Source organism: Staphylococcus intermedius NCTC 11048, assembly GCF_002902385.1.
GTDB lineage: Bacteria > Bacillota > Bacilli > Staphylococcales > Staphylococcaceae > Staphylococcus > Staphylococcus intermedius.
The window spans coordinates 1-56,957 of record NZ_PPQH01000052.1 but is presented as its reverse complement, the minus strand read 5'-3'; the positions used below and the strand labels follow the sequence as shown (position 1 = coordinate 56,957).

At 38.4% G+C, this 56,957-nt stretch carries 69 protein-coding genes (1 of these 69 running past the window's edge); 12 read left to right on the top strand and 57 right to left on the bottom strand.

Translation table 11 applies throughout. The features are described from left to right. The 24 genes from infA to rpsJ all read right to left on the bottom strand — a co-directional run. A protein-coding gene (infA, locus tag CD138_RS11340) for a translation initiation factor IF-1 (protein WP_001118443.1) crosses the window boundary here: on the bottom strand, positions 1-87 show its 5' portion. It extends 132 nt beyond the left edge of the window; 87 of the gene's 219 nt are visible here — the first part of the coding sequence; its start codon is at positions 85-87; its stop codon lies off the left edge, out of view. Positions 88-253: 166 nt separating this feature from the next. Then, positions 254-907: an adenylate kinase gene (locus tag CD138_RS11335; protein ID WP_019167907.1), complete on the bottom strand. Its 654-nt coding sequence runs from the start codon at positions 905-907 to the stop codon at positions 254-256. 17 nt (positions 908-924) lie between these two features. Next, positions 925-2,217 (bottom strand): preprotein translocase subunit SecY, encoded by a 1,293-nt coding sequence (gene secY, locus CD138_RS11330; RefSeq protein WP_019167906.1) that lies wholly within the window; start codon positions 2,215-2,217, stop codon positions 925-927. Next, entirely contained in the window at positions 2,217-2,657 is a 441-nt protein-coding gene (gene rplO, locus CD138_RS11325) for a 50S ribosomal protein L15 (RefSeq protein ID WP_014613231.1), read from the bottom strand. Before rplO ends, secY begins: the two co-directional genes overlap by 1 nt. A gap of 16 nt (positions 2,658-2,673) precedes the next feature. Beyond that, the gene (gene rpmD / locus CD138_RS11320; protein WP_019167905.1) at positions 2,674-2,853 is read right to left on the bottom strand and encodes a 50S ribosomal protein L30; all 180 of its coding nucleotides are present in this window, start codon (positions 2,851-2,853) and stop codon (positions 2,674-2,676) included. Positions 2,854-2,869: 16 nt separating this feature from the next. Further along, positions 2,870-3,370, bottom strand: a complete 501-nt coding sequence (gene rpsE, locus CD138_RS11315; RefSeq protein WP_019167904.1) for a 30S ribosomal protein S5 — start codon at positions 3,368-3,370, stop codon at positions 2,870-2,872. 22 nt (positions 3,371-3,392) lie between these two features. Beyond that, the gene (rplR, locus tag CD138_RS11310) at positions 3,393-3,752 is read right to left on the bottom strand and encodes a 50S ribosomal protein L18 (protein WP_019167903.1); all 360 of its coding nucleotides are present in this window, start codon (positions 3,750-3,752) and stop codon (positions 3,393-3,395) included. 31 nt (positions 3,753-3,783) lie between these two features. Continuing rightward, the gene (gene rplF / locus CD138_RS11305; protein WP_019167902.1) at positions 3,784-4,320 is read right to left on the bottom strand and encodes a 50S ribosomal protein L6; all 537 of its coding nucleotides are present in this window, start codon (positions 4,318-4,320) and stop codon (positions 3,784-3,786) included. A 28-nt stretch (positions 4,321-4,348) separates the two neighbouring features. Continuing rightward, a complete protein-coding gene (gene rpsH / locus CD138_RS11300) occupies positions 4,349-4,747 on the bottom strand; it encodes a 30S ribosomal protein S8 (protein WP_019167901.1) in 399 nt (132 codons plus the stop codon). Between the two features lie 30 nt (positions 4,748-4,777). Then, positions 4,778-4,963, bottom strand: a complete 186-nt coding sequence (locus tag CD138_RS11295) for a type Z 30S ribosomal protein S14 (RefSeq protein ID WP_019166622.1) — start codon at positions 4,961-4,963, stop codon at positions 4,778-4,780. Between the two features lie 21 nt (positions 4,964-4,984). Further along, positions 4,985-5,524 (bottom strand): 50S ribosomal protein L5, encoded by a 540-nt coding sequence (rplE, locus tag CD138_RS11290; protein ID WP_019167900.1) that lies wholly within the window; start codon positions 5,522-5,524, stop codon positions 4,985-4,987. Between the two features lie 25 nt (positions 5,525-5,549). Next, positions 5,550-5,864, bottom strand: coding sequence for a 50S ribosomal protein L24 (gene rplX, locus CD138_RS11285; protein WP_014613223.1), 315 nt, complete (start codon positions 5,862-5,864; stop codon positions 5,550-5,552). 43 nt (positions 5,865-5,907) lie between these two features. Further along, on the bottom strand, positions 5,908-6,276 hold the full coding sequence (rplN, locus tag CD138_RS11280) for a 50S ribosomal protein L14 (RefSeq protein ID WP_014613222.1): 369 nt from the start codon (positions 6,274-6,276) through the stop codon (positions 5,908-5,910). Between the two features lie 28 nt (positions 6,277-6,304). Further along, positions 6,305-6,568 (bottom strand): 30S ribosomal protein S17, encoded by a 264-nt coding sequence (rpsQ, locus tag CD138_RS11275; protein ID WP_014613221.1) that lies wholly within the window; start codon positions 6,566-6,568, stop codon positions 6,305-6,307. A gap of 25 nt (positions 6,569-6,593) precedes the next feature. Then, complete coding sequence (rpmC, locus tag CD138_RS11270) at positions 6,594-6,803, bottom strand: 50S ribosomal protein L29 (protein WP_014613220.1); 210 nt, start codon at positions 6,801-6,803, stop codon at positions 6,594-6,596. Further along, positions 6,793-7,227, bottom strand: coding sequence for a 50S ribosomal protein L16 (gene rplP, locus CD138_RS11265; protein ID WP_014613219.1), 435 nt, complete (start codon positions 7,225-7,227; stop codon positions 6,793-6,795). The genes rpmC and rplP overlap by 11 nt, the downstream gene beginning before the upstream one ends. A 2-nt stretch (positions 7,228-7,229) precedes the next feature. Then, entirely contained in the window at positions 7,230-7,883 is a 654-nt protein-coding gene (rpsC, locus tag CD138_RS11260; protein ID WP_014613218.1) for a 30S ribosomal protein S3, read from the bottom strand. A gap of 23 nt (positions 7,884-7,906) precedes the next feature. Then, positions 7,907-8,260, bottom strand: coding sequence for a 50S ribosomal protein L22 (gene rplV / locus CD138_RS11255; RefSeq protein ID WP_014613217.1), 354 nt, complete (start codon positions 8,258-8,260; stop codon positions 7,907-7,909). A 33-nt stretch (positions 8,261-8,293) separates the two neighbouring features. Next, complete coding sequence (gene rpsS, locus CD138_RS11250) at positions 8,294-8,572, bottom strand: 30S ribosomal protein S19 (RefSeq protein WP_014613216.1); 279 nt, start codon at positions 8,570-8,572, stop codon at positions 8,294-8,296. 64 nt (positions 8,573-8,636) lie between these two features. After that, complete coding sequence (rplB, locus tag CD138_RS11245) at positions 8,637-9,470, bottom strand: 50S ribosomal protein L2 (protein WP_019167899.1); 834 nt, start codon at positions 9,468-9,470, stop codon at positions 8,637-8,639. Between the two features lie 31 nt (positions 9,471-9,501). Continuing rightward, the gene (gene rplW / locus CD138_RS11240; RefSeq protein ID WP_019167898.1) at positions 9,502-9,777 is read right to left on the bottom strand and encodes a 50S ribosomal protein L23; all 276 of its coding nucleotides are present in this window, start codon (positions 9,775-9,777) and stop codon (positions 9,502-9,504) included. Continuing rightward, positions 9,777-10,400 (bottom strand): 50S ribosomal protein L4, encoded by a 624-nt coding sequence (gene rplD, locus CD138_RS11235; RefSeq protein ID WP_019167897.1) that lies wholly within the window; start codon positions 10,398-10,400, stop codon positions 9,777-9,779. The genes rplW and rplD overlap by 1 nt, the downstream gene beginning before the upstream one ends. A gap of 26 nt (positions 10,401-10,426) precedes the next feature. Beyond that, the gene (gene rplC / locus CD138_RS11230) at positions 10,427-11,086 is read right to left on the bottom strand and encodes a 50S ribosomal protein L3 (protein ID WP_019167896.1); all 660 of its coding nucleotides are present in this window, start codon (positions 11,084-11,086) and stop codon (positions 10,427-10,429) included. Between the two features lie 27 nt (positions 11,087-11,113). Further along, positions 11,114-11,422, bottom strand: a complete 309-nt coding sequence (gene rpsJ, locus CD138_RS11225; RefSeq protein WP_014613211.1) for a 30S ribosomal protein S10 — start codon at positions 11,420-11,422, stop codon at positions 11,114-11,116. A gap of 469 nt (positions 11,423-11,891) precedes the next feature. Between rpsJ and CD138_RS11220 the strand changes: the two genes are divergently transcribed. After that, entirely contained in the window at positions 11,892-12,275 is a 384-nt protein-coding gene (locus CD138_RS11220; protein ID WP_019167895.1) for a hypothetical protein, read from the top strand. Between the two features lie 148 nt (positions 12,276-12,423). Here CD138_RS11220 and CD138_RS11215 read toward each other — a convergent pair whose 3' ends face one another. Beyond that, entirely contained in the window at positions 12,424-13,758 is a 1,335-nt protein-coding gene (locus tag CD138_RS11215; protein ID WP_019167894.1) for an NCS2 family permease, read from the bottom strand. Between the two features lie 121 nt (positions 13,759-13,879). Further along, the gene (locus tag CD138_RS11210; RefSeq protein WP_019167893.1) at positions 13,880-16,015 is read right to left on the bottom strand and encodes a DNA topoisomerase III; all 2,136 of its coding nucleotides are present in this window, start codon (positions 16,013-16,015) and stop codon (positions 13,880-13,882) included. 134 nt (positions 16,016-16,149) lie between these two features. On the opposite strand from CD138_RS11210, the gene CD138_RS11205 reads away from it, so the two are divergent. Continuing rightward, positions 16,150-17,013 carry a GNAT family N-acetyltransferase gene (locus tag CD138_RS11205; protein ID WP_241520315.1) on the top strand — a complete coding sequence of 288 codons (864 nt, stop codon included), beginning with the start codon at positions 16,150-16,152 and terminating at the stop codon, positions 17,011-17,013. A 555-nt stretch (positions 17,014-17,568) separates the two neighbouring features. Here CD138_RS11205 and CD138_RS11200 read toward each other — a convergent pair. Continuing rightward, the gene (locus tag CD138_RS11200; RefSeq protein WP_019169690.1) at positions 17,569-18,477 is read right to left on the bottom strand and encodes an AEC family transporter; all 909 of its coding nucleotides are present in this window, start codon (positions 18,475-18,477) and stop codon (positions 17,569-17,571) included. Between the two features lie 106 nt (positions 18,478-18,583). Between CD138_RS11200 and CD138_RS14275 the strand changes: the two genes are divergently transcribed. Both CD138_RS14275 and mspA read left to right on the top strand, forming a co-directional pair. Continuing rightward, entirely contained in the window at positions 18,584-18,754 is a 171-nt protein-coding gene (locus CD138_RS14275) for an SE1832 family protein (protein ID WP_019169689.1), read from the top strand. 67 nt (positions 18,755-18,821) lie between these two features. Next, positions 18,822-19,139, top strand: a complete 318-nt coding sequence (gene mspA, locus CD138_RS11195; RefSeq protein ID WP_019169688.1) for a membrane stabilizing protein MspA — start codon at positions 18,822-18,824, stop codon at positions 19,137-19,139. A 160-nt stretch (positions 19,140-19,299) separates the two neighbouring features. Here mspA and CD138_RS11190 read toward each other — a convergent pair whose 3' ends face one another. From CD138_RS11190 to CD138_RS11180, 3 genes are all read right to left on the bottom strand, one after another. Further along, complete coding sequence (locus CD138_RS11190; protein ID WP_019169687.1) at positions 19,300-20,457, bottom strand: aminotransferase class I/II-fold pyridoxal phosphate-dependent enzyme; 1,158 nt, start codon at positions 20,455-20,457, stop codon at positions 19,300-19,302. Between the two features lie 202 nt (positions 20,458-20,659). Then, a complete protein-coding gene (locus tag CD138_RS11185) occupies positions 20,660-23,818 on the bottom strand; it encodes an efflux RND transporter permease subunit (RefSeq protein ID WP_019169686.1) in 3,159 nt (1,052 codons plus the stop codon). Between the two features lie 224 nt (positions 23,819-24,042). After that, positions 24,043-25,323 carry a lipid II:glycine glycyltransferase FemX gene (locus CD138_RS11180; RefSeq protein ID WP_019169685.1) on the bottom strand — a complete coding sequence of 427 codons (1,281 nt, stop codon included), beginning with the start codon at positions 25,321-25,323 and terminating at the stop codon, positions 24,043-24,045. Between the two features lie 116 nt (positions 25,324-25,439). On the opposite strand from CD138_RS11180, the gene CD138_RS11175 reads away from it, so the two are divergent. Beyond that, entirely contained in the window at positions 25,440-25,694 is a 255-nt protein-coding gene (locus tag CD138_RS11175) for a hypothetical protein (protein ID WP_019169684.1), read from the top strand. Here CD138_RS11175 and CD138_RS11170 read toward each other — a convergent pair. After that, a complete protein-coding gene (locus CD138_RS11170) occupies positions 25,685-26,452 on the bottom strand; it encodes a VOC family protein (protein WP_019169683.1) in 768 nt (255 codons plus the stop codon). The two genes, CD138_RS11175 and CD138_RS11170, sit on opposite strands and share 10 nt — an antisense overlap. 172 nt (positions 26,453-26,624) lie before the next feature. Between CD138_RS11170 and CD138_RS11165 the strand changes: the two genes are divergently transcribed. Continuing rightward, positions 26,625-27,071, top strand: coding sequence for a MarR family winged helix-turn-helix transcriptional regulator (locus tag CD138_RS11165; RefSeq protein ID WP_019169682.1), 447 nt, complete (start codon positions 26,625-26,627; stop codon positions 27,069-27,071). Positions 27,072-27,493: 422 nt separating this feature from the next. After that, a complete protein-coding gene (locus CD138_RS11160) occupies positions 27,494-29,365 on the top strand; it encodes a DUF8508 domain-containing protein (protein ID WP_019169680.1) in 1,872 nt (623 codons plus the stop codon). A 237-nt stretch (positions 29,366-29,602) separates the two neighbouring features. On the opposite strand, the gene moaA is transcribed toward CD138_RS11160, so the two are convergent. The 6 genes from moaA to CD138_RS11130 are packed head-to-tail and all read right to left on the bottom strand — an operon-like array spanning position 29,603 to position 33,684. Next, positions 29,603-30,625 carry a GTP 3',8-cyclase MoaA gene (gene moaA, locus CD138_RS11155; RefSeq protein WP_019169679.1) on the bottom strand — a complete coding sequence of 341 codons (1,023 nt, stop codon included), beginning with the start codon at positions 30,623-30,625 and terminating at the stop codon, positions 29,603-29,605. A 17-nt stretch (positions 30,626-30,642) separates the two neighbouring features. Further along, a complete protein-coding gene (mobA, locus tag CD138_RS11150) occupies positions 30,643-31,248 on the bottom strand; it encodes a molybdenum cofactor guanylyltransferase MobA (protein WP_019169678.1) in 606 nt (201 codons plus the stop codon). A gap of 9 nt (positions 31,249-31,257) precedes the next feature. Further along, a complete protein-coding gene (locus CD138_RS11145; RefSeq protein ID WP_019169677.1) occupies positions 31,258-31,491 on the bottom strand; it encodes a MoaD/ThiS family protein in 234 nt (77 codons plus the stop codon). Further along, on the bottom strand, positions 31,488-31,946 hold the full coding sequence (locus CD138_RS11140; RefSeq protein ID WP_019169676.1) for a molybdenum cofactor biosynthesis protein MoaE: 459 nt from the start codon (positions 31,944-31,946) through the stop codon (positions 31,488-31,490). The genes CD138_RS11145 and CD138_RS11140 overlap by 4 nt, the downstream gene beginning before the upstream one ends. Before the next feature lie 5 nt (positions 31,947-31,951). Continuing rightward, on the bottom strand, positions 31,952-32,428 hold the full coding sequence (gene mobB, locus CD138_RS11135) for a molybdopterin-guanine dinucleotide biosynthesis protein B (RefSeq protein WP_019169675.1): 477 nt from the start codon (positions 32,426-32,428) through the stop codon (positions 31,952-31,954). Next, positions 32,425-33,684, bottom strand: coding sequence for a molybdopterin molybdotransferase MoeA (locus tag CD138_RS11130; protein WP_019169674.1), 1,260 nt, complete (start codon positions 33,682-33,684; stop codon positions 32,425-32,427). Before CD138_RS11130 ends, mobB begins: the two co-directional genes overlap by 4 nt. A gap of 70 nt (positions 33,685-33,754) precedes the next feature. Between CD138_RS11130 and moaC the strand changes: the two genes are divergently transcribed. Next, positions 33,755-34,240 (top strand): cyclic pyranopterin monophosphate synthase MoaC, encoded by a 486-nt coding sequence (gene moaC / locus CD138_RS11125; RefSeq protein ID WP_019169673.1) that lies wholly within the window; start codon positions 33,755-33,757, stop codon positions 34,238-34,240. A gap of 256 nt (positions 34,241-34,496) precedes the next feature. Here the strand turns inward: moaC and CD138_RS11120 are convergent, their stop codons facing one another. The 9 genes from CD138_RS11120 to CD138_RS11080 form a co-directional block, all read right to left on the bottom strand. Further along, on the bottom strand, positions 34,497-34,997 hold the full coding sequence (locus CD138_RS11120) for a MogA/MoaB family molybdenum cofactor biosynthesis protein (protein ID WP_019169672.1): 501 nt from the start codon (positions 34,995-34,997) through the stop codon (positions 34,497-34,499). A gap of 15 nt (positions 34,998-35,012) precedes the next feature. Next, positions 35,013-36,017, bottom strand: coding sequence for a ThiF family adenylyltransferase (locus tag CD138_RS11115; protein WP_026066932.1), 1,005 nt, complete (start codon positions 36,015-36,017; stop codon positions 35,013-35,015). Between the two features lie 290 nt (positions 36,018-36,307). Beyond that, positions 36,308-36,913: an ATP-binding cassette domain-containing protein gene (locus tag CD138_RS11110; RefSeq protein WP_019169670.1), complete on the bottom strand. Its 606-nt coding sequence runs from the start codon at positions 36,911-36,913 to the stop codon at positions 36,308-36,310. Next, positions 36,914-37,585 carry a molybdate ABC transporter permease subunit gene (gene modB / locus CD138_RS11105; RefSeq protein ID WP_019169669.1) on the bottom strand — a complete coding sequence of 224 codons (672 nt, stop codon included), beginning with the start codon at positions 37,583-37,585 and terminating at the stop codon, positions 36,914-36,916. It abuts the gene before it with no gap. 9 nt (positions 37,586-37,594) lie between these two features. Further along, the gene (modA, locus tag CD138_RS11100; protein WP_019169668.1) at positions 37,595-38,368 is read right to left on the bottom strand and encodes a molybdate ABC transporter substrate-binding protein; all 774 of its coding nucleotides are present in this window, start codon (positions 38,366-38,368) and stop codon (positions 37,595-37,597) included. 85 nt (positions 38,369-38,453) lie between these two features. Next, positions 38,454-39,956 (bottom strand): UDP-glucose--hexose-1-phosphate uridylyltransferase, encoded by a 1,503-nt coding sequence (gene galT / locus CD138_RS11095; RefSeq protein ID WP_019169667.1) that lies wholly within the window; start codon positions 39,954-39,956, stop codon positions 38,454-38,456. A 12-nt stretch (positions 39,957-39,968) separates the two neighbouring features. Beyond that, positions 39,969-40,961, bottom strand: a complete 993-nt coding sequence (gene galE, locus CD138_RS11090) for a UDP-glucose 4-epimerase GalE (protein ID WP_019169666.1) — start codon at positions 40,959-40,961, stop codon at positions 39,969-39,971. A gap of 15 nt (positions 40,962-40,976) precedes the next feature. Next, complete coding sequence (locus tag CD138_RS11085) at positions 40,977-42,143, bottom strand: galactokinase (RefSeq protein WP_019169665.1); 1,167 nt, start codon at positions 42,141-42,143, stop codon at positions 40,977-40,979. A 54-nt stretch (positions 42,144-42,197) separates the two neighbouring features. Then, entirely contained in the window at positions 42,198-43,220 is a 1,023-nt protein-coding gene (locus tag CD138_RS11080) for a LacI family DNA-binding transcriptional regulator (protein WP_019169664.1), read from the bottom strand. A gap of 158 nt (positions 43,221-43,378) precedes the next feature. On the opposite strand from CD138_RS11080, the gene fdhD reads away from it, so the two are divergent. Further along, complete coding sequence (gene fdhD / locus CD138_RS11075) at positions 43,379-44,176, top strand: formate dehydrogenase accessory sulfurtransferase FdhD (RefSeq protein WP_019169663.1); 798 nt, start codon at positions 43,379-43,381, stop codon at positions 44,174-44,176. 47 nt (positions 44,177-44,223) lie between these two features. On the opposite strand, the gene CD138_RS11070 is transcribed toward fdhD, so the two are convergent. Next, complete coding sequence (locus CD138_RS11070; RefSeq protein ID WP_019169662.1) at positions 44,224-44,985, bottom strand: DUF5613 domain-containing protein; 762 nt, start codon at positions 44,983-44,985, stop codon at positions 44,224-44,226. Positions 44,986-45,071: 86 nt separating this feature from the next. Here CD138_RS11070 and CD138_RS14065 point away from each other — a divergent pair, with 86 nt between their 5' ends. Continuing rightward, the gene (locus CD138_RS14065; protein ID WP_142302759.1) at positions 45,072-45,320 is read left to right on the top strand and encodes a hypothetical protein; all 249 of its coding nucleotides are present in this window, start codon (positions 45,072-45,074) and stop codon (positions 45,318-45,320) included. Here the strand turns inward: CD138_RS14065 and CD138_RS11065 are convergent. The 4 genes from CD138_RS11065 to CD138_RS11050 form a co-directional block, all read right to left on the bottom strand. Next, positions 45,289-46,062 carry a GNAT family N-acetyltransferase gene (locus CD138_RS11065; protein WP_019169661.1) on the bottom strand — a complete coding sequence of 258 codons (774 nt, stop codon included), beginning with the start codon at positions 46,060-46,062 and terminating at the stop codon, positions 45,289-45,291. The two genes, CD138_RS14065 and CD138_RS11065, sit on opposite strands and share 32 nt — an antisense overlap. 22 nt (positions 46,063-46,084) lie before the next feature. After that, complete coding sequence (locus CD138_RS11060; RefSeq protein WP_019169660.1) at positions 46,085-46,645, bottom strand: biotin transporter BioY; 561 nt, start codon at positions 46,643-46,645, stop codon at positions 46,085-46,087. Positions 46,646-46,724: 79 nt separating this feature from the next. After that, on the bottom strand, positions 46,725-47,588 hold the full coding sequence (locus CD138_RS11055) for an ROK family protein (RefSeq protein WP_019169659.1): 864 nt from the start codon (positions 47,586-47,588) through the stop codon (positions 46,725-46,727). Further along, positions 47,569-48,243: a FadR/GntR family transcriptional regulator gene (locus tag CD138_RS11050; protein WP_019169658.1), complete on the bottom strand. Its 675-nt coding sequence runs from the start codon at positions 48,241-48,243 to the stop codon at positions 47,569-47,571. Before CD138_RS11050 ends, CD138_RS11055 begins: the two co-directional genes overlap by 20 nt. Positions 48,244-48,397: 154 nt before the next feature. Here CD138_RS11050 and CD138_RS11045 point away from each other — a divergent pair, with 154 nt between their 5' ends. Continuing rightward, on the top strand, positions 48,398-49,279 hold the full coding sequence (locus tag CD138_RS11045; protein WP_019169657.1) for an N-acetylneuraminate lyase: 882 nt from the start codon (positions 48,398-48,400) through the stop codon (positions 49,277-49,279). A 140-nt stretch (positions 49,280-49,419) separates the two neighbouring features. Beyond that, positions 49,420-50,946 (top strand): sodium:solute symporter family protein, encoded by a 1,527-nt coding sequence (locus CD138_RS11040; protein WP_019169656.1) that lies wholly within the window; start codon positions 49,420-49,422, stop codon positions 50,944-50,946. A 332-nt stretch (positions 50,947-51,278) separates the two neighbouring features. Here CD138_RS11040 and CD138_RS11035 read toward each other — a convergent pair whose 3' ends face one another. From CD138_RS11035 to CD138_RS11010, 6 genes are all read right to left on the bottom strand, one after another. Next, the gene (locus tag CD138_RS11035) at positions 51,279-52,202 is read right to left on the bottom strand and encodes an ABC transporter substrate-binding protein (protein ID WP_019169654.1); all 924 of its coding nucleotides are present in this window, start codon (positions 52,200-52,202) and stop codon (positions 51,279-51,281) included. Positions 52,203-52,467: 265 nt separating this feature from the next. After that, on the bottom strand, positions 52,468-52,845 hold the full coding sequence (locus CD138_RS11030) for a YbaN family protein (RefSeq protein ID WP_019169653.1): 378 nt from the start codon (positions 52,843-52,845) through the stop codon (positions 52,468-52,470). A 118-nt stretch (positions 52,846-52,963) separates the two neighbouring features. Beyond that, positions 52,964-54,124, bottom strand: coding sequence for an acyl-CoA dehydrogenase family protein (locus CD138_RS11025; RefSeq protein ID WP_019169652.1), 1,161 nt, complete (start codon positions 54,122-54,124; stop codon positions 52,964-52,966). Positions 54,125-54,555: 431 nt separating this feature from the next. Then, positions 54,556-54,903 (bottom strand): transcriptional regulator, SarA/Rot family, encoded by a 348-nt coding sequence (locus CD138_RS11020; protein WP_019169651.1) that lies wholly within the window; start codon positions 54,901-54,903, stop codon positions 54,556-54,558. 456 nt (positions 54,904-55,359) lie between these two features. Then, positions 55,360-55,713, bottom strand: coding sequence for a DoxX family protein (locus CD138_RS11015; RefSeq protein ID WP_019169650.1), 354 nt, complete (start codon positions 55,711-55,713; stop codon positions 55,360-55,362). Between the two features lie 12 nt (positions 55,714-55,725). Then, positions 55,726-56,778: an LLM class flavin-dependent oxidoreductase gene (locus tag CD138_RS11010; RefSeq protein ID WP_019169649.1), complete on the bottom strand. Its 1,053-nt coding sequence runs from the start codon at positions 56,776-56,778 to the stop codon at positions 55,726-55,728. Positions 56,779-56,957: the final 179 nt, after the last annotated feature.

Here is a 56,957-nt window from a genome sequence, read left to right as displayed (position 1 = left end):
ACCATTTTCTAATTCTACTTTAAACATTGCATTTGGTAAAGTATCTAATACTGTACCTTCAAGTTCGATAACGTCTTGTTTTGCCATTTGGAATAACGCCTCCCTTTTGTTGTAAGGATATAGAATATTTATTCATGAACGGTCTACTTTAGTTATACTCACTTTAACACAATCGCTATAAAGCCTTGTCACCATAAAAAATCAATTTATGCCTTCAAAGTTAACGACTGATTCAAATGATTTCACCAAGCCGTTATGATTTAAGTGACTCTAAAATTTCAATCACATCTGATGTTACTTCATCAATGTGTTTTGACCCGTCAATGTTTTTCAAAAGACCTTTTTGACTGTAAAACTCTAAAATAGGTTTAGATTGCTTTACATTCACTTCTAAACGGTTCGCAACAGTTTCAGGGTTGTCGTCTTCACGTTGATAAAGCTTACCACCATCAATATCACAAATACCTTCAACTTTTGGAGGATTGAAAACAAGATGATATGTTGTGCCACAAGTCTCGCAAATACGACGACCTGTTAGACGATTCATTAACTCTTCTTCTGGCACCTCGATATTCACAACTGCATCAATCGTTCTTCCAAGATCTTCTAGAATTGAATTTAATGCTTCTGCTTGTTCAATCGTACGAGGAAATCCGTCTAATAAGAAACCTTTTTTTGCATCGTCTTCAGAGATACGTTCTTTCACAATCCCAACTGTAACCTCGTCTGGTACAAGTTCACCACGATCCATATAGGATTTCGCTTCTTTACCAAGTTCAGTTTCATCTTTAATCGCTTTTCTGAACATATCCCCCGTTGAAATGTGAGGAATAGGGTACTTTTTAATGATTTCACTCGCTTGAGTTCCTTTACCAGCACCAGGTAATCCCATTAAGATAATGTTCATAAGTGCCCTCCTACAAATTATCGTCTACCAAAGCCTTTATATTCTTTTTCATTCACTTGAGCTTCCAAACTTTTCATTGTTTCGATTGCAACACCGATAACGATGAGTAAGCTTGTACCACCTAATTGAATGGCTTGCGGTAAGTTCATAAATTTAGTCGCAATAATTGGTAAAATCGCAATCACTGCTAAGAAAATTGAACCTACAAACGTTAAGCGATATAAAACTTTAGTGATATATTTTTTCGTTTGTTCACCAGGACGAATCCCCGGAACATAACTGCCTTGCTTCTTAAGATTTTCTGCCATCTTTTCAGGGTTAACTTGAACAAATGCATAGAAATAAGTAAATGCAATAATCAAGACAACATAGACTACCATACCAACACCATTAGATGGATCGGCGTAATTTCCTACCTTTTGTGCCCAGTCGGCATTCGGGAAGAACAATGATAATGTTCTCGGTAATAAAAAGAATGCCATTGAAAAGATGACTGGAATAACACCAGCAGAGTTAACTTTTAATGGTAAGTATGTTGCTTGTGAACCAAGACGCATATGAGATTGTTTCTTTGCATATTGAATAGGTATTTTACGAATCGCTTGTAAAACATAAACCGCGCCGATAGTTAATAAAATCATACCGACAATCAGTCCAAGTACTTTCAACCAAGCGAATGTTACATCATCTTGTCCAATAAACTCTTGCTGATAAAATTGCATGAGTCCGGACGGTAATGTAGATAAAATACCTGCAAAGATGATAATAGAAATACCATTACCAACACCGTATTGCGTGATCTGTTCACCCAACCACATTAAAAATGCAGTACCCGCTGTAAGTACTATTGCAATTAACAAATATGACCAAACATTTTGCTCTTTAATAAGTGCCCCATTCAAATAATTATTGAATTGGAACGACATACCAATCGCTTGAATAAATGCTAGAACAATTGTGAAATAACGCGTGAAGTTATTTAACTTCTTACGACCTGTTTCACCTTGCTTAGCCCATTCAGTAAACTTAGGTACAATATCCATTTGCAATAGCTGCATAACAATAGAAGCAGTGATGTAGGGCATGATTCCCATAGCAAAAATGGAAAAGTTCTTCAAGGCTCCGCCACCAAACGTGTTTAACAAGTCAGTGACGCCTTGAGAACCTTGTCGATTATCAAATGCTGCTGGATTAACACCAGGTGCTGGGATATACGTACCTATTTTGAAAATGACTAACATTGCAAGCGTAAAAAGTATCTTGTTTCGAACTTCTTTAGTTTTAAAAAAGTTCACAAGCGTGTGAAACATTAGATCACCTCTTGTGCTCCGCCTTTCGCTTCAATAGCGGCTTTAGCTGAAGCTGAGAATTTGTGTGCTTTAACAGTTAATTTCTTTTCTAATGAACCATTACCTAAAACTTTAATGCCAGCTTTTTCATTTTTAACTACGCCTGTTTCGATTAATAACTCAGGTGTTACCTCAGTACCATCTTCAAATTGATTAAGTTGGTCCAAGTTAACGATAGCGTATTCTTTACGGTTGATGTTTGTGAAACCACGTTTTGGAATACGGCGGAATAATGGTAATTGACCACCTTCGAAACCTGGTCTTACGCCACCACCTGAACGTGCTTTTTGACCTTTTTGACCACGACCACTTGTTTTACCGTTACCAGTACCTGCACCACGGCCGACACGGTTACGTAATTTACGTGATCCTTCTGATGGTTTTAATTCATGTAATTTCATTTTGGCACCTCCTTAATTATTTTTCTTCTACTGATACTAAGTGACTTACTTTGTTAATTTGTCCACGAATTGCTGCGTTGTCTTCAACTGTAACAGAAGAATTGATCTTGCCTAGACCAAGTGCTTTAACTGTTTTACGTTGTGTTTCTGGACGCCCAATAACGCTTTTAGTGAGGGTGATTTGTAATTTAGCCATTTATCTGTTTCCCTCCTTAATTGTATAATTCTTCTACTGTTTTGCCGCGTAAACGCGCAACATCTTCAGCATTTTTTAAGTTTTTCAAACCATTCATAGTCGCACGAACCATGTTAATTGGTGTGTTTGAACCTAATGATTTACTTAAGATATCAGTGATACCTGCAAGCTCTAATACGGCACGAACTGGTCCACCTGCGATAACACCAGTACCAGGAGCTGCTGGTTTCATTAAAACACTACCTGAACCGAAACGTCCAGTGATTGTGTGTGGTGTAGTACCGTCAACACGAGTAACAGTAATTAAATCTTTTTTCGCAGCTTCTACTGCTTTTTTGATTGCTTCAGGTACCTCTTGTGCTTTACCAGTACCGAAACCAACGCGACCATTTTTGTCACCTACTACTACAAGTGCAGTGAAACGGAAACGACGTCCACCTTTTACAACTTTAGCAACACGGTTAATCGTAACAACGCGTTCTTCAAATTCTTTAACTTCTTCTTCTCTACGAGCCATTTATATTGTCCCTCCTTTTAGATTAAAATTGAAGTCCATTTTCGCGAGCTGCATCTGCTAATGCTTTCACACGTCCGTGGAATAAGTATCCTCCACGATCGAATACAACTGCTTCGATGCCTTTTTCATTTGCTTTTTTAGCAATCACTTCACCGACTTTAGAAGCCATTTCAACTTTTGTTGCAGATGTATCTACATCGCTATCTTTAGTTGAAGCTTGAACTAAAGTAACGCCTTTAGTATCATCGATGATTTGTGCATAAATGTGTTTGTTTGAACGATATACGTTTAGACGTGGCTTCTCGCTAGTACCTGACAATTTCGTACGAACACGTGCATGTCTTTTTAAACGTACTTTATTTTTATCAATTTTGCTGATCATGTCAATACTCCTTTCTTATTAGAGTGATTTATTATTTACCAGTTTTACCTTCTTTACGACGTACATATTCACCTTGGTAACGAATACCTTTACCTTTATAAGGCTCTGGAGGACGAACGTCACGAATTTTTGATGCTGTTGCACCTACTAATTCTTTGTCGATTCCTTCAACTTTAACTGTCGTATTTTTTTCTACTGAGAAAGTGATTCCTTCAGCAGCTTCAAATTCAACTGGATGAGAGTAACCTACGTTTAATACAAGTTTGCTACCTTGTACTTGTGCACGGTAACCAACACCGATAAGTTCAAGTGTTTTTTCGTATCCTTTAGATACACCTTGTACCATGTTATTGATTAACGCACGAGTTGTACCATGAATTGTTCTATGTTCTTTAGAATCTGATGGTCTAACAACTTCAAGTGTGTTTTCATCTTGTTTGTAAGTCATTTCTTCATTTAAAGTTTGTGATAATTCACCTTTAGACCCTTTAACTGAAACTGTATTACCTTCGATCGTTACAGTTACATCGCTAGGGATTTCGATAATTTTTTTACCAACACGGCTCATGTTCTGGCACCTCCTTATTTATTTAATATTACCAAATGTAAGCTAATACTTCTCCGCCTACGTTACGTTTTCTAGCTTCTTTATCAGTGATTACACCTTCAGAAGTTGAAACTAATGCAATACCTAAACCATTTAATACTTTAGGCATTTCGCTTGCTTTAGCATAAACACGTAAACCAGGTTTTGAAATACGTTTAAGACCAGTAATAACACGTTCGTTATTTGAACCATATTTTAAGAATAAACGGATAACACCTTGTTTATCATCTTCGATATATTCTACATTTTTGATGAAACCTTCATTTTTAAGGATTTCAGCAATTTCTTTTTTAATGTTTGATGCAGGTAATTCTAATTTTTCGTGACGCACCATGTTTGCGTTTCTTACACGAGTAAGCATATCTGCAATTGGATCTGACAATGTCATAGTTGTTGCCTCCTTTCAAGAGTTAAATTTTTACCAGCTAGCTTTACGTACGCCAGGAATTTGACCTTTGTAAGCTAATTCACGGAAACAAATACGGCAAAGTTTAAATTTACGATATACAGAATGTGGACGTCCACAACGTTCGCAACGTGTATATTCACGGACTTGGAATTTTTGTTTACGTTGTTGTTTAACAACCATTGATTTTTTAGCCACTTAATTCGCCTCCTTTAGAGATTATTTTTGAAACGGCATACCGAATTGAGTTAATAATTCGCGCGCTTCTTCATCTGTGTTAGCAGTAGTAACGATAACGATATCCATACCACGTACTTTTGATACTTTATCATAGTCAATCTCAGGGAAGATTAATTGTTCTTTAACACCTAATGTGTAGTTACCGCGACCGTCGAATGCATTTTTAGATACACCGCGGAAGTCACGTACACGTGGTAATGAAACTGAGATTAATTTATCTAAGAATTCATACATTCTTTCGCCACGTAATGTTACTTTAGCACCAATTGGCATACCTTCACGTAAACGGAAAGTCGCAATTGATTTTTTCGCTTTTGTAATTAATGGTTTTTGACCAGTGATTGCAGTTAACTCTTCAACAGCGCTATCTAACACTTTAGAGTTTTGTACAGCGTCACCAACACCCATATTCACAACGATTTTATCGATTTTTGGTACTTCCATTACTGAGTTGTAGTTAAACTTTTTAACTAAGTTTTGTGTAACTTCTGAATTGAATTTTTCTTTTAAACGGTTCAAAGTGGATCCTCCTTTCAACTAAGTATTAATTAGACTTGATTTCTTCGCCTGATTTTTTAGCGATTCTTACTTTTTTACCATCAACAAATTTGTAGCCTACACGAGTAGGTTCGTTTGTTTTAGGGTCTAATATTTGTACGTTAGAAACATGAATTGCTGCTTCAGTTTCTAAGATTCCACCTTCAGGATTCATTTGAGTTGGTTTTTGGTGTTTTTTAACGATGTTCACACCTTCCACAACGACGCGGTCTTTTTTAGGTTGAGTTGCTACAACTTTACCTGTTTTACCTTTGTCTTTACCTGCGATAACGATTACGTTGTCACCTTTTTTGATATGCATGTGGGCACCTCCTTGGAATTTATTATTTATGATTTTCGATCGATTATAGTACTTCTGGTGCTAAGGAAACGATTTTCATAAAGTTTCCTTCACGTAATTCACGTGCTACTGGTCCGAAGATACGTGTACCACGTGGTCCTTTGTCATCACGAATGATAACACATGCATTTTCATCAAATTTGATGTAAGAACCATCTTTACGACGTACACCTGATTTCGTACGTACTACGACAGCCTTAACAACATCGCCTTTCTTAACAACGCCTCCAGGTGTAGCATTTTTAACAGTTGCTACGATGACGTCACCGATGTTAGCAGTTTTGCGGCCAGATCCACCTAATACTTTGATTGTAAGTACTTCACGAGCACCAGAGTTGTCTGCTACTTTTAAACGTGTCTCTTGTTGGATCATGATTAAACCTCCCTTATCTTTATAGTCATTAAATGATTACTGATTCTTCGACGATTTCTACTAAACGGAAACGTTTTGTCGCTGATAAAGGACGAGTTTCTTGAATTTTAACGATATCTCCGAATTTAGCTGAATTGTTTTCGTCATGTGCTTTATACTTTTTAGAGTATTTTACACGTTTGCCATATAGTTTGTGCGTTTTGTATGTTTCAACTAAAACAGTCACTGTTTTGTCCATTTTGTCTGAAACTACTTTACCAACGTAAACTTTACGATCATTTCTTTCGCTCACTTTAGTAACCTCCTCTTTCAATCAATTATTGATTTGCTTTACCTTGTTCTAATTCTCTTTCACGTGCAACAGTTTTTAGACGTGCAATTGTTTTTCTTACTGTCTTGATTCTTGCAGTCTCTTCTAATTGACCTGTAGCTAATTGAAAGCGTAGGTTAAAAAGCTCTTCTTTTGAAGATTTGATTTGCTCTTCGATTTCTGAAGTGGTTAAGTCTCTAATTTCCTTAGCTTTCATTTGTTTCACCACCCAATTCTTCACGTTTTACAAACTTCGTTTTAACTGGAAGTTTGTGGCTCGCTAGACGTAATGCTTCACGCGCAACTTCTTCAGATACGCCAGCAACTTCAAATAAAATACGGCCTGGTTTTACAACTGCGATCCAGCCTTCAACCGCACCTTTACCAGCACCCATACGTACTTCTAAAGGTTTTTGTGTGTATGGTGTGTGAGGGAAGATTTTAATCCAAACTTTCCCGCCACGTTTCATGTAACGTGTCATAGCAATACGAGCTGATTCGATTTGACGAGAAGTAATCCAAGAAGTTGTAGTAGCTTGAATACCATACTCACCGAATGTTACAAAGTTACCGCCTTTTGAACGACCTTTTGTATCAGGACGATGTTGACGACGATATTTTACACGCTTTGGTAGTAACATAATTATTTTCCTCCTTCACTATTTTTCTTAGTAGGAAGAACTTCACCACGATAAATCCATACTTTAACACCTAACTTACCATAAGTTGTGTCAGCTTCTGCATGTGCATAATCGATGTCTGCACGTAAAGTATGAAGTGGTACAGTTCCTTCTGAATATTGTTCAGCACGCGCGATGTCTGCACCGCCTAAACGACCTGAAACTTGTGTTTTGATACCTTTAGCACCTAATTTCATTGCTCTACCGATCGCTTGTTTTTGAACACGACGGAATGAAGCACGGTTTTCTAATTGACGTGCAATGTTTTCAGCAACTAAACGTGCATCAAGATCAACTTTCTTAATTTCAACTACGTTAATGTGAACTTTTTTGTCAGTAAGTTGATTTAATTTGTTACGAAGTTTTTCGATTTCTGAACCGCCTTTACCAATTACCATACCTGGTTTACCAGTGTGAATAGCAATGTTGATGCGGTTAGCAGCACGCTCAATCTCAACGTGAGATACTGATGCGTCTTTCAATGCTTTATCAATAAATTTACGAATTTTTAAGTCTTCATGTAAAAGTGATGCGAAGTCTTTTTCAGCATACCATTTCGCGTCCCAGTCACGGATGACACCAACACGAAGTCCGATTGGATTAATTTTTTGACCCACGGTATTCCCTCCTTAAAATTTGATTAAGCTTCTTGAGCTTCCTCTTGTCCATCACTTACTACGATAGTGATATGACTTGTTCTTTTGTTAATTGCGCTTGCACGTCCTTGTGCACGTGGACGGAAACGTTTTAATGTTGGTCCTTCGTTAGCATATGCTTCTTTAACAACTAATTGATCAGTGTTCATACCATAGTTGTGCTCTGCATTAGCTAAAGCGGACATTAATAATTTTTCTACTACTGGAGAAGAAGCTTTATTTGTTAATTTCAAAATAGCTACTGCTTCTCTTACGTCTTTACCTCGAATGAGATCCAATACTAATCGAACTTTACGAGGTGCGATTCTGATAGTTCTAGCAACCGCTTTTGCTTCCATTCGTATTTCCTCCTCTACTTACTAGAAATGGTATTATCTTCTTGTTTTCTTGTCGTCTGCAGCATGTCCTTTGAATGTACGTGTTGGAGCAAATTCACCTAATTTGTGTCCAACCATATCTTCAGTTACATATACAGGTACATGTTTACGTCCGTCGTATACTGCGAATGTGTGTCCAATAAAGTTTGGGAAAATCGTTGAACGACGTGACCATGTTTTAATTACTTGCTTTTTCTCGCTATCGCCTTGAGCCTCAACCTTTTTCATTAAGTGATCATCGACGAAAGGTCCCTTTTTAATACTACGAGCCATATTGGCGCCTCCTTTCTTATTATGTGCGTGCAGCGATTACGCCGCACACCCAAATAAGCTATTTTTATTTTCTCTTGCGTCCACGTACGATAAGTTTATCTGAACGTTTTTTACCACGACGAGTTTTCTTACCAAGCGTTGGTTTACCCCATGGTGACATTGGAGATGGACGTCCGATTGGGGCACGACCTTCACCACCACCGTGTGGGTGATCATTAGGGTTCATTACAGAACCACGTACTGTTGGGCGTTTACCTAACCATCTAGATTTACCCGCTTTACCAACGTTAACAAGTTCGTGTTGTAAGTTACCAACTTGACCAATAGTAGCACGGCAAGTTGAAAGAATCATACGTACTTCACCAGAACGAAGTCTTACAAGTACATATTTACCTTCTTTACCTAATACTTGCGCGCTAGCACCTGCTGAACGTGCAAGTTGTCCGCCACGACCTGGTTTCAATTCAATGTTATGAATTACTGAACCTACAGGAATGTCTTTTAATGGAAGTGCATTCCCGACTTTAATGTCAGCTTCAGAACCACTTTCAATGATTTGACCTACTTCTAAGCCTTTAGGTGCGATGATGTAACGTTTTTCACCATCTGCATATACGATTAAAGCAATGTTTGCTGATCTGTTTGGATCATATTGGATAGAATCCACTTTACCTGGAATTCCATCTTTATTACGTTTGAAATCAATAACACGGTATTGACGTTTGTGTCCGCCACCATGATGACGTACAGTCAATTTACCTTGGTTATTACGACCCGCTTTTTTCGGTAGCGGTTGTAATAATGACTTTTCAGGCTCAGATTTTGTGATCTCAGCAAAATCTAATGTAGTCATATTACGACGACCATTTGTAATTGGCTTGTAATGTTTTAGAGCCATTGTCGCTTACCTCCTTATTGGTATTTGATTTTTAGTTAAATAAGTCGATTTGACCTTCTTTTAATGTCACAATCGCTTTACGACGTTTGTTTGTATAGCCTTGGTAACGGGCCATACGTTTTTTCTTTGGTTTGTAGTTGATAATGTTAACGTTAGCAACTTTTACTTCAAAGATTTCTTCTACTGCTTTTTTCACTTCTGTTTTGTTAGCACGTACGTCTACATCAAAAGTGTATTTATCTTCAGCCATAGCTGCAGATGATTTCTCAGTGATTACGGGGCGCTTTAGAATGTCTCTAGCTTCCATTATCCGAGCACCTCCTCAACTTTTTTAGCTGCTTCTTGAGTGATTAATACGCTGTCAGCATGAGTTAACTCTAATACGTTTAACCCTTCTGGTGTTGTAATCGTTACACCTGGGATGTTACGTGCTGATAACTCAACATTCACATCTTCTCCAACTGTCACAACTAAAACTTTTTTAGGTAATTCTAAGTTTGTTAAAGCTGTTTTGAATTCTTTTGTTTTTGGTGCTTCTAAGTTAAAGCTATCAACAATTTTGAATTCATTTTCTTGTACTTTGTAAGAAAGTGCTGAGCGTAATGCTAAACGACGCATTTTCTTAGGCATTTTGTAGCCATAGCTTCTTGGTGTTGGTCCGAATACGATACCACCACCACGCCATTGTGGTGCACGGATTGTACCTTGACGCGCACGTCCTGTACCTTTTTGTCTCCATGGTTTACGTCCACCGCCACGAACAGCTGAACGGTTTTTGACCGCATGTGTACCTTGGCGTAATGAAGCACGTTGTAAGTTAATTGCTTCGAATAATACACTATTATTTGGTTCGATAGCGAATACTGAATCGCTTAATTCTACTGTACCAGCTTTTGAACCATCAACTTTATATACATCATAATTTGCCATTATGCATTTCCTCCTTTCGCTACTATTTATTTGTTAGCTTTGATTGCTGATTGGATTTGTACAAAACCTTTTTTAGGTCCAGGTACATTACCTTTTACTAAAATAACGTTGTTTTCCGTATCAACTTGAACAACTTCTAAGTTTTGAACAGTTACTGTGTTACCGCCCATACGGCCTGGTAACTTTTGTCCTTTAAATACGCGTGATGCATCTGATGCCATCCCGATTGAACCTGGTGCTCTGTGGAAATGAGAACCGTGTGACATAGGTCCACGTGATTGGTTATGACGTTTGATTGCACCTTGGAAACCTTTACCTTTTGAAGTTCCTGTTACGTCAATAATGTCGCCAACTTCAAATGTATCTACTGAGACTTCTTGACCTACTTCGTATTCATCAACATTAACGTTTCTGAATTCACGAATGAAGCGCTTAGGTGCTGCGTCAGCTTTTTTAGCGTGACCTTCAGCTGCTTTAGTCGCATATTTATTAGTTTTTCTACCTTTTTTGTATGCTTCTTTGTTTTCAAAACCGATTTGGATTGCGTTGTAGCCGTCAACCTCTACAGTTTTCTTTTGTAATACTACGTTTTCTTTAGCTTCTACTACTGTAACTGGGATTAATTCACCGTTCTCACCGAACACTTGAGTCATCCCGATTTTTCTTCCTAAGATTCCTTTGGTCATCGAAAGTCCACCTCCTAAAATTTTCTATTATAATTTAATTTCGATGTCTACACCTGATGGTAAGTTTAAGCCCATAAGCGCGTCAACTGTTTTTGGCGTAGGATTTACAATGTCGATTAAACGTTTATGTGTACGTTGTTCGAATTGCTCACGAGAATCTTTGTACTTATGAACCGCACGAATGATTGTGTATACTGCTTTTTCAGTTGGTAATGGAATTGGACCAGAAACATCCGCTCCAGAACGTTTTGCAGTTTCAACAATTTTTTCTGCTGATTGATCGATTACACGGTGATCATAAGCTTTTAATCTAATTCTGATTTTTTGTTTTGCCATGATTTACCCTCCTTATTCGTCTTCATTAAAGTGATAGACTTCTCCACGAAAACTATCTCACACAACGCCATGGCAAAGCGGCCGGGTGTGTCAGTAACCTTTCGCTTCATCGCATTAAAAGTCCAACATTAGACATGATACATGAAATGTTTTAACTTCGCAACTATTTCTACAAAGTTTTTTATGTCTAATTCACATACCTCATCATTTTACTTGATATGTGTGTTAAGTTCAATAGCTTAGTGAGATTTTTTCAAATTAAATCTTACTTTTTGTTTCTTATCATTTAAACAATTATAATAATGTTAAATCATTCTTCTTTATTTAATTACGTTACAAAGACATCTGTGTCCACGTAACACATAAGATTTCCGTTTTATCATTTATATGAAGGATGAGTTACTTTCATTATATGACAACAATCGATGTATGATCGTCGCTTGTTTCTATTACTAAGGAGTTGTTTACTTTGACAAGAAATGCTAAAACCGCATTGATGATTTTATCTATCATCGCGCTTGTATCTGAGTTCATTGCGGGTTTCCCATTTTTAGGTGGCTGGTATGTTCTCGCATTAGGATGGCAACCGCTAGCCTTTAATGCGTTTATCTATTTAGTCATGGTGCTTATTTTTATATTCGATCGTCAAAATACGATACGCCCCATGTTGTTAATACCAGCTGGTGGCATCATTGCGAGTGCACTTGCGGTGATTCCTTTCGTTGGGATGATCTTGCATTGGATTATGTTTGTGTTATTAATTTTCCTATTGATTGTTTTATTTGTAACACCTGTTTATCTAAAAGCATCTTATACACGTTATGAGAGTTCAGATGACACGCATAGACGTTAACAAACAATCCTTAAAGAGATTAGGCGACTTTGATCGTTTAATCTCTTTTTTTACATTTATACATGATTCTCTTAACATTTTTCAATATACAAAAAGAAGCTCGAACAGCGCATCAAGCACCACTCGAACTTCTCAACCTTATTTGATTTTAACCATGTACAAACGCGAAGTATAGGATAAAGATGAACATTAAACCATACATAATCGGATGAACTTCTTTATGGCGTTTTGTTAATACCATTGTTATTGGATAGAAAATAAAGCCACATGCAATCCCTGTTGCAATGGAGTATGAAAGTGGCATCATAATCACTGTAATGAAAGCTGGCACGGCAACTTCAAAACGTTTCCAACTAATTTCCGCTAAATTTGAAGCCATTAACACACCGACAATGACAAGTGCTGGTGCTGTGACTGCTGGCGTGACAACTGCCATTAATGGGTTGAAGAATAGTGCAAGTAAGAAACAAATACCTGTTACAATACTTGCAAAACCTGTACGTGCACCCACTGCCACACCTGAAGTAGATTCAATGTAAGATGTCGTCGTTGTTGTACCAAAGACTGCCCCTACCATTGTTGCTAATGAGTCTGAGAACAATGCACGACCTGCGCGCGGTAACTTGTTGTCTTTCATCATACCTGCTTGAGATGCAACAGCAACAATTGTCCCTGCTGTATCAAAGAAGTCAATGAATAAAAATGTTAAAATGACGATTAAAAACTGAATCGTAAATAGTTGTGACGGGTCTTGGAACGATTCGAATGCTGCGCCAAATGTAGGTGCGATACTCGGGACTTTACCAACAATCGCATTTGGTGGTGCGATTTGTTGTGTCAGTAAACCTACGATAGCTGTGACAACCATCCCGATAAAGATTGCACCTGGTATTTTCTTAGCGTATAACACAACTGTAATGATAATACCGAAAACAGCTAACAATACTGTAGGATCTGTAATTTTCCCTAAAGTCACAAGTGTCGCATCTTCATTTTTGATAATGCCTGAACCTTGTAAACCGACAAAAGTAATAAATAAACCTATTCCGGCCGAAACAGCCATCTTCATTTCAAATGGAATGGCATTGATAATTGTTTCTCTCAAACCTGTAGCCGTTAAAATTGAAAAGATGAGTCCTGAGAAAAACACGCCTGTTAAACCCGTTTGCCATGGAATTCCCATTGTTAGAACGACTGTAAATGCGAAAAATGCATTTAAGCCCATACCCGGTGCAAGTGCGATAGGATACCTTGCTATTAACCCCATAAATAAACAGCCAACAAATGCAGCAAGTGCTGTCGCTACGAAAACGGCACCTTGATCCATTTTAAGTGCATCTGGTACCCCTTCTACACTAGCAAGACTTAATATTTGTGGATTGACAGCCAAAATATAAGCCATCGACAGAAACGTTGTTAAGCCACCTAAAATTTCACGACGATAACTCGTTTGGTTTTCGTCAAATCGGAAATATTTTTTCACTTTAATTTTCTCCTTTAAATGAAATACTCCAATAGTCTATTACGATTACGGGTGAATTTCAACACTTTTTTCCGAACTTTATATTCAGAAAACTATATTTCGTTCGATATTTAACGCTACATTACAAGTTCAAACCTTTTAATGCATCTTTAAATGGATTGTTTTCTAATTCATCTTCTTTCATATATTTTTTCATTTCCCGCTTCGACACTTTGTCTTTACCTTTGTTCTTAAAGCGTTGATCCATATGTTCCTGTGTTTCGGTATAACCACAGACACAACGATATGTTGCTTTTTTACCTGTGCCGAATTTCGTTAATCGTTTCTTACATTGCGGACATCTCGCATTTGTTTTCGTTTTCACATCTTTCTTTGTTTTACATGACGGATCTTGGCAAACGAGCATTGAACCATTCTTCGTGTTCACTTTTAACATGAATTTGCCACACGTTGGACATTGTGCAGATGTTAAATTATCATGTTTATATTTTTGCTCGCTCGATTTTATCGTATTGATAATCTCATGCGTAAACTTTTTCATTTCTTGCATAAACTGTTGCGCTTTGAATTGCCCTTTTTCAATTTGCATCAATTTATCTTCCCATTCAGCCGTAAGTCGTGGTGAAGTTAATGCAGGAGGTGCAAGATCTAAAATTTGCTTCCCTTTAGAAGTCACTTTAATTTTACCGTCTTGACTTTCAATCGCATTCATATTAAACAACTTATCAATGATGTCTGCACGTGTCGCAACCGTACCGATACCGCCAATTGTTTTCAACGTTTGTGCAGATTTTTTATCTTTTAAGTCGAAAAATTTATCTGGTCGCTCCATCGCTTTGAGCAATGTGCCTTCATTAAAATATGCAGGCGGTGTCGTTTCATGAGCCACTATTTGTAGACGTCCTATTTCAAATGTCTCGCCTTGATTGAATGACACAGCACGTTCTGTTTGTGCTCGGTCTTGTTGTAATTTTTTAAACCCTAATTCTACTGGAACTTGTGATTGATACGTGAAGGTATGTTTGCCAATGCGCACTTCCACATGTTGCGCACGATAGCGATACGGTGGCATCAATACTTCTAAATAACGCTGTGCAATCATCGTATAAATTTTTCGTTCATTTGGCGAGAGTGTCTCAATATTTGCACGCACTTCTGTTGGGATAATCGCATGGTGGTCAGAAACTTTTTGATTGTTTACAAATGACAATTTCTTCGCGAATGGCTGTTGCAAAATCTCTCTCGCATAAGGCATCAAATCGGTTCCCATCGTTGCTTGCACACGCTCTTTTAATGTATCCACCATATCTGTCGTTAAATAGTTCGAATCTGTACGCGGATATGTCACTAATTTATGTCGTTCATACAATTGCTGTAACGTATTTAATGTTTGCTTCGCGCCTAAATGATATTTTTGATACGCAGCTTGTTGTAAATCAGTTAAATTAAATAACGGTTGCGGATAGACCTTTTTCTCTTTTTCATGGACATTGTTGACTTGTGCGTGTTGATGTTGTAATTCTTGGACAATGGCTTCTAACTTTTCCTTATGATAGATACGCCCTTCATGCTGATATGTCATCGTCACACCATTCACTTCAGCTTCTAAAGTATAGTACTGTTGTGGCTTGAAGTTTTTTATTTGTTCCTGACGCATCGCTACAAGTTGAATCGTTGGTGTTTGCACACGTCCAAGTGATAATTGTGCATCATATTTCGTTGTCAATGCACGTGTCGCATTAATCCCTACAATCCAGTCCGCTTCACTTCTCGCTAATGCAGCTTGATATAAATGATCGTATGCACGCCCATCTTTCAATTTTTTGAAACCTTCCTTAATTGCTTTAGGTGTTACTGAACTGATCCATAAACGTTTAATCGGTTTTTTCACATGTGCCTTTTCAATGATTAGTCGTGCAACCAGTTCTCCTTCTCGGCCAGCATCTGTTGCAATAATCAATTCATTGACGTCACTGCGCTTCATTAAATGTTGAACGGTATTAAACTGTTTACGCGTTTTACCAATGACTACGGATTTCATTTGTTTCGGTATAATAGGTAAATCCTCAAGCACCCATTGTTGATACTTTTTATCATATTGTTCAGGCGTTGCATTCGTCACAAGATGCCCAAGTGCCCATGTCACAATATATTGTTGGTTTTCAAAATAACCTTCTTTACGTGATCCTATATTTAAAGCATTGGCAATATCTCGCCCCACTGATGGCTTTTCTGCTAAAATCAGTGCTTTACTCATGATTCATTCCTCCATATTTCGTTCCTAGTATTAAAAAAACAACCCTTTAAGTCTCAATTGAATGCTTCACAAGTTGCTTTCATTTCATATCAAAAAATCTTATAATTAAGTTAAGTATATCATTAAGGAGGCGCATGATGAAGATATCTCAAGTCACTCCCAATCCAGCTATTGCGTCATTTATTCAAACGTATGTCTCAGAACGTCCATCCTATACGAATAAGTTGCCATTAGATGATGAACAAGCGCTCTTTACATTTTTAGAAGAAGCTGCTGATGAAACAGGGCTATTTGTAGTTGAAGAAGACTCTGAAATACAGATGCTATTACTGTGCATTTCATATTCAGAAGACCGTTACAAAGTCATTGGCCCGATTGTGAAAACAGGTTATCAACCAACGCCAGAGACATTCAAACAACTTTTCGATACCGTCACAGCACAACATCGACAGCCATCCACTTACTATTTTGCATTTACGGCACAACACGCACTGATTAAAACGTTTATGAAAACCATTGGCGCGTCATACACATTTACAGATTATCATTTAGAAACGAGTCAAGATTTAGGCGAAACACAAAACTTACATCATATGATTCCGTATAGTAAAGCGTATTACCCCTATTTTCAAAGATTACATGAAGATACGTTTACACATCATGCGATGACTGCAAAAGAAATCGTTACATCACTAGACGATCAACATGAACTCGTTTTGTACATGGCAGAGGGGATTTTAAAAGGTTACTTATACTTAATTTATGATGCCACAGAACGTCATGCAGAGATTAAGTATTTTTCAAGTCATACCGACTATCGCTTAAAAGGCATTGCGTTCGATTTAATTCAACATGCCATTCACCGTGCGTTATCTAGATCTGAAATTGAACATGTCTACTTTAAAATACGTAGCAAAAACCATAAACTCGTCGAACGTTTTCATGAACTTGGCTTCAACATTTCATACGAGTATCAAAAGTTTAAAATTTCAAAATAACATCTGCACATCGTAGGAAAGGATAGGGACTGGGATATTAAGTTTTCCCAGTCCCTATCCTTTTTATGGACATATATCGATTAATGATGATAAAACAGCCAAAAATGGGGATAAATGGGACGTCATCATTTGGATGTTACGGGGGTGTCGCCATTTCATAAAGTTGACCCTCAGTGACTGCATTTGATGTAAGATTGCCCAGAAGGCTGAGACTCCCGAGGGATAGAGTTAAAAACAAAATGCCGTCTATTAACTTTGATAGTGGTTATTGTTTAACGCAGTAGCTGTCTGACTTCTCAATGCTCTTGAGAAGTCTAGTCAGCCTTGCGGGGGCAGTACGACGAAATCTTTGTGACACATGAGATTTCTGTATTGCTCCCAAAATCCAATTTGGCTTCCATCCAGTGTACACTTCAAGCAAGCCAAATTTAGTTGAGACAAGTCCCTGGGAACGCGAAGCCATAAGGGCAATCAGAAGCGCAAATCATAGGGGGGGGTAGTTAAACAAAATACTGCAACCACAGCATTAAATTGATTATGCCCCAGTCCCCATCTTTATACAAACCAATATTGATATAAATATAAGATAACAATGCTGATTACAATCGTCACATTGCTGGCCATCGCAATCACTGGCAACGTACGATACTTAAATTGTACTGCATATGACAGTGCTGCAACTCCTACCGGCAACAACCAAATGAGCTGTAAAGTCGTTTTAATCATTTCATCGTCAACAGGTAGGAAGAAATAGACGAGTGTGCCAAAAATAATCCCAAAACCATAATGCAGGACAAGATACTTCAGTGTTAATGGTAAAAAGCGTCGTTCTAATCTAAAGTCCATTAAAACACCGAGTAAAATCATCGAAAGTGGTAAATTGGCGTGGCTTAAAATATCGAAGAAACGAATGGCTGTATCTGGGAGATGCCATTGGAAAATATTAAGAACTAACATCGTAATATATGTCATTAATGGGACAGATTTCATCATATTCCATAAAATTTGCTTCGGATTAAATCCGCCCCCTACTTGTTTGAAATAGCTCGCAGCGAAATACGTTAAACCAAACATTACAATGGCTCCACCGATATCTGCCATTCCGAAATACAACAGCCCTTTTTCCGGCCATATTTGTTGAACTAACGGATATGCAAAAATACCGATATTGAGTGCTGCCATCATCATTGCAACCGTACCACGTACTTCATTGCTATATTTAATAAACATGAGCACAATCAGTACTTTTGTCACAACACCATATAAAATCATCATGACAGGCAACACAGCGAGTGATGGCGTCAAATTCACATGGTTTAAATTAACGATAACGACAGAAGGCAACGTTACGTTAAGAACTAACGTCGAGATGACGCGACTGTCTTTCCCGTTAATATAACCAAGACGCTTTAGGATGTACCCCAGTGCAATTAATAACAATATCATCAAAAAATTCTCTGTCACGATACATCCCCCTTTCTAACATCTTGTTTCTATATTACTGTAAAACGTTTTAATTAAGCAACGTTAACATGCTATAATAAAAAGGATTGATAAAAGGAGGTGCCCTATGGATTTAGAACAGCAGTTACAAGAGCTTAAAATGGACTATGTGCGATTACAAGGTGATTTAGAAAAGCGCGAATCCACATCGCAGCAAGTCGATCCATTAATTCAACAACTCGAACAAATCGAAAACCAAATTGCTGATGTACGTAGGCAACTTCAAGAAAATCGATAAAAGCGCGAATCAGCTCTAACTTTATCATCATTGACTTCACGAGCAAGATACAGAAAGGATGTACTTCATGTTAGCTTACCTAATCTTATTACCCCTCATGTATTTAGTTGTTGCCTATATTAGTATTTTTAAAATGCGTATTATGATGCCAAAATTATTAAGAGTGATTATGGGGCTATTACTCATTATTGTCGTTGGTACTTCACTCGTCTATTATCCCGCAGAAGCTTGGTGGGTGTTTGTCGTATTAATTTTATTAATCGGCAATATTGAAATCACTGCATTCAAACATTCCAAAAATGATGAAAAAGGTGTGCGTATTTTAAATATGATGTCCCTTTTTATTCTCATCATTTACATTGTGCTTGCTTCAATTTTTATTTAATATTGCATCCATTTTTCTCGTTTACATATTCATATCGTATGTCCATCAAAAACTAACGTTGCGTCTCAATTAAAGTGCGCCGTTAGTTTTTTTGCGATTTACAAAACATTAAAAAGGACCGATGCGACATTGTATCATCTCATCAGCCCTCTCTATTTTTCTACGCTTGACGATAAAGTGGTTTCAACGAGACTATGCGTGCAATCGCCTCATCTAATTGTGCTTCATCAATTGCAAATGATAAGCGCACATACCCTTCTCCTTCTTCACCAAAAGGATGGCCAGGTGCTGCTAAAATAGATTGTTCTTGTAGTAAATATTGAATGAATGCATCACTCGAAAAACCTTCTGGACATTTCAACCATAAGAAAATGCCGCCTTTAATTGGTTCATGCGGAATAGCTGCTTCATTTAATGCTACTTCTATTTTATCGCGTCTCTTTTTAAAAATGTCATTTTGTGATTTCAATTCATGATCACATTCATTTAATGCTACCGTACATGCATCTTGTAACGCCCCATACATGCCAGCTTGTGTATGTGTGTGATATTTCCGAAGATTCGCAATCATTTCTTCATTACCGACCGCAAAACCGACACGATAGCCTGACATATTATATCCTTTTGAAAAAGAAAATATTTCAATAGCACATGATTTCGCTCCGTCTGCTTGGAGAATACTCGGGTTCGGTTGGTCGAATCCGAATGCTTGGTACGCAAAGTCATGTACAATTTTTGTTGGTGTATTTTTAAAACGGTCAATCGTCTCTTGGAAAAACTCAGGCGTTGCAACAGAACCTGTCGGATTGTTCGGATACGTTAAATAGATAAGCTTAGTATTTTTCGTGTCCACTTCATTCCAATCCGGTATGTAATGACGTTCAGGGGACAATTTTAACGGTTTAGGTATACCCCTTGCGAGTCGCACGCCTGCATCATAATCTGTGTAGCCTGGATCGGGTAACAGGACTTCATCCCCAGGTTCAATGACACATGTCGGTAAAGCAACAAGCCCATTTTTTGTGCCATACAATAAACACACTTCTTTATCTGGATCAAGCGTGACATTGAATTGCCGTTGATAAAAATCAACAATCGCTTGTCTAAAAGCATCTTTTCCTTGAAAGGCTAAATATTTTTGATTAACCGGCTTAACAATCGCTTCTTGTAATGCTTTTATAATTTCAGGTGGTGTATCGCCATCTGGTATGCCGACTGCCAAGTTAATCAATGGTAAGGGCCCGTGCTCAATCTTTTGCCCCACTGTTTTACCAAAATAACTGTCTGGAATTTCGCTTAATATTGTTGTGTAAGTCATCGTCTTCCTCCTTACTTGCATTGATTTTTATAGGGATATTGCCATTCCTATAAAGCAAAAGGGCTGAGACAAAGTCATGTACATCTCCTGTCTCAACCCTCTTCTATTTGTTAAAGTACGACGTGTTTGCCCTCATGGACTGACTCGTTTCAATGAGGATAATGGTTTCATCTTACATAATGAACACCATTACGTCAATGTTTTACGCGTTCTTTTTACGTCTTGTTAATTTTGCTTTTAACGTAAACAATATTTCATAAATAACAGGGACAACAATGAGTGTCAGCAATGTTGATGATAACAATCCGCCAATGACTGTTGCCGCAAGTCCTTTCGAAATCAATACGGAGCTATCTTGACCGAATAATAACGGTATTAATGCACCAATCGTCGCTATCGCAGTCATTAATATCGGTCTAATCCGCGTGCCACCCGCTTCTAACAACGCTTCTTTCATCGGTAAACCTGCTTTTTCATTCATGATGACACGATCAATGAGGACAATCGCATTTGTTACCACGATACCGATTAACATGAGAAGTCCAATCATACTTGGTACAGACAATGTTTCTCCTGTGAAAATTAATGCAAAGACAACACCGATAATCGTATATGGCAGTGCGAATAAAATCGTGAATGGCGCAAGTGCACCTTTGAATGTCAGTACAAGCACGAGATAGACGATAATAATCGCCGCTAACATCGCAATCATCAATTGTGAAAATGCATCCTGTATATCTTCATTCGTACCACCTAAAGACGTATGCACATCACTTGGTTTATCAAGTGCGTTGAGTTGTTTCATCACTTCTTGAGAAATCGAACCGACATCATCACCTGAAATCGTCGCAGAAACAGTGCTGACATAGTCGCCACCTTTTTTCACTAGTGCATTCGGAGTCGATGTCGTTTTTAATGTCGCTATGTCACTTAACTTGCGATTCTCTCCAGTTGGCGAAGGAATAGGTATGTTTTCTAATTTTTCTTTCGTCCAATGCGTCTCTTTTTCTTGTTGAACAACGACATCATAGGTTTGGTTTTGTTCTTTAACTTTTGAAACCGTCATATCTGGGATGTTCTGATTGAGCATCATCGCCAGTTGGCCCGCTGTCATTCCTGTTTTTGCCGCTTCATTTGGGTCCACTTTCACTTCATATTGTTGATATGTTTCTGTTAAATCCGACTTCACGTTCGTTAATCCAGACACTTGAGACATTTTTTCTTGAATCGCCTTCACTGTGCCTTCAATTTCTGCAGTCGACGGTCCTGTCACTTCTACATTCAACGTGTTAGAGGTTGCCCCAGTTCCCATATCTAGATTTTTCCATTCACCGTCATGATGATACGTCTTAATATGTTTCAACACGCGCTCAGGTTCTTGATCAAAATTCGGTGTATCTGAATCATACTCAACCATTAACGCCATGTTATTCGTAGAACCAGTAGGATCAACAGGTGATGCCCCTCCCACTGAATATTGTACGTGACGGACATTTTTATTATCGAGTAAATATTTTTCAACTTCTTCTGCGTGTGATAATACTTTTTGCTTTGTTTCACCTGGTTTTGGTGTATATGTGAGGGCCATAAATTTATCTTCGCCGGTACTAATGAAGCTAGTTCCAACTTTCATACTTCCTAAAACGATACTGCCGATTAAAATGGCTGTACTTAAAATGATTACGATCCATTTATGGTCTAAACTCCAATTCAACACATGTCGATAGCCACGCCCTACTGTACCTATCTCAGATTTCGGTTTACGTTTCAGTCCACGCTTAAAGAACATAGAACCGAGTACTGGTACAATGGTAATCGAAACCAATAATGAGGCGAGCAAACTAAATGTAATCGCATAAGCGAACGGTCTAAACATTTCTCCAACTGATCCTGTCACAAATGCAAGTGGTGCGAATACGACAATCGTTACTAATGTAGACGACATAATCGGTATAAACACTTCTTTCGTAGCAGATACGATAAGTCCATCACCCGATAATGGTTCGTCCTTACGCGTCAGTCGTCGGTATATATTTTCAATCACAACAATAGAATCATCAATCACACGACCAATCGCGACTGTCAGTGCACCTAATGTCAGTATGTTCAATGAGACATCCGTGAGTTTGAGTGCCACCATCGCTATGAGTAAAGACAATGGAATAGACACAATCGAAATCGCTGTCATTCGAATATTTCTTAAGAATAACATGATGACAATGACTGCAACGATAGATCCGAGGAGTGCTTTTTCAATCATTGTGTTTAAAGAATCTTTGATTGGTTTAGCAGTATCCATAATTTGAACAGATTTCAGTTCCGGGTTTTCTTTAACAAAATTTTGAATGGTTTGCTTCACATCGTTTGCGACTGCAACTGTATTAGCGCCTTGCGTTTTAACAATCTGAACATCGACAGCATCTTGACCGTTAGTTCTAGAAATCGATGCACGTTCATCAGATAGCTTTACTTCAGCAAGGTCACTTAATGGAACTGCTTGTGCACTTTGTTGATTGTTTGACAGGGATTGGCCTGACGCTGCAAGATTACCACTGTTTGTTGCATCACCGCTTTCTTGTTGCCCTTGTGCACTGCTACCTGAAGACTGTGCCGCAAGTGCTAACGGAATTTGCATATTTTTGAGTGCATCCACGGAAGCATATTGTCCATCAATGACAATTGATTTTTCGGTATCACCAAATTGGAATAAACCTAATGGCGCTTCTTTTGTTGCCCCCTCAATATAGTCAGACACTTGTTTCGCATTGAGTCCCGCCTTTTGAAGTTTGGCGTCATCAAATTTGATTGTCACTTTACGCTCGATTTGACCATTTACTGTCGCACGTTGAACCCCATCAATCGTTTGCAATTTCGGAATCAATTGTTCTTCGACAGCTTTCGTACTCGCTTTGACATCACCTTTTTCATGCAAAATGGAATACGCAACAACTGGGAAAGCATTCATTGAATTACGTTTGATGTCCGACGTTTGTGCCTCGTCTGGTAAACTCACCTTTTTCAGCGCTTTTTCAATGTCTTGTTCTGCTTTATCCATATTGGTACTTTCATCAAAGTTGACCGTAATCATTGAAGCATTAGACAAAGATTGTGTCTTAACGCTCGTGACCCCTGCCATCCCCCGTATTTCTTCATCAATCGGGTCACTAATTTCTCTCATCACTGTTTCAGAAGTAGCACCCGGCATCGGTGTTGTAATCGTCAACATCGGTGGTTCTGTATCGGGTAACAATTCCAACCTCATTTTAAAACTTGAATAGACGCCTCCCAATATGACAAGCAGTACCATTAACAAAATGGCAAACTTATTCGATAACGAGAAGTCGATTAATTTTTTTACCACACGCAACGCTCCCTTTTAAATAACTTCACTACATCATGATTTCAGCCCGTAAAAATGTAGCCTTTCAATTGAACATGTATGATAAAACGATACGCATCGTTCTATCACTCTTAAAAGGTGACACGGTATATGCATCTACAAGTTATGTAAATGCATATCGTGCCACCTTAATTATTTTAAATTTGTTGTTATCAAACGTTTGAATGACATCCTATCGACCATGCTTAAGCCTTCTTGTGGCCTTTACGTTGTTGTATAGATTTGATTTGACGAACCAGTTTAATTTTAAGTTGTGTCAACTGCGGTTTAAACTGTTCGACTGCTTTATAAACAATAGGATTCAGTACATAATCAAATTCCCCAATTTTTTCACTCAAACGTGTTCCCCAAGCTTTTTTAAATGCCCATAAACCATAGTGACTCGAATCTTTGTCTGGATTGTTATCTGTCCCTCCAAAGTCGTATGTCGTTGCGCCTTTTTCACGTGCAAATTGCATCATTTTAAATTGCATATGATGGTTTGGCAAAAAGTCGCGGTAATGGTTAGATGAAGCCCCATAAAGATAATACGATTTGTGACCCGCAAACATCAGCAATGCGCCTGATAAATATTTGCCTTCTGGATGTGTGCGTTCAAGTTGTTCCATATCCTCAATGAGCGCTTGGTTTTTCTTCATTTTTTGTTCAGCATCTTTTAATTTATTCTGTACTTTTTTATTGCTTTGATCCTTTTCTGTTAACGCATCCACTTCAGTTTGTAACTTTTGTTGTTCTGCCTTCAACTCAGCCAAGACAGGTTTCGGTTCAAGTTTCACTAAGAACAATTCTGCATCACCGTCTGGATGAAGTGCATCATAAATCGTTTCAAAATAGGAAACATCTCGCGTTAAGAAGCCATCACGCTCACCTGTTTCTTTCATTAAGTCCGCAAATATTTTCAAGTCTTCGCGTCCTTTACGTTCCACTTTAGTTCCACGTTTTAACGCCAATCTCACTTTTGAGCGATTGCGGTTTTCAAAGCTTTGAATTAATGCTTCATCAGACTGATTAATTGGGGTGATCATCGTCATACGTGGCTGAATGTAATCTTTGGCTAAGCCGTCTTTGAACCCTTTATGTTTAAAGCCCATTTGTAATAAATCTTGGACAACTGTCATGCCTTGGTCAACTTCTACATCTGGATCAATTTTAATCGTATATGCCTTTTCACTTTTGGCAACTTTAATCGCTTCAGATAACAAAGCTTTCACCGCGTCTGTTTGGGTATAATCAACAACGAAGCCGCGTGAAGCATAACATAGCGTAAAAGGTGTGCGTGGTATCTTTTTAAATAATAATTGTGCGACACCTTTCAACTCACCATTTTCCCCTACAGCAATACGTTTCGCATACCATCCCGTTAATTTTTTCGTGTCTCCCCATTTTGTCAATTGTAGTAAATCACCATTCGGATGCGCCTTTACAAATGCATCATGTTCTTGATCGGTTATATTCATGCGTTTCATTTCTTGTATAAAACTCCTTTTAGTTATCGTCTTCTCTTATTTTCTAGTATAATCAATGACACATTCGATTGAAACGTCACAGAATAGATGTATAGATACAAACTGGAGGTCTCTTTATGCGTCAATTGATTTTACTGTTACTTACTATGATGAATATCATCTTTATCGTATGCACATTCGTTTTTCATATCGGCATCGATTACTTAAGTTTACGCATTATCTTTGTCGCGTTTTCATTGGTTGTCGGAATTTATAGTGTGCTTCTACATGAAACGAAACAACAACTCTTTTTATCACTCATCACAGCTATCACCGCATTGTTACATGTCGTACTGATCATCAGTCTCGTATACAGCGTTGTTTATGCGTGAGGTGGAATAAATTGATATCTTGCACCTCTTGTACGAAAAGCGATGGGAGATTCAATGGTTTGATCGATAAATTGAACTGCTTCTATGGCATCCTCTTTATCCTCTACCACCTTAAATTTGATTTTTTTAGCAGGACTTTGCAGGATGGTGTAGCGGTCCGAAGATTCAACCTCTTCCATATCAAACCATTTCTTCCAATGATCCACCATCGTTTGACGTTGATATGTATTTAACGTAATCATATCTATTGTCAAATGTTGATGAAAATGTTCTCGTAAATCCGCTTCACGTGCCTCATCTGACGTATTCCACTCTATAAAAAAGGGCATGATGACATCGAATTGATGATTGGCAACATACAGCAATCGCCACTGAATCATTTGTCCTTTTTTATTTTCTCTCGTCATTTCAACAGGTCCTACTGTTTCAAGCCCTCTTTCTTCAAATTGGGCTTTTAATTGTTCAATATCGTGCGTTCTAAAGCAAATCTTTTTAAAACCTTGTCGATAACCATTTTCCATAATCGATGTCGCAAACGAGTGCTTGCCCACATCCGTTTTAGACTGTTGTTTCATTTTTCCTTGATGATATATATCTAATAATTCAATATAAGCTAAATCGATTTGGACGAGTCGATTAAAAGTCCCTAATTTTTCATGCTGACCACCTTGTTGAATTTCCAAATATTTCCCGGGAAACTCGAACTGATTTAATCCATCAATATAATGGATGATGTGATCAAATTCTATATCTATCATTTATACGTTCACTCCCACTTCTCATGCCGTAACATTATTTTACCAAATATTTGTTGTGAAATCTCGATATAACACGCACTGCACTTTTGAATAAGTAACGTCCTTATATCCAACAACTTTAACATGAAGTGTTATAATATGCCTTAAGAAACTATCTAGAAAGGAGTCTCGTATGGAACCTTCAATATTATTTGATCATTTCACCAAACTTTATCGCCCCTATATTAAACTCGTCCATCCTTTGCTCGATGAAAATGAACTTTATCCAGCACAATGGTTAGTTATGAAAGATATCGCGGTCAATCCTGGCACAACACTTGTCCAAATTTCTAAACGTCGCTCCATAGAAAAGCCAACAACACGAAAAATTTTAAAAGCGTTGGATGCTCAAGGTTGGTTAATCATACGTCCAGGTGAAGTAGATAAGCGAGAAAAACTACTCTTTTTATCCGAATCGGGTCACACAGTTCATGACAAATTGAAGCTGCAAATTGGCAAATTACAACGTCAAGCCATTGAACCATTGCAACTTTCTGATAATGAGATTGCACGTGCCACAGATATTTTAGAACAGTTGTATCAGTCATTACTCGCACAACTTCAAAACGACGAAAGTTAAAGTATTTTGCCTCTTTATACAGGACTGGGGTACAATTGAACGTTGACTCACCCCACTCCTAAAATAGGCGAAATCATGAAGGTAGATGGCACTCAATATCCATCCACGCTTTATCAAAGGTAATGTTCAATTATAACGTTGCTGAGTTGGAAAGACAGCCCTTAGGAATACAAATCCATGGCGGCAATTCTAAAATATATCAATCAATACAATCAAAACTTTTCATACCCTATCCCCGGAAACCTTTTGAATTCAAACGCTTCGGTCATCACTTCCATTTTCTGTTTATTTTTGTAGCATCTCATCAAAACGCTCTCCTTCCAATATTCGCCATTTTTTTAATTAATCAAATTTTTACATTATTATTTTAATTGTTTTTGGTATACTTAACGCGTAATCAATATTTTTAAGGAGGCAATCTCTTGAAAAGCAAATTAATAACTTCAACTTTAGTTTTAGGCCTACTCAGCACAGGCGCGACGTTTTACGACTCCAGTGCACTTGCAGAAACATCTTCCTCAACTCGTATTCATGATATTCAAGGTGCAGGACATACATCACCTCTGAAAGATCAACGCGTTGAAAAAGTCCCAGGTATTGTGACTTACATTTATAAGGCAAATAACGCCTATTATTTCCATTTACAAACACCGGACGCACAAAAGGACAATAATCCTGCAACTTCTGAAGGCATTATCGTCTTTGCCGGCAAAGAGAAGCCTAACACACAAGTGGGTGATCTCGTTCATGTTTCGGGTACAGTCCGTGAGTATGCGATTGAAGGCTATGCAGAAAAGGCAAAAACAGATTTACCCTTAACTGAAATTGATGCACGTACAGATAAAGCCGGTGAAATCACTGTCCAAAAAGAGAATCAACCTTTACCTAAACCTGTGAAAATTAAGAAGATTCCACAACAAATCGCTTCTCCTCAACATTTTTCAGTTTTCAAACCGGATACATATGCGATTGACTATTGGGAAGCTTTAGAAGGCATGCGTGTAGAATTCAAGGATGTCCGCAGTGTAGGACCGCAAGACCATGGCGAAGTATTCACAGTATTAAACCAAAATCGTCCAGAAACGAAAAATGGTGGCATTTTATTAAAATCCGATAATGCTAACGGTCAACGTATCGCCTTTAAAATGAATGGCGATAACAAACAAGCACAAGACTTTGATATTACAACAGGAGATCGCTTTAAAGGACCATTAATTGGTTATGTGAATTACAGTTTCCAAAATTACAAAATCAATATCGATTTAAATGACATGCAACAAGCACACGTTAAAGGAAAAGCACAACCTAAAGGCACGACATTAAAACCGTCTGAAAACAAACTGACAGTGGCTTCATATAACTTAGAAAACTTTTCAAATGACGTTAAAAGTTCAAGTCATGACAAAGCCATGAAGCTCGCCAACGGTATTGTTAGTCATATGAAACAACCCGACATTGTTGGGGTGACAGAAGTTCAAGATAATAACGGACCGGGTAAAGGCAGTCCCGACGCCTCAGCCTCGTATGAGCGTCTCATTCAAGCCATTAAAGATGCAGGTGGACCAACATATCGTTATGTCAATATTGATCCTGAAAACAATGTAGATGGCGGACAACCTGATGCCAATATCCGCGTCGGCTTTTTATACAACCCTGAACGCGTGACATTTAATGATCATATACCAACAGGCGATGCGACAACGAACGTCGGCTATGAAAACAATCAACTGACACGCAATCCAGGTCGTATCGCACCACAAGACCCTGCTTTTGAGGATGTGCGCAAATCGCTCGCTGCTCAATTCGATTTTAAAGGACAACAAGTCATTGCGATTGCAAATCATTGGAAATCAAAACGTGGAGATGATGGCCTGTTTGGTAGTCAGCAGCCAGTCCAATTAACTTCAGAACCACAGCGCGTAGAAATCGCACATCGTATTGGTGAATTCGCAGCACATGTTCAACAACAAAACCCTAACGCCAACATTATTTCAGTCGGCGATTATAATGACTTCCAATGGTCAAAACCACTCAAAACTTTTGAGTCATACGGATTAACGAATAAGGTGAACGATGTACCTAAAAACAAACGCTATTCATACGTCTATCAAGGCAATACACAAACATTGGATCATATTTTAGTCTCTCAACATTTAAAACGCCAAACTCAATTAGACATGATTCATGTGAATAGTGACTTCACTGACATGTCTGGCCGAGCAAGCGACCATGACCCAGTCCTTGCACAAATTGACTTTTCAAAGCAAATTAAAAAGCAGAAAAAGCAAAAATAGGCATAGCTATAAAGCAAATGGAAGATAAAAATTTTGATACGCTGGGTGCGCAGTATTGGACTTAACGTGCCCTCTTACTATGAATTGTAGTATTTGATTGCCTTTATGGCTTCCCTTTCTCGAGAGGCAGATGCCCAACTCGATGACATGTAAACCAGATGGAATCCAAATTAAAATTTGGGAGCAGTACGATGAAATCTTTATTAAACAAAAGATTTCTGTACTGCTCCCAAAAATTTATCCACCAATATAATTCATATTAATCTTCTTCTTCCGTCTATTCGCAACGGTCTCTGCTGTTCGCTCATCTGAATAACGATCATCACGAATATGCCACAAAGCCTTCAATTGCGCCATCACTTCTGCATCATCCGCACCGCTTCTGAGTAGTCCGCGAATATCAAAGCCACTGCCTGTACTGAATAAGCAACCATAAAATTTACCGTCTGAAGATAACCGTGCACGTGTACAGCTTGAGCAAAATGAATCCGACACACTCGTAATTAATCCAAACTGTGCTGCACTCCCAACATGACGATAATATTGAGCAACTTCCCCAAAATATTCTGGAGACACTGGTTCAATGTCAAATTCAGCCGCAATCATTGCCAACATTTCATCTTTTGTGACGACTTTACTAAAATCCCAGCCGTTGTCATTGCCGACATCCATAAATTCAATAAAACGAATGGTCACAGCTTTATCTTTAAAATAGCGGACCATCGGCAAAATTTGATGATCATTGACACCTTTTTGAACGACAACGTTAATTTTCACTTTTAAACCAATACTGATTGCATAATCAATTTGTTCAAGTACAGTCGTCGCTTTAATATCACGATTGTTAATGGATTGAAACACACGATCATCAATGGCATCTAAACTGACATTAATGCGTCGTAATCCAGCATCATATAGTTTTTGACCATGTTTTTTAAGTAATAAGCCATTCGTTGTGAGCCCTATATCTTCAATACCTTCAACCTGTGTAATTTGAGCGATTAATTGATGGAGATCTCGTCGAAGTAACGGTTCCCCACCTGTAATTCTCACCTTTTTAACACCGAGTTGCGCATATAATCGTGTGATACGTACTATCTCTTCAAATGATAACAATTGATCTTTCGGTAAAAAAACATAATCATCCCCGAAAATTTCTTTTGGCATGCAATAATCACAACGAAAATTACATCTATCAGTTACGGAAATGCGCAAATCACGAATGGGTCTGCCCAATTGATCCAGTATTTGGTCTGCCATATTGCGCCCTCCTTTTCTTATTTCGCTAGTTCTGCTTCTAATGCTGCCAAATCTTGTTGATAATTCACATTTTGATACCAATAATGCGGACTGTCGATTGTGTTCGCATCTAACCAATCTGTCGACACTTGTTCATACACATGTTTCATACTGAGATCATCCGACGCTAATACTTCTTCAATAATTGGCAACACGCGTTTATGATAAAAAGCGATCGTCGGTATCGGACGTGCTTTATCCATAAAGCCGGCGATGTCTAAATGTTCTTCAATCAGATTCGCTACCATAAATTGATACAGGTGACTGATTGCTTTTTGAGTCACCATAGGGGTATCGACTGAAATGACGAAATAGAGATCCTCATCCGTATCACGTGACATCGCACTATATATACCGGCGAGTGGTCCTTTATCTCTATGTTTCGGTTCATCTATGACGACCGTGTCATGTTGAAATTGAGAAGAGAGTTGTTCGTTCGTACTAATCATAATCTCATTAAACATGTTCGTCGCATGTAACGTTTGGACAAGTTGATGATAAAACGTCGTCCCGTTAATTTTTGCAAATGCTTTCGGTGCGCCAAATCTCTCTGAATGCCCACCTGCGAGTATAATTGCTTTCATGACTATTGATTAACCTCCACTGACTGGCGGAATCAGTGCAACCACATCGTATGGCTGAATGAGATCTTCCGCGCGTGCAAACTCTTCATTGATTGCAACTTGAAATTTTTTCCCTTGAATAATGGGATAGGTTTGATATAAATGTGTCGTTAAATCAGAAACTGGCACTTCATAATCAAAATGAAATACGTCTTCTGAACGATTCACTAGTTCTTTAATTTCTGCAAAGTATAACACCTTCACGATGTCAGTCCTCCTTTATTGACAGCATCGTCGTGATAACCCCGTTGATGCCCTTGCCATTCTGCGCCATCTTCCCAAATTTCTTTTTTCCAAATAGGGACCACTTCTTTAATGCGTTCAATCGCGTATTCATTTGCTGCATATGCGTCCTTTCGATGCGGCGATGACACGCTAATACATACAGCAATATCAGATATTTGAAGTGCACCAATACGATGGCCAATCGCTGTTATTGTTCCCGGCCAGCGTTCAGTAATCTCATCACCAATTTGTGCCAGTTTCTTTTCAGCCATGGGTACATAAGCCTCATACTCTAAATATTCTGTACGGACACCTTTCGTCCATTCACGGACATGCCCTGTAAACACAACAATCGCGCCTTGTTTTTCATTTAATGTGTACGCGCGATATTGTTCCGGTTCTAACGGTTGTGTTGTCACTTCAAATTGTTTCAACCCTATCACCCTTCATTCATTTGTATCCACTCAGTTAACCATGCGAACAGCGCACGTTCATCCGATGTTGTTATATCTCTTTTAACTGCAAATTTCACATTCGACAACTGTTGAAGTTGCTCATACTCTATTTCATTACGATACACAATCACTTTATCATAATGTTCATATTTGTATCCTTCAACTAATATGATACTTTTTTCAATGGTAACACATTCGTCAATTAAAGTCCGTAAAGGCATTTCATCAAATCTTTGAATACTTTCAATATACTGATGACCTTGTACAATACTTTGATCTGCCCCAGCATTAAAATGACGCATATGATCTAAATGCTGTGCTGGTAGCGTAATGTCTTCGCCCATATGTCCGTGATGTTTAATCGTCACGACCGGATAGCCTAACACTTTAAAATGTGTCACTATCTTTTGCATAAGTGTCGTCTTCCCTACATCTTTAAACCCGACGACTTGTAAAATCATAAGTCACTCTCCCGTTGATACGCTTCTGATGAGGTTAATATGACTTGCACTTCATGGCCACGCTCAAAACCTCTTGTGCCGCCTGGTAATACTATCATCGCATTACTGTGCGCGATAGACACGACTGCACCTGATTTATTGAAACCTGATGGCCGTACAGTCGCTTGACGTCCTGTGAGCACAACGTTAGCACGAATAAATCGAGTAAATGGATTCGCCTTTTTAAAGTCTTCCATCAATGTGGCACGTACCATACTTGGAAAACATTTTTCAGCTTGCATCATATGGTACATCGCCGGCTTAACGAATAACTCAAAGCCCGAATAACAAGCAGAAGGATTCCCTGATAAACCGAATAAATATTTACCTTCCGATACTGCAACAGTTGTAACACTCCCAGGTCTCATTGCCACTTTGTTAAATAACACCTCTGCATTTAACGCGCGATAAATATCCGGTAAATAGTCAAAATCACCGACCGACACGCCACCTGTGGTAATGACGATATCATGTTCAGAGAATGCTTTTTTAACGACAGCTAGGCTACTATCAAAATCGTCTTGTTGAATTTTGTATAACTCGCCTGTAATCCCCTCTTTACGTAACAACGCATAAATCATCGGACCATTTGAATTACGAATTTTCCCAGGTTCTAACGGTGCATCAATATCGACAAGTTCGCTTCCTGTCGCAATAATGGCTACGGATGGTTTTTGAAATACAGGGACGTCAACATAACCAAAAGTGGCTAGCACTGCGACTACTCCCGCGTTAATACGTTGACCTTTCGTTAAGACAACATCGCCTGTCGACGTTTCTTCTCCTTTTAATGATACATTCTCTAACGGTTCAAAAGGCTTGCGAATTGTAAAACCATTTGCCGATTCTACCGTTTGTTCAAGCATCACAACGGCATCTGCACCTTGAGGCATTTCAGCACCTGTCATAATACGTACAGCTTGTCCTGCTTCAAGTTGTTTCGCGGACACACTTCCTGCCCCAATATGATCAACGACTTCAAAAGGGATGCGCGTGTCACTTGAAGCACCGACAGTATCGACACTTCTCACCGCAAAGCCATCATAAGGTGATTTATCAAAGCGTGGAATGTCATACGTTGCAACAATATCTTCAGCAAGAATATAGCCTTCACATTCATAGATGTTCATTGTCGTCGTTTCCATCTCAATATTTTGTTTCATAACACGTTGTATCGCTTCAGCCACTGGGATGGGATGTCTTTTTTCTACTGGCATGATGAACCACTCCTAACAAAATGAAAAATTCATGCTATACTATCCTTGCATTCAAGTAAGGAGGAATAACATGTCTGAATTTACACACCTTAATGCTCAAGGTCATGCAAAGATGGTGGATGTTTCTGATAAACAAATCACTAAACGAACTGCTATTGCACATTCAAGCATTCAAGTTAATGCCACGATTTATGAACAAATTACACAAAATACAAACAAAAAAGGAAATGTTTTAAATACTGCACAAATTGCAGGAATTATGGCTGCTAAAAATACGTCGACAATCATTCCAATGTGCCATCCGTTAGCACTTACAGGGATTGATGTTGCATTTGATTGGGAAACTTCGGAAAATCATTTTATTTTAAACATTACGACGACTGTCTCTACTAATGGCAAAACGGGTGTAGAAATGGAAGCCTTAACTGCTGCTTCTGCCACTGCGTTAACTATTTATGACATGTGCAAGGCCGTTGACAAAGGGATGGTCATCGGTGAAACGTATCTCGTTCAAAAAACGGGTGGCAAGTCTGATTTCAACCGTACATCTCACTAACAAGCTTTAAAGTTTATCAAGGGGCTGGGAAGCATGATTGTGTCCCCGCCCCCTTTTTCTAATAATCAAATGCACTTTGATGAAATCAGTGTATTTGCTTTGATTAGAAAGTAAACAATTGAATACGATCTTCTTTTAAAATCAAGAGTTTGCCTTCTTTATTCGCTGTTTATATTCATATGATGGCTATTATGAGCTTGCGTACGCTTAAGTTGTCTCAAATCACCCACATGAGATGACTCTTTCACATATCACATTATTTATTCATTTCATAAACTAAATGTGTGAGTTCTGGTAATATCAACCGATTGAGCGCTAATTTTACGGCACCTGTTGATCCTGGTAAGCAAAAGATTAATGTGCGTTTTGCTGTACCTGCAACAGCTCGAGATAACAAAGCGCGTGTCCCGACATCTTCTGTAAAACTTAAATAGCGAAACAGCTCTCCAAACCCTTCAATTTCCTTATCTAATAATGGCGTTACCGCTTCAATCGTGACATCTCTCGGCGCAATACCCGTTCCACCTGTCGTTACGATGACATCGATATCTTCTGCCAACCATTGTTGCACAGCCGATTGAATCGCAGTCTGTTCATCTTTAACAATGGTGTAATGTTTAATGTCCACATCAAAATCAGCAGTTTGTAATAAGTTTTGAACGCATTGTCCCCCTTTATCTGTCTCAATTGTTCGTGTATCAGAAACAGTCAATACTGCACAACGGACAGGTCTCTCTAATTTGACGTTCGTATGCATAAAACCACTCCTTTGTTAGCCGAATAATTTATGTATCATCACTTGTGCCGCCTCTGTATCTTTTAAACCATGAATGAGTAGACGACCATCTTGAAAAGCAACAATACGTGATGCTTCAAATTTAAATTGTAATAAATAGCCATTGGACTTGTATGGGATTTTTCGCGCGTCTAAGTATGACTTTAAGCGTTCAAATGTCAATTCAGGATGTTGGTATTGTACCGTATCTCGACCACATAAAGCGGCATAGTTGGACGTTCGTGTGTTCAAATAAGGATAGCTTGGTTGCTGGCCACATGTTGGACAATCTTCACGTTGCAATCGTCGCATACCAAAAGTAAAATGTGTCCCTTCCCATATATCACCATAAGTCAACTTCGGTTCAATCGGTGTCTCGGTTAAAATTTTCAATGCATCTCTCAACTGAAAACTCGTCGTCATCGTGACAGCAGGTTGAATGACGCCTACCGTGTCACACGTGAGATTGATCGATGGAATTTGAGGAACTAAACATTGAAAACAAGGCGTTTCCCCTGGAATAAACGGCGCCGATACATACGTACTTTGCACCACACCCCCATAAATCCAAGGCACCCGATACGCGTACGCCGCATCATTGATTCGCATACGTGTTTCAAAATTATCTGTCGCATCCAAAATTAAATCAACAGTCGGCACATGTGCTTCTAAAAATGCAACATCGACATGTGCAATATATGCCTCAATATCCACATCACGACGTATCGCCTGAAGCATCTTTTTTGCGGCCATCACTTTCGGTACACTTTCATCTGCATCATGTTCCGTAAACAACGTCTGCCGTTGTAAATTAGAATGCTCGATATAATCCCTATCAACAATGATGAGTCTTCCAACACCTGCACGCACTAACCCTTCAGCAAGGTGTGTTCCTAAAGCACCCATGCCTACAATGAGCACAGCTTTCGCATTGATTTTTTGTTGACCATTCCGCCCTATGCCTTTGTATAAAACTTGCCTAGAATATCGTTCTTCACCCATCATCATAATCCTCTCTACAATACTATTCTCAATTATACGGATTTTTCGAAAGGGACTCAACGGATTAAAACGGCAATAGCCCCTATTCATCATGGGGTAAAACGATGAAATCTGATGCGCTGATTCCCTATATATTTAAAAAGCGAACCAAAGATGGCGTGTCCATGTCTTTGATTCGCTGTTTAAACTATTTTCATTTGATCTCTTTGTCAGCGTCATCCGAATAACTAAGTCTCGTATAACGCTAACCTTACACATATTCACTCGAAGTCTATGGATATCCAGCCGACTCATTGTACGACAATCACTTCATCCGCTAACATTTCGGCTTCCCATTTGGAATGTGTCACAAAAATGATAGGAATACGCCATTCTTCAAAAACCCGCTTCACCAATGCCATACTTTCTTGTCGCGCTGTTTCATCCAAACTTGAAAACGGCTCATCTAGCAACAATATTTCTGGTCGCATACTCAATGCTCTTGCCAATGCGACACGTTGCTTTTCACCGCCCGAACAGCGCTCTGGATACACGTTCTGTAAATGTTCAATATTTAATTGCTTCATCAAATCTGCAATATGTGTGTTATAACGTGTCATAAATGTAATGTTGTCCAACACCGTCATATGTGGAAACAATTGATAGTCTTGAAACAAATAGCCGATGCGCCGTTCGCGAATGGGCACTTGACTTTGCTGTACTGTATCAGTTAAGACACGCCCGTTAATTTGAATCAATCCAACATCCGGATCACAAATCCCTGCAATGATGTTCAATAGCGTCGTTTTACCTATCCCCGACGCACCTTGAATCGCATAGATTTGAGGCTGATCACTTTGAATTTGAATGCTGATATGACGCTGGTTAATGTTTTTTTGTATTTGAAGGTTTAACAACTAATCCACCTCACGATAACGCTCTCGATTCATCACATTCATCGTTCCTATCACACTAATTGCAAATGCCACTAGGACGAGAACCCATAGCCACGCTTGATTTTCTCTACCTTGCTGAACAAGAAAGTAAATTTCTAACGGCAGTGTATTGGTTTTACCAGGAATGTAACCCGCAATCATGAGTGTCGCCCCAAATTCACCAATTGCACGTGCAAATGCAAGCATCATCCCTGAAATAATCGCACGTTTCGACAAAGGTAACGTAATTTTGAAAAAGATTTTAAGTTCAGATGCCCCCATCGTTCGTGCAGTATTCAGCATACGTGGATTGATATTTCGAAAACCTTGGACTGTATGTTGATACATGAGAGGGAAGCTGACAATAACCGATGCCACGACAGCCCCGATCCATGTAAATACGACTTTCACCCCTAAAATATCAGTGAGTAAATGTCCTACAGGCTGATCCACTGAAAACAGCATGAGAAGTAAAAAACCTAATACAGTCGGAGGTAATACGATAGGTAACAGTACAATACTCTCAATCAGATGCGTCCATTTCGTTCGCCTATGATACATGATACGTGCAAGTGCGATTCCAAGTATAAATACGACGACTGTACTGACCAATGCCACTCTCAAGGATATCCAAAAAGGCGTAAAATCAGACATTAACATCACCTATTTTTCAAAATGATAGTCTTTCAAAATGTGTTGTGCTTCGTCACTCTTCATAAAATCATACCAAGCCTTTGTCGCTTCAGTATCCGTTACTGTGCCCATTCGGTAGACAATAGGTTTTTCCAGTGTTGCATCAGCTACTTTTTCAACACCCTCATGTGGCTTTTGACCCACGTATAAATCTGTTTGGTAAACAAAACCGAGCTGCGCATTGCCTTTATTCACATAGTTTAATACTTCACGTACATCTTTCGCGTAAACGATACGATCTTCAACCATTGACCACTGGTTTTGAGCTTCTAAATACGTTTTGGCATACTTACCCGCCGGCACGGATTTCACTTCACCAATTGCGAGTTGGTCGTTATCTCCGAGTTGATCCACACTTTGAATATCGCTACCTTTACGATGAATCAATACTAATTTGTTGCGGGCGTAATCAAATGTTTGTTGTACTTTCCCTTTTTCTTTCAACATATCGACATCTTTCGTATTCGCTGACATGAACACATCAACCGGTGCACCTTTATCAATTTGTTCTCGCAAAGCGCCCGAACCACCATAGTTAAACGACACGTCGACATTTGGATGTGCTTTATGAAATGCCTTTTCTAATGCTTTTGTCACATCCGTTAAACTTGCTGCAGCTGAAATCGTCAATTTTTCGTCATCCTTTGATTTTTTAGAATCCGATTGAGACCCGTTTTGACCACACGCTGCTAAAACGATCAATAATAGCCCTATGAACATCATCCAACTTATTCTTTTTTTCATGATGCATTGCCCCTTTAAAAATGAATTGACATGTAAAAATACGTTCGAAATCAGTATAACAGATTCCGAACGTCTTTTTGTAAAATCATATCAATGATGCATTTAACGTTGCGATAAAGCGTTGGAAGGCAGCTTGACCGACTTCATTCCTTTTGAACACCCCAGCATCTTGAAGTACGCGCTCAAATTTATACCCCACTTCTTGACGCACAATCGTTTCAGCATCTTGTGTGTCAAAATCATATTCCACTTTCATTTCTTGTGCCCATGACTCATGCACACCTAGGTCCATCGTTTCATCACCATTTAAAAATGCGATCACGTCTTGTAATTCTTTTTTTAAACGTCCAGGCAATATCGCTGTGCCCATGACTTCAATTAAACCAATGTTTTCTTTCTTAATATGCTGAACATCTTGATGAGGATGGAATAAACCGTCTGGAAACTCTGGTGTACGTTGATTATCACGTAACACAATGTCCATTTCATAGTGACCATTACGATATCTTGCAATCGGAGTCACTGTATGATGACGCTCGCCTGTATCACTATATGCTTTCACTTGTACATGCGCATCACTATATCCTTGCCATTGTCGACGAGTCCATTCACTCGCCGCAATCAGTTCGTCAGTATCTGTCGCAGTTAATCGGATCACACTCATTGGCCATTTGACGATACCTGCTTGTACAGTCGGAAAGTCCGCTAATTCAAATACGCGTTCAATAGGTGCCAATGCCATTGGAAAATCATGACGTCCTGCTTGATAATGATTGTGCGATAAAATCGATCCGCCAACGACTGGAATATCTGCATTCGAGCCAATCGTGTAGTGTGGAAATTGCTTCACAAAATCAAGTAAGTTTTCAAACGTCACTTGGTTGATTAACATTGGCGTATGCTCGCGTGATAATAAAATGCTATGTTCATTAAAATATTGGTACGGTGAATATTGGAAGCCCCATTCTTCCCCGTTGATTTGCATTTGTACAATACGATGGTTCGAACGTGCGGCAGAAGTCATCGTTCCGTAATAGCCTTCATTTTCCATACAAATCGCACACTTCGGATAGGACGACGTCGGTGCGTTTTTCTCGCGCTCAATTTGTTTCGCATCTTTTTCAGGTTTCGATAAGTTAATCGTAATTTCAAAGTCACCATACACTGTTGGCACTTGATATACAATGTTTTTCGCAATCGCTTCTTCTTTAATGTAATGATTCAGGTGACTCAGTTGATAAAAATAATCTGTTGCCGCTTCTGGTGAAAGTTGATAACGTTGATAAAATTCACGATTGACTGAAGAAGATTTTGGCGTGATTAAATCCATCAAACTGGCTTCCAATTGTTCGCGTGCGGATAAAATGTCTTCAATAACGCCTCGCTTAATCGCATCTTCAATAAGTAAATTGACGATTTCAATTGGTGCTTGTGGTTGCATATCATATTCAGTGTCTAGAAGCGCAATATCATCTGCCTTGATACGTGACAAAATTTGATTCACGACATAAATACGGTCTGCCGGTTCATAGTCGCCATGCGCAATAATATCATCTGCAAATTGATAGACATGTGATGCGTTTGCCATAATGAGCCTCCTTTAGACAGTTTCATATCCATTTGGGTGTTTTTGGTGCCATTCCCAAGCAGTACGAATAATTTCATGAATATCATCATGTTGGGGTTGCCATTTCAATAATGCTTTCGCTTTATCACTTGAAGCAACCAATTTACTTGGATCACCTGCACGTCTTGGTGCAACGACTGCCGGAATGTCTCGACCAGTCACTTCACGCGCCGCATTTAAAATTTCTTTTACTGAATAACCGTGGTTCGTACCTAAGTTAAACGCACCACTTTCGCCACCCGCTTTTAAGTAATCATACGCTAAAATATGGGCTGAAATTAAATCTGTGACATGTAAATAATCTCGAATTGGCGTACCATCTGGTGTGTCATAATCATCACCAAACATTTTCAATTCATCACGTTGACCTAATGCCACTTGTAGTACAACTGGGATCAAGTGTGTTTCTGGATGATGATCTTCACCGATTGCACCGTTTTCTTTAGCACCCGCAACATTAAAATAACGTAACGCGGCATAGTTGACACCATACGCCTCGTGACACCAACGCATCATTTTTTCCATCACAAGTTTACTTTCACCATATGGACTTGTCGGTAATTTTTGTGAAGTTTCTACAATAGGCACTTCTTCTGGTTCTCCGTAAACTGCAGCTGTTGAACTGAAAATGATATGTTGAACATCATGTGCACGCATCACTTCAAGTAACACTTGTAAACCATAGACATTGTTGTTGAAATATTCCAGTGGATATTCTACTGATTCACCTACTAATGAATACGCACAGAAATGGAACACACCCTCAATGTTCTCTTTTTGGAAAACGCCGTCTAAAAATTCGCGATCACGCACGTCGCCTTCATAAAAACGTGCTGATGAATGGACAGCTTCACGATGCCCTTTCACTAAGTTATCCACGACAACCACATCATAACCCGCTTCAACTAATTGATCGACACAGTGACTTCCGATATAACCTGCGCCACCTAATACAAGCATTGCCATATTCTATACACTCCCTTATGATTTCTCTATTGTGCGTACACCGTTTGCGATGTCCACATGATAGAACGATGGTGCATACCCGACCGTTTTCGTATATGCCTCAGTCACCTTTTCTTCAAGGTCAGCAATTTTATCTTTGTGTACGAGCGCAATCGCACATCCTGCAAAACCCGCACCAGTCATACGTGCCCCTAACACACCATCAACTTGTTGTGCTGCTTCTGCTAATGTATCTAACTCTAGCCCTGTCACTTCATAATCGTCTTTCAATGATGCATGAGACGCGTTTAACAATTCGCCAAACACTTTAAAATCGTGTGCTTGTAACACTTCATACGCTTGTTTTGTACGTTCATTTTCTGAAATCGCATGTCTCGCACGACGCATAAGCACATCATCACCAATTTTATCTGCGTACTGTTCAAATTGTGCCATCGAAATTTCCCCAAGTGATTGTACATCAAGATATTTTTGTAATTGCGCTAACGCACGCTCACATTCACTACGACGTTCGTTATATTTCGACTCGGCAAGTTCTCGGCGTTTATTCGTATTCATAATCGAAATTTTGTAGTCACCGAACTCTGTTGGCACGTAATGGTACTCCAATGTATTCGTATCTAATAAAATCGCATGGTCTTTTTTACCGAAACCAACAATAAATTGATCCATGATCCCAGAATTCACGCCAATAAATTCATTTTCGACACGTTGTCCCATTTTGACGAGTTCAAGGCGATCCATGTCAATATGGAATAAAGTCGTTACAAGGTGACCTGTTAACAATTCGATAGACGCTGATGAAGATAGACTCGCACCGTTTGGAATATTACCTTCAACGACGATGTCAAAACCACGATTGATCTCAGGAAATTGCTCAACTAAGTAACGAATCATTCCTTTTGGATAGTTCGCCCATTGATGTTCAGCATTGTAATCTAAATGGTCTAAATCAAAAGCCATCACACCTGCTGACTCAAAATTCACTGAGTAAAGTTGGATTTTACGGTCGTCACGTAACCGCCCCACACCATATGTCCCTAATTCGATTGCTGCAGGAAAAACAAAACCGCCATTGTAATCTGTATGCTCGCCAATTAAATTGATACGACCAGGTGCAAATGCAGTCAATGTTGGTTCTGCATTAAAAATGTCTTTAAATTTTTGAGTTAGGTTTTGCATAGCTCACACCCCAAAGTTTTTGTAGTAAACAACAAATATAGTTTACTGTTTATCTCATTCACTGTCAACTGAGACCGCTTTCAAAAAACTTTCTCGATAATTCAATTGTGTGTTCAGTTGCATATGAATCGCGACTTGACGATTCCCTTTCATTTGATCTTGTGCTAATCGAACTGCTTGTCGACCAAATTCTTCAATAGGAATACGAATACTAGAAATCATCGGCGCTGTATATTGTGTAATTTCAGAGTCATTAAAGCTAACGAGTTGCACATCTTGTGGCACACGAATATGCGCTTGCTGTAACCCTTGCAACACACCGACTGCAAGCACATCATTGCCTGTAATAACGATTTGTGGTAAAGTCTCCCGCTCTGCAATATGCTGCCCAATCTCAAGACCATTTTGACGCTCCCAATTCGATGAGTAATTATCCATGTGTATGTTGAACTTCTCACACCAATTCACATATGCACGTTGTCTTGCATCAGCAACAATATCATGCGCGTGCCCCACATCACGTATCTTTGTTTCTCCACCAACATATGTCACTTTCTCTATACCTTGGTTCTGAAGTTCTTCAAGTAATGCTTCCATACTGTGATATAAATCAGAAGATACTGCATCGATATGACTCGGCGCATCGATTTGGTTAATTAAAATGAGTCGCGCATTGTATGTATAAAGTTGTTGAATTACAGATTGTTTGAATGGGCCAATGACAATTACGGAACCCGCCTTTTCCACTTGTTTCAATTGTTCAATCGACGTTAATTCATTCGTACGGATTGTCTTTTTCAATGTTAAATTCAAATGCTTCACTTCTTTTTCAATTGCTAAGCGCAGTTCTCGATAATACGGGTCAATCATTTCTTTTTCTTTTGAAGCATGTGTGACAATTTGAATTTGTCGTGTGAGGCGTTTTTGTTTTGTATAATTACGCGCATTGGCAATTTCAATAATACGTTGTCTCGTCTCGGTTGCGACCGACAATGACGGATCCTCATTTAATACACGCGACACCGTACCAGGACTAACACCTGCCTCTTTCGCAATCTCTCTAATACTCGCCATCATTCAACCTACTCTCTTCTTTTGTTTACTACAGTTTACTTCTTTTGTTTTTTCTTTTCAACACTCTTCATATTTCAAATTCTGTTAAAATTGGTGGAGAAAGTTTAAAATAAATTTATCTATTCATACAGTTGAACATATTTTGAAAGGAGGTTGGACATTTGAATCCAGACTTCAAAACGAACCAACCGATTGTAAGATTCGAAAATGGCGTTTTATTTGAAACAGCAGATGATTATGTAACAGAAACACCACTCACAATCATGGTAAATCAAGAAGAATTTGCGACGGTCATTTGTAGTCCAAACCAATTGGAAGAACTGGTGCTGGGCTTTCTCGCTTCTGAAGGGGTCATTTTAAAAAGAGATGAGCTAAAATCGATAGAAATTGATGAACATCGGGGCTATGCACATGTTGAAATCACATCACCTTTACATGACCGCATCCAATTATCAACGAAACGGCTTGTCGCTTCATGTTGTGGGAAAAGTCGGGAGTTCTATTTCCATAATGATGCAGCGATTGCAAAAACTTCAATGTCCAACATTCAATTGACCCCATCTCAAATTTTAAGCATGATGACACGTTTACAAGCGCAAAGTCGTGTCTTTCAAGCAACAGGCGGCTTACATAACGCAGCGATTAGTGATGGTAATGATTTTTACATTCATCGCCAAGATATTGGACGTCATAATGCCCTCGATAAACTTTACGGCTACTGTATTCAACGTCATATTGGGGTGCGCGATAAAGTCCTTATTTTTAGTGGACGTATCTCCTCAGAAATTTTAATCAAAGCTGCTAAAATTGGTGTTGGTATGATTATTTCTAAATCTGCCCCTACCACATTAGCTGTACAACTTGCGCACGATCTCAACATTACTGCGGTCGGTTTCGTGCGTGACAATTACTTTAATATTTACAGCCATCCAGAGCGCATTCAACAAATAAACATGTAAAAAACAGGCGTTGATGAGGAAAGACTCAACAAACGCCTGTTTTATTCTTAATCGTATAATTTTTTAATCATGCTATATTGGAAACTAATTAATTGATAGTTTTCTTTAATGTACATGTCTCTCACCGTCAAATCTGAAGCACTTTGCAAAATTACTGGTCTCACATTCGCCAACATCCCTACAAACGCCTGCATAGCCAAACCAATTCCTCGTCCACAGGCATCTTCAACAACTTCAAAATCGTCAATTTCAACAGTACGCTCTGACTCTATGATTTTCATCGTACCGACCGGTTCACCTTTTTCATAAACGACGTAAGGTTGACTTACTCCAAACCCGTACTTCGCCCCTCGGTATAACCTATCTTCAACTTCAATCAAATAATCGGCACCGTACTCCATCCCTATAGGTTCAAAAACTTTCATATAATCGGGAATTCTTTCTAGGGTTAATGGCTTAACGATAATTTCTGGACCATCTATTTGTCGCAGTGTCTTAGCATCTGCTGCATACAGTTCGAGACGTCTCACATTAAACCCTTCATCATGTAAAAACTGCAACATTTCTTTGTTGGGTTCAGCATCTACAGGAAATTCAAATTTTAAATGTAAGAATATACTGTGGTCGTAATGAAACGCTTGCTGTCGCTTCATATCTTCTTTAAATGTTGCTATATCTGGTATTTGGTGATATACCCACTTATTATTATCAAAAGTGATAGGGGTATGTGAATTAAGATAAATAGTCATGTCTTCGTTTTGATCATAAACTTCTGCTTCAGTGTAAATATCGCTCATTTGAACTTCCATCTTTAATTCCCTACTTTCATATATGATTTTGCGCTTTGGTGTCTGACTCTAGAAATCACTGTATCTTTATATATCATGACTGTGATATGCATAAGGATGACAGCCGTGATTTAGTTACTGGTGAATTCGTTAAAAAAGAGAGATGGTTTGATTTATTTTTCTACACATTAGCAATACCCAACACCATTGATGACGATCATCATCAAAATGTGAGCAAGTATGGATTTCGTATCAAACGATTTAAAATATCGCACCTGCAGCATGGCGTCATCAATGTCCGTTTGTATGATTTACCAACCGTTATCAATACGACACTGAAACAGTTAATTCTTTAAGGGCACTGTACTGAAAACTGATGAATGTATAACCTTGTTTCAGATACATCTCTTTCGCTGTATCTTCAGCATCAGCGACTAAAATGACTGGACGCTCTTTAGCAAGTTCTCCTACGAATGCCTGCATCACCGAACCAACGCCACGCCCTCGTGCTGCTTCAGCCACTGCAAAGCCATCTAATTCCACTGTTCGCTCCGTCTCAATCACATTCATAATGCCAATGGGTTGCGCATTTTCATATGCAATATAAGGTTGGAGCGCACGAGAGTCTTTCTTCAACAGTTTTCGCAATGTCTGTGCACTTTCTTGAATATAATCTGTACCAAATTGAATTGAAAGTGGCTCATAGACGTGCATGTAATCTGCCATATTCTCTAATGTTACAGGCTCGATTTCAAGACTTGGGCCAGTCAATTGACGTAAGTCTGCTGCTTCAATCATGTACAATTCAAGATGTCCGAGTTGAAAACCTTCAGCACGTAAAAGTTGCATCATGTCTACGTTAGGTTTGACGTTTTCTGGAAATTCAAATTTGAGATGCGTCAACACACCATTGTCAGCATGAAGCCTTTGTTGTTGCCTCATATCATCCTTAAACTGAGATACATTAGGCATTTGATGATAGACCCATTTGTTATTTTCATAGGTCAGGGGTGTTGTGGGCGTCATATAAATGGTTACGTTGTCATCTTTAGAATAAATGTCGCCCTCACAATAAATATCACTCATTTGAATGTCCATCTACATCCCCTTCTTTCAATGCTTATTTTGCTAGTTGTTGCATGATTCTCGACATCACAGGATTTTTAAACAGTGCAACTGCAATGAGTGCGGCAATTGCAGCTTTGATTAAATCACCTGGTAAAAATGTTAATGACAGATAAATGGCCTTTGAAATTGGCATATGAATAACAAATCCCATCACAATGGCCCCCACTAAGTCTAATAACACGACCCCAAAGATCACGATAATCGCAAAAGTACGCTTAAAATCTAATGTTTCAAAATATTTGTCGCGCATCCAACCAATTAAAAATGCTGAAATGGGATACATGATTAAAAAGCCGACACTCGGTCCAACGAATACACCATAACCGCCACGTCCACCTGAGAGCAATGGTGCACCCATAAATACGAGTAATAAAAATACGATGACACTTAAAGTTCCATAACGACGTCCTAATAAAATACCTGCTAAAAAGATACCCACATTTTGGAGTACGATAGGTACTGGAATAAAAGGTAACGGAATCGCTGGGATAAAGCCCATTACGGCGATGATTGCAGTCATTAATGCTGTATAAACTAAAAATTTCGTGTTCAAAATCTTTTTCCTCCTCAAAATGATAAAAACAGTTCATTTCAGATTATACCATTAATGTAAACTTGATTTCTATACTTGTTTACAATTCACTGACCGCGCCGATTAATGCAGCATGATTTTGGAGCTGTGCGACTTCCACTTTGGCATGACCGTAATCTTGAGGCAGATAGCGCGTCAATTCCGGCAAAATATAACTTAATAACACATCACCTTGTGCAGAAACGCCACCACCTATAATGATGATTTCTGGATCATAGACAATTTGAATTTCCGCAATACCTCGTGCCACTTCACGCGCCCATTGCTTGATATAGTGTCGTGCTGTGGCATCACCATTCTCCGCTTCTTCAAATAATTGTTGAATATTTTGATGCGGATAGTTTTCTTTCATTAACAATTGTTTTAACGCTTCTGTAGAGGCACGTTGTTCATATTGTGTCTCAGTTACTGGGTCGTATAATAAATAGCCAATTTGATTCGGACGATGACGTACACCTGTTAACAACCCGATATCTCGATGATAATAACTGCCGCCAATTCCCGTACCTAAAGTTAAACAAAAGGCACTTTCGTAAGACGTTTCCCTTTCATCCAACTCCCCTAGCAATGCTGCATCAACATCATTATAGACGCTGAGTTCTTGAACATACGCACCCAGTTGATCTGCAAAATTTGTGCCTGTATAATTCAAAATATTCGGATTGGCGTATGCAATGGCACGTGCTTTTCTATCCACCGCACCCGCTGTAGAAATGCCCACTGCGACATCTTGTAATTGATGTTCATGAATGTAACGTTGTAATCTTGTCTTAACATAATGAATAATCGCGTCGTTTTCGTTTACGGGCGTTCGCACTTTATCATAATCCTGTAGCTGTCGATGCGCGTCTATAATGGCTGACTTTATATAAGTCCCTCCAATGTCAAAAGCGATTTTCTTCATAAAATTCTGCCCCTCTCATGAGATGTTCCGTTAACAATGCTTTGGCCAATGAAAAATTTCCGTCCTTTAACGCTTCATAGATATTTCGATGTTCTGTCATACTCCGCACATTTTGTTCACGCGATGTTTCAATAGGTGTTTGATAAAAATATGCTTGTACCACGGCACTCATTTGTTGAAATAATGATGAATCTACCGCAGTCAGCAAACTTTCATGAAATTTTTGGTCTGCAGCCACATTAAACGTATCTACATCATCAACAAGTGTCTCTGCAATCGAAGTTAATGGCGTTTGTCTACGCTCAATGATATCAATTGCTGCGAGTTCGAAGGTAAGACGTAACATCATTAAATCTTTCAAATTGCCGTGAGAGACTTGAAAACTAAATAAAAATCCTTCAATCAGTGGCGTAATATCTTGTGCTTTTACTAATGTGCCACGTCCTTGTACACTCTCAGTCACGCCTGTGTTTTCAAGATAACTCAAAGCCTCACGCACAACGGAACGACTCACTTGATATGTCTCGGCTAACTTGCGTTCAGTGGGTAATTTATCCCCCACCTGTAATGACTCCGCTAAAATATAATCCTTAATCTTTTGTACGACCGTTTGCTTCAAATTTTTACCAGAACGACTCGACAATTCCCCCATCATCCATACTAACTCCTTGTAACCAGTTTAGTTCAGTTTAACATAATTGTGACGATTCGTTGTAAAGTGATTGACCATTACTTTGATAACGCTTACAATTAAATTATAAATTGGTCAGACCAATATTACAAATAGAACATTTATTGGAGGGTGTACCATGCATGAACATTTAAAAGGATTATATGCGGCTTTACTCGTTCCGTTTGATGAAAATGGACAAGTGAAAGAACAAGGTTTAAGAGCCATTATTCGTAATGCGATTGACGAGCAGAAATTAGATGGCTTGTATGTGAACGGAAGTTCGGGCGAAAACTTTTTAATGAATACCGAACAAAAGAAAGAAGTTTTCCGCATTACAAAAGATGAAGCGAAAGACGATATTCGCTTAATAGCACAAGTCGGTTCACTTGATTTAAATGAGGCAATTGAACTTGGAAAATATGCAACTGAACTGGGTTATGATTCACTATCAGCTGTCACACCGTTTTACTATCCTTTCACTTTTGAAGAAATTCGTGACTACTATTTCGCTATTATTGAAGCGACTCAAAATAATATAATCGTTTATTCTATCCCTGGATTAACAGGTGTCAATATTTCTATCCAACAATTTGAAGAACTTTTCCAAAACGACAAAGTCATCGGTGTGAAGTATACAGCGCCAGACTTCTACTTACTCGAACGCCTACGTAAAGCATTCCCAGATAAATTAATTTTCTCTGGTTTTGATGAAATGCTTGTACAAGCAGCAATTTCAGGTGTTGATGGTGCGATTGGTTCTACTTTTAATGTGAATGGTCGTCGTATTCGTCAAATCTTTGAAAATGCTCAAAATGGCGCGATTGAAGAGGCTTACCGCATTCAACACGAAACCAACGATATCATTGAAACAGTGCTCGGTATGGGGCTTTATCCAACGTTAAAAGCCATTTTAGCTGAAAAAGGCATTGATACGGGGGTTCCTAAAGCACCATTCCATCCGTTTAACGAAACACATCGCGATGCATTGAAAACATTGATGGACCAATATCAACTTTAAGAAAATCATACTTTAATTTAAAAAGAGTGGCGTTCAAACGATAAATAGAGAAAGCGTTGTTCTTCACTCTTTTCTTTCGGATAAATATGTAAGCGTTTTCTTTAAATCTTTTTATTGATGATTGAAAGGGGTTTGTTTTTATGGCAACAATTGGCTTTGGATTTTGGAACTGGATTGCTTTAATTTTATACTTATTGGTTATGTTAGGTATTGGCGCGTATTTTACGAAGCGTGCAGGTAAAGATACCGATAGTTTCTTTAAAGCAAGTGGTCGTTTACCATCATGGGTCGTGGGCTTTTCCATTTATGCGACAACGTTAAGTGCAATTACGTTTATGTCAACACCAGAAAAAGCGTATTTAACAGATTGGTCTTACATCGCCGGCAATATTGCAATTGTCGCGATTATACCATTACTTATTCATTTTTATGTTCCGTTTTTTAAAAAGCTTAATATTACTTCAGCTTATGAATATTTAGAAGCACGTTTTAATCCGGCAGTACGTGTGATGGGTTCTGTGTTGTTTATATTATTCCATTTAGGTCGTGTAGCGATTGTCATCTATTTGCCAACACTCGCAATTACAGCCGTCTCTGACATCAATCCATATTTAGTCGCAAGTCTCGTTGGTATTTTATGTATTATCTACACATTCCTGGGCGGTTTTGAAGGTGTCGTATGGAGTGACTTCATTCAAGGCGTGATTTTATTAGGGGGCGCACTTGTCATTATTATTATGGGAGTGATTCATATTGACGGCGGTTTAGGTACAGTGGTCAACGAAGCAGTGAGTAACCATAAATTAATCAGCGCAGACAACTGGAAAATGAACGCCGCCGCTGCTGCTATTCCGATTATTTTCCTTGGTAGTATTTTTAATAACTTGCAACAATATACAGCAAGCCAAGATGTCGTACAACGTTATCAAGCTTCTGAATCTTTAAAAGAAACATCTCATTCGATTTGGACAAATGGGATATTAGCACTTATTTCAGCCCCACTCTTTTATGGTATGGGAACTGTTTTGTATGTCTTTTATGCGACTCATACAGCATTACCGAAAGACTTCAACACATCATCTATCGTGCCTTACTTTATCTTAACTGAGATGCCACCATTCGTTGCAGGGCTCTTGATTGCGGCTATTTTCGCGGCAGCACAGTCAACTATTTCATCAAGTTTAAACTCCATTGCAGCCTGTTTTTCAGTCGATATTAAACAGCGCTTCTTTGGTATTAAAAGTGATACAACTGAAGTACGTATTGCGCGTGTGACAACAGTCGTTACAGGCCTCATCGGTATGCTTATCTCATTATATTTAATTGCAGCAAACTCGAATGACGTTTGGGATCTTTTCTTATTGATTACAGGTCTCTTTGGTGTACCAATTGCAGGCATTTTTGCGGTTGGAATTTTTACGAAACGTACACATGGTGTGGGCGTTATTATCGGTATTTTAGTCGCTGTTATCGTAAGTTATTTCTTACAAGGACAAGGGATTGGCGGTGCAGGATCACCATTCTACATTTCCATTATCGCCTTTTTGACGGCATTTATCGTCGCATATATCGCCAGTCTCATTATTCCAACACCGAAAAAAGACATTTCCGGACTCACTATTTTTGATAAACACGGCGCTATCACATACGTCCGTAAAACAAAGTAATTCAACATATTAAAAAGGTATCTCATCACTTTTGAGCCGAACACTCAGAAGCAGATCAGATACCTTTTCATGTTTGATAAAGTGTGGCAATCACAACAGTTAAGAAAATGAAGAATGATTAAACATCTTTACAGTAAAAGCGGTACCACCCGATTAAGAGTAGTACCGCTTTATTTAATTGCCGACCTGGACGAGACTCCTGAGGCATCAGCTGACCTCGAAAATCCACTCACGCCTCTCCTTGTAACAGTTCAATCAAGCGTGAGTGAGTTGAGAGGTCACGCGCCTCGGAAAGCGCAGAATGGTTTAGCAATCTCAGCTTAAACCACGATTTAATTCGATGGTAACGCTAAAAGTTGTTCTTTTAAATCTTTACGAATCACATCTAATGTGTACGGATCATTATACCAATATACACTTGAATCTACATTAAACGCATGTTTCTGTTGTACCGCTTCTAAATTTTGCCACATAGCTGTTTTTTGGAATTCAGGTTGGGCTGCGTCTTTCGCTTTAGCTGTAATGATCACATCACCAGCATATTTACCCACTTCTTCTTTTGGTACTTCTGTCCATCCTTCTTTTTTCGTTGCATCTTCTAACGCTTTAGGCATATTTAAACCGAATGCTTGGTAGAGCACTTCACTACCGCGTCCCCAGTTTTTACCATAAGCATAAATTTTCTTATCAAAGTCTTCAAAAATCGTTACTGATGTGTCATTACCAAGATGCGCTTTAATCTCTTTACCATCTTGTGCTGTTTGTTTTTCCCAGTCAGCTTTCCATTTTTTCACTTCATCAGATTTACCGACGATGTCACCCATTGCTTCTTGTTGTTCGAGATAATTATATTTCGCATAGTCAAAAGCAATCGTTGGTGCAATTTTTTTCAATTTTTCTGTGTTTTTGTCTGTATTGTATGTAATGATAAGGTCAGGTTTTAATGACGCAACCTTTTCTACATCTTCTGCACCAACTTTATCAACATCTTTAAATTGTTTTTTAAGCACCGGACTTTGATCGACTTGATCAGAAACACCAACAATGTTTGCATCAAGATATTTTAAACCGCCCGCGTATGTAGGTGCCAATACAACAATACGTTTTGGATCTTTTGGAATATCGATTTTTTCCTCACCTTTAGCTGTTTTAAGATTGAACGCTTTTGTTTCCTTTTCACTACTTTTATTATCATTTTGGCCACATGCCGCCAAAATTAACATACATACCAATAACGGTAATAATAACTTTTTCATTCATCTTCCTCCAATTGATAATGATTATCATTATTATATATTGGAATGCCCTTGAAATCAATCTTTTTCTAAACAAAACTTTTTTAAATCTTAAAATAGGTCTTTCGCAAATGTTTGTTTCTTGCTAAATTGTTTTTTATCGAGTGCATACTTCATCCAATACCTTGCATCACAGCAATACATTTCAATAAAAAACAGAAACTACACGTTCTCATAGCGTGCAATTTCTGCTAAATCCATCGTATTGAATTGAGTGTACAGACTTTTATCGCGTATCGTAACTTTTCGGCAAAGTCTTTACCCATGTAAACAAGACCACCGTTTGTAATACAACCATTACCAATAATCCTAGGCGAATCATTGTGACATCCACCATGAAAATCGAAAAACCCACTACAATATACAAACTGATTAATAATTGTATTTTCTTTTTCATCGTATAACCACGATATTTTCGAAAATCTTCGACGTAAGCTTGATACACTTTTGTTTGAATGAGCCAATCATGAAAACGATCGGAACTTTTCGCAAAACAGAGTACAGCGACAAGTAAAAAAGGTGTTGTAGGCAATAGCGGTAAGACGGCGCCTGCAAAACCTAATAATGTAAAGATACCCCCTATGCCCAGTAAAAGATATCGCATTATCCTATACTCCTTTGTTCTTTAAAATTTACGTTCATACTTGGTGTCGAACTTTTATCTCTAAAACTATCATAACGGCTCTTTTATTAAAAAACAATCGCCTTTTCATTGCGACAGTTTATATATGGCTTTGACGTTCAGTCATTGCTTGTTGCGCTATTTTAGTATACGACATGTCCTGCATCGGTGGGTTATGAAGGCCGGCACGCATGTCTCGAAAATATCTTTGTAATGGTCGGTCCATTTCTAAACTTTTCGCACCAACAATACGCATCGCTAAATCAATCACGTCTAATCCCTCATTCATCACTACGACTTTACTCGCAGCGGTTTCTGCACCTATATGATCTTGAGGTGTCACTGATTGATAAGCACGCGCAGTACTCCATAGTAAATGTCTGGCTGTAATTAATTTTGTTTCCATTTGCCCAATATTTTGTTGCACAACAGGTAAGTCGGCAATCGGTCCTTCAATACTATTTGGACTATACTGCAATGCAAAATCAACTGCATAATCACGTGCTGCTTGAGCAATACCTAAATAAGTTGCAGGGATATGCAACAACCAGCCATTTTGATAGGCCGGTCCTTCTCCTCTGATTTCGATAAGCTTATCTTGTTTCACTCGTACGTCATTGAGTATCACATCATGACTTTCTGTGCCACGCATGCCGACCATATTCCAATTATTCGCAATTTCTAATCCTGGTGTACCTTTTTCGACCATAAAAAAGCCCACTTGTTCTTTAACAGGGATGTATGCTGCCACGATGATATGTGTTAAGACAGGGCTCATCGATGTAAATGTTTTGACACCATTTAAAATATAATCATTGTTTTCAAATCGGGCATAAGTTTGAGGACGCCCACCTCTAGTAGGACTTCCTGTTTCTGCTTCACTCACAGCTCTATTTGCCAACGCACCATTTTTCACAGCTTTAGCAAAATCATCTAATATCGCTTGATCCCAAATGCGCCGTTCAAAGACTTCCCCTACGAGTGCCATATGCCATCCCACAGAAAGCGCAGTAGGTCCATCAATCGAACCAAGAACTGACTGGAGAACAACCATATCTTCTAAAGTCGCTCCTCGCCCACCATACGATTCAGGTAATGTCAATTGCGTATAGCCTTCGTTGATTAGCCACTCCATGTTCTCATGAGGAAAACGATGTGCCTGATCATTACGCTGTACATATTTGGTTAATGTTTCACGTTGCGCTTCAAGCTTTGCAACCCATTCTCTCTGTATGGCAGATTGGATTAACATAGATTTCATTTCTAAAACCTCACAATCTTCTTATTTCTTACTTACTTTGTCAACATTATAATATAAATGTATGCGAATGCCTAATCCGAGGTTTACAATCAGCTTTCAACCCCTACCTTACCCGTTACAGTTTAATCCTTCAATACAACTGCTTTTTATGTTTGCGCCGTATACATTTCTCTTTATTCGTAATCCTTTAACCTCAATGACTTAAAAAACGACAAAAAGCACATTGCGTTCGCTTTTTGTCGTTTATTTTCTACTTCTTTTCGCTATCAAAATGTACGCAAGAACAAATCTAAGTCGTGACTTTTTCAGATATACCGCTGCTAAAAAGAGATTTTGACTTTTTCATTTCGCAGCAACTTGAGGCTATTTCCAACCATCCTTATAGACTATTGATCGCTCAAGCGTGTGATGTCAATCCATCAATGTCATGATTATAGTAAAGTTTCAATTTCATTAAATAAGCTACCGATTTTTTCATATTGCTCTTTTGATACTTCAATAATGACTGTTCTTTCGTCTTGTTCATTACGTTTTTTAGTTAAGAAACCAAAATCTTTAAGCTTTTGCATCGCTTTCGTAATGTAATATGGCTTAAACTTAGAAGCTCTAATAATATCTTTCACGTTATAAGTTTCTTGTTGATGCTCTAAAATAAACGTTAAAATAAAAAGTTCTTCATAAGTTAAGCTGTATTTTTTCTTGATTTCTGTATAAATTCCTTTTGTCGTGAAGCTGATTGTCATTAACTCTTTCATATTTTTGATTTGATACTTTTCCATACGCTTACCCCCTATAGATGAGTGCCAAGTTCAATAGGTTTCTACTCTAATTTTTCTAATAACTATATTAACTTGGAAATTTAATATTTTATCGTTTATATTTTAAACCGAATCTGTCTTTTTTTCAATTACTTTCTGAGTATCATTTCTGTAAAAATTTTTGTTATTTTTCTTTAGTAAAATAAGCGATGTAGAAAAATGCCTAATACACGTGAAAATAAAGATTATAAACAAATTAATTTTATACTTCGATTTTAATTAAACGACAATTGAGTTTTGTGCAAATGTCTTATTAACAATCAATAGGAATACTTTAAAAGAATAAAAAAATAATAACCTACAAAGCGAAATACTTTGTAGGTTAAATTATTAAATATTCATTTTTAAGTTATCGTTATCAATAATAAACATTCGAACTATAGGGTTGATGCATTAAACATCAAATGAATCCTGTCATTATTTTTTGTTAACTAAGTTATCAACTAAGCTTAAGCCAGCTAAAGATGCAACGTCGATAGCGTGTTGTGCACCTTCTTTACCTTGACCCGCTTCGATGTGTTTGTAAATTGCACCAGCTAGTACACCTAGTGTTAAAACTGAAGCAACTTGTGATAAACGTTTATCAAAAATACTAATAGCGAAAAGACCAGCAGCTACTGCTTCAGTAACACCCACTACTTTCACCATGCTTTCAGGTAATTTGAACATTTCAAAAGCATCCTTCATACCTTGGTCACCTTTTAATTTTGGTTGAGCTGCATCAAATAATTGTTTTGCAACCTTTAAGTTTGTAACGTAACGTAAAATCATTTCTAATTCCTCCTATTTGTTTTCAAAATGTGAATCGACGATAGGTTTTACCTTTTCCCCAAAAAGTCTAATTGCATGCATTGTTCTTTCATGTGGCATAGAACCTAATGGTAAGTGTAACATAAATCGTGTAATACCTAACGCTTCGACTGTTTCAATAATTTTTTGCGCGACTGTTTCTGGACTACCTACGTACATCGCACCATTTGGGCCAACCTCTCTTTGGAAATGCTCAACAGAGAACGGTGGCCATCCTCTTTCTTTAGCTAATACATTATGATGTGCTTCTACACTTGGATAAAACTCACGTTGCGCTTGTTCATCTGTATCAGCAACATAACCCCAAGAATGAGAAGCAATTTGAAGTGTGTCAGCTTTATGACCATTGGATTCAGCAACAGCTTTGTACATCGCAATATTTCGTCTAAATCTTTTTGGGTCACCACCTATTATCGCATAAGTAATTGGTAAACCTAAAGATCCTGCTTTTAATGATGACTCTGGTGTACCGCCAGTTGCTAACCACACTGGTAATTCTTTTTGTACTGCACGTGGATAAACGCCACGTCCATCAATATTTGGTGTCAATGTACCTTCCCAGTGAATAATAGTATTTTGATTAATTTTTAATAATAGCTCTAATTTTTCATCAAATAATTGTTCGTAGTTTTTAAGATCGTAACCAAATAATGGGAAAGATTCAATAAATGAACCGCGACCTGCCATAATTTCTGCACGTCCATCAGATAGCGCGTCAATTGTCGCAAATTGTTGGTAAACGCGAATGGGATCATCTGATGATAAGACAGTTACTGCAGATGATAATTTAATATTTTGAGTCACAGCTGCGCCTGCCGCAAGTACTGTTGTTGGGCTAGATACAGCATAATCAGGGCGGTGATGTTCCCCTAATCCATAGACGTCAAGGCCCACTTCATCTGCGAGTTTAATTTCTTCAACAATATTACGAATACGTTCTCCATTTGAAATGGCTGGTAATACGCCATTTTCTGTATGCATATCTTGGTTATCTGCAAAAGATGTCAATCCTAATTCAATTTTCATCTTAGCACCACCTTTCAAGTATAAAATTTATACCGTTATTATACCCCGCTCTTATAACATTTGTCAATAAGAAAGATTACGATTTCAATTTGCAATGTATAAACACCAAAATAACATGTTTCTTCTATTTATTCTCATAGACAATGAATCACACATTATTCTATTTTCTTCTATTATAA

What these genes read in the sequence shown, in the direction of transcription:
- CD138_RS11335 (WP_019167907.1), bottom strand. Translation starts at nt 907, where the DNA reads ATGAACATTATCTTAATGGGATTACCTGGTGCTGGTAAAGGAACTCAA.
- secY (WP_019167906.1), bottom strand. Translation starts at nt 2,217, where the DNA reads ATGTTTCACACGCTTGTGAACTTTTTTAAAACTAAAGAAGTTCGAAAC.
- rplO (WP_014613231.1), bottom strand. Translation starts at nt 2,657, where the DNA reads ATGAAATTACATGAATTAAAACCATCAGAAGGATCACGTAAATTACGT.
- rpmD (WP_019167905.1), bottom strand. Translation starts at nt 2,853, where the DNA reads ATGGCTAAATTACAAATCACCCTCACTAAAAGCGTTATTGGGCGTCCA.
- rpsE (WP_019167904.1), bottom strand. Translation starts at nt 3,370, where the DNA reads ATGGCTCGTAGAGAAGAAGAAGTTAAAGAATTTGAAGAACGCGTTGTT.
- rplR (WP_019167903.1), bottom strand. Translation starts at nt 3,752, where the DNA reads ATGATCAGCAAAATTGATAAAAATAAAGTACGTTTAAAAAGACATGCA.
- rplF (WP_019167902.1), bottom strand. Translation starts at nt 4,320, where the DNA reads ATGAGCCGTGTTGGTAAAAAAATTATCGAAATCCCTAGCGATGTAACT.
- rpsH (WP_019167901.1), bottom strand. Translation starts at nt 4,747, where the DNA reads ATGACATTGTCAGATCCAATTGCAGATATGCTTACTCGTGTAAGAAAC.
- rplX (WP_014613223.1), bottom strand. Translation starts at nt 5,864, where the DNA reads ATGCATATCAAAAAAGGTGACAACGTAATCGTTATCGCAGGTAAAGAC.
- rplN (WP_014613222.1), bottom strand. Translation starts at nt 6,276, where the DNA reads ATGATCCAACAAGAGACACGTTTAAAAGTAGCAGACAACTCTGGTGCT.
- rpmC (WP_014613220.1), bottom strand. Translation starts at nt 6,803, where the DNA reads ATGAAAGCTAAGGAAATTAGAGACTTAACCACTTCAGAAATCGAAGAG.
- rplP (WP_014613219.1), bottom strand. Translation starts at nt 7,227, where the DNA reads ATGTTACTACCAAAGCGTGTAAAATATCGTCGTCAACATCGTCCTGAT.
- rplV (WP_014613217.1), bottom strand. Translation starts at nt 8,260, where the DNA reads ATGGAAGCAAAAGCGGTTGCTAGAACTATCAGAATCGCACCTCGTAAA.
- rpsS (WP_014613216.1), bottom strand. Translation starts at nt 8,572, where the DNA reads ATGGCTCGTAGTATTAAAAAGGGACCTTTCGTCGATGATCACTTAATG.
- rplB (WP_019167899.1), bottom strand. Translation starts at nt 9,470, where the DNA reads ATGGCTCTAAAACATTACAAGCCAATTACAAATGGTCGTCGTAATATG.
- rplW (WP_019167898.1), bottom strand. Translation starts at nt 9,777, where the DNA reads ATGGAAGCTAGAGACATTCTAAAGCGCCCCGTAATCACTGAGAAATCA.
- rplD (WP_019167897.1), bottom strand. Translation starts at nt 10,400, where the DNA reads ATGGCAAATTATGATGTATATAAAGTTGATGGTTCAAAAGCTGGTACA.
- rplC (WP_019167896.1), bottom strand. Translation starts at nt 11,086, where the DNA reads ATGACCAAAGGAATCTTAGGAAGAAAAATCGGGATGACTCAAGTGTTC.
- rpsJ (WP_014613211.1), bottom strand. Translation starts at nt 11,422, where the DNA reads ATGGCAAAACAAAAAATCAGAATTAGATTAAAAGCTTATGATCACCGT.
- CD138_RS11210 (WP_019167893.1), bottom strand. Translation starts at nt 16,015, where the DNA reads ATGAGTAAAGCACTGATTTTAGCAGAAAAGCCATCAGTGGGGCGAGAT.
- CD138_RS11205 (WP_241520315.1), top strand. Translation starts at nt 16,150, where the DNA reads ATGATGAAGATATCTCAAGTCACTCCCAATCCAGCTATTGCGTCATTT.
- CD138_RS14275 (WP_019169689.1), top strand. Translation starts at nt 18,584, where the DNA reads ATGGATTTAGAACAGCAGTTACAAGAGCTTAAAATGGACTATGTGCGA.
- mspA (WP_019169688.1), top strand. Translation starts at nt 18,822, where the DNA reads ATGTTAGCTTACCTAATCTTATTACCCCTCATGTATTTAGTTGTTGCC.
- CD138_RS11190 (WP_019169687.1), bottom strand. Translation starts at nt 20,457, where the DNA reads ATGACTTACACAACAATATTAAGCGAAATTCCAGACAGTTATTTTGGT.
- CD138_RS11180 (WP_019169685.1), bottom strand. Translation starts at nt 25,323, where the DNA reads ATGAAACGCATGAATATAACCGATCAAGAACATGATGCATTTGTAAAG.
- CD138_RS11175 (WP_019169684.1), top strand. Translation starts at nt 25,440, where the DNA reads ATGCGTCAATTGATTTTACTGTTACTTACTATGATGAATATCATCTTT.
- CD138_RS11170 (WP_019169683.1), bottom strand. Translation starts at nt 26,452, where the DNA reads ATGATAGATATAGAATTTGATCACATCATCCATTATATTGATGGATTA.
- CD138_RS11165 (WP_019169682.1), top strand. Translation starts at nt 26,625, where the DNA reads ATGGAACCTTCAATATTATTTGATCATTTCACCAAACTTTATCGCCCC.
- moaA (WP_019169679.1), bottom strand. Translation starts at nt 30,625, where the DNA reads ATGGCAGACCAAATACTGGATCAATTGGGCAGACCCATTCGTGATTTG.
- mobA (WP_019169678.1), bottom strand. Translation starts at nt 31,248, where the DNA reads ATGAAAGCAATTATACTCGCAGGTGGGCATTCAGAGAGATTTGGCGCA.
- mobB (WP_019169675.1), bottom strand. Translation starts at nt 32,428, where the DNA reads ATGATTTTACAAGTCGTCGGGTTTAAAGATGTAGGGAAGACGACACTT.
- CD138_RS11130 (WP_019169674.1), bottom strand. Translation starts at nt 33,684, where the DNA reads ATGCCAGTAGAAAAAAGACATCCCATCCCAGTGGCTGAAGCGATACAA.
- moaC (WP_019169673.1), top strand. Translation starts at nt 33,755, where the DNA reads ATGTCTGAATTTACACACCTTAATGCTCAAGGTCATGCAAAGATGGTG.
- CD138_RS11120 (WP_019169672.1), bottom strand. Translation starts at nt 34,997, where the DNA reads ATGCATACGAACGTCAAATTAGAGAGACCTGTCCGTTGTGCAGTATTG.
- CD138_RS11115 (WP_026066932.1), bottom strand. Translation starts at nt 36,017, where the DNA reads ATGGGTGAAGAACGATATTCTAGGCAAGTTTTATACAAAGGCATAGGG.
- modB (WP_019169669.1), bottom strand. Translation starts at nt 37,585, where the DNA reads ATGTCTGATTTTACGCCTTTTTGGATATCCTTGAGAGTGGCATTGGTC.
- modA (WP_019169668.1), bottom strand. Translation starts at nt 38,368, where the DNA reads ATGAAAAAAAGAATAAGTTGGATGATGTTCATAGGGCTATTATTGATC.
- galT (WP_019169667.1), bottom strand. Translation starts at nt 39,956, where the DNA reads ATGGCAAACGCATCACATGTCTATCAATTTGCAGATGATATTATTGCG.
- galE (WP_019169666.1), bottom strand. Translation starts at nt 40,961, where the DNA reads ATGGCAATGCTTGTATTAGGTGGCGCAGGTTATATCGGAAGTCACTGT.
- CD138_RS11085 (WP_019169665.1), bottom strand. Translation starts at nt 42,143, where the DNA reads ATGCAAAACCTAACTCAAAAATTTAAAGACATTTTTAATGCAGAACCA.
- CD138_RS11080 (WP_019169664.1), bottom strand. Translation starts at nt 43,220, where the DNA reads ATGATGGCGAGTATTAGAGAGATTGCGAAAGAGGCAGGTGTTAGTCCT.
- CD138_RS11070 (WP_019169662.1), bottom strand. Translation starts at nt 44,985, where the DNA reads ATGGAAGTTCAAATGAGCGATATTTACACTGAAGCAGAAGTTTATGAT.
- CD138_RS14065 (WP_142302759.1), top strand. Translation starts at nt 45,072, where the DNA reads ATGCATAAGGATGACAGCCGTGATTTAGTTACTGGTGAATTCGTTAAA.
- CD138_RS11065 (WP_019169661.1), bottom strand. Translation starts at nt 46,062, where the DNA reads ATGGACATTCAAATGAGTGATATTTATTGTGAGGGCGACATTTATTCT.
- CD138_RS11055 (WP_019169659.1), bottom strand. Translation starts at nt 47,588, where the DNA reads ATGAAGAAAATCGCTTTTGACATTGGAGGGACTTATATAAAGTCAGCC.
- CD138_RS11050 (WP_019169658.1), bottom strand. Translation starts at nt 48,243, where the DNA reads ATGATGGGGGAATTGTCGAGTCGTTCTGGTAAAAATTTGAAGCAAACG.
- CD138_RS11045 (WP_019169657.1), top strand. Translation starts at nt 48,398, where the DNA reads ATGCATGAACATTTAAAAGGATTATATGCGGCTTTACTCGTTCCGTTT.
- CD138_RS11040 (WP_019169656.1), top strand. Translation starts at nt 49,420, where the DNA reads ATGGCAACAATTGGCTTTGGATTTTGGAACTGGATTGCTTTAATTTTA.
- CD138_RS11035 (WP_019169654.1), bottom strand. Translation starts at nt 52,202, where the DNA reads ATGAAAAAGTTATTATTACCGTTATTGGTATGTATGTTAATTTTGGCG.
- CD138_RS11030 (WP_019169653.1), bottom strand. Translation starts at nt 52,845, where the DNA reads ATGCGATATCTTTTACTGGGCATAGGGGGTATCTTTACATTATTAGGT.
- CD138_RS11025 (WP_019169652.1), bottom strand. Translation starts at nt 54,124, where the DNA reads ATGAAATCTATGTTAATCCAATCTGCCATACAGAGAGAATGGGTTGCA.
- CD138_RS11020 (WP_019169651.1), bottom strand. Translation starts at nt 54,903, where the DNA reads ATGGAAAAGTATCAAATCAAAAATATGAAAGAGTTAATGACAATCAGC.
- CD138_RS11015 (WP_019169650.1), bottom strand. Translation starts at nt 55,713, where the DNA reads ATGATTTTACGTTACGTTACAAACTTAAAGGTTGCAAAACAATTATTT.
- CD138_RS11010 (WP_019169649.1), bottom strand. Translation starts at nt 56,778, where the DNA reads ATGAAAATTGAATTAGGATTGACATCTTTTGCAGATAACCAAGATATG.